The sequence below is a fragment of the Bacteroides sp. MSK.20.12 genome (genome assembly GCF_019052435.1).
In the GTDB taxonomy this organism is placed as follows: Bacteria; Bacteroidota; Bacteroidia; order Bacteroidales; family Bacteroidaceae; genus Bacteroides; species Bacteroides xylanisolvens.
On sequence record NZ_JAHQVH010000044.1, the window covers coordinates 1 to 51,822 of the forward strand.

At 41.2% G+C, this 51,822-nt stretch carries 36 protein-coding genes and 1 tRNA gene; 23 read left to right on the forward strand and 14 right to left on the reverse strand.

From position 1 onward, the window contains the following. Window positions 1-847 precede the first annotated feature (847 nt). Window positions 848-2,305, reverse strand: a complete 1,458-nt coding sequence (locus KTR06_RS19170; RefSeq protein WP_175354016.1) for an aminoacyl-histidine dipeptidase — start codon at window positions 2,303-2,305, stop codon at window positions 848-850. Between the two features lie 121 nt (window positions 2,306-2,426). Further along, window positions 2,427-3,413, reverse strand: coding sequence for a lysylphosphatidylglycerol synthase transmembrane domain-containing protein (locus tag KTR06_RS19175; RefSeq protein WP_004315816.1), 987 nt, complete (start codon window positions 3,411-3,413; stop codon window positions 2,427-2,429). Between the two features lie 116 nt (window positions 3,414-3,529). Between KTR06_RS19175 and rsmA the strand changes: the two genes are divergently transcribed. The 3 genes from rsmA to KTR06_RS19190 all read left to right on the forward strand — a co-directional run bounded on the left by rsmA (window position 3,530) and on the right by KTR06_RS19190 (window position 7,671). Then, window positions 3,530-4,330, forward strand: a complete 801-nt coding sequence (gene rsmA, locus KTR06_RS19180) for a 16S rRNA (adenine(1518)-N(6)/adenine(1519)-N(6))-dimethyltransferase RsmA (protein WP_217290712.1) — start codon at window positions 3,530-3,532, stop codon at window positions 4,328-4,330. 61 nt (window positions 4,331-4,391) lie between these two features. Then, window positions 4,392-5,732: a magnesium transporter gene (mgtE, locus tag KTR06_RS19185; RefSeq protein ID WP_004312092.1), complete on the forward strand. Its 1,341-nt coding sequence runs from the start codon at window positions 4,392-4,394 to the stop codon at window positions 5,730-5,732. Between the two features lie 85 nt (window positions 5,733-5,817). Further along, window positions 5,818-7,671, forward strand: coding sequence for a DUF349 domain-containing protein (locus KTR06_RS19190; RefSeq protein WP_217290713.1), 1,854 nt, complete (start codon window positions 5,818-5,820; stop codon window positions 7,669-7,671). Window positions 7,672-8,010: 339 nt separating this feature from the next. On the opposite strand, the gene KTR06_RS19195 is transcribed toward KTR06_RS19190, so the two are convergent. Then, window positions 8,011-8,081 (reverse strand) — tRNA-Gln (locus tag KTR06_RS19195). 264 nt (window positions 8,082-8,345) lie between these two features. Between KTR06_RS19195 and rsfS the strand changes: the two genes are divergently transcribed. The 3 genes from rsfS to KTR06_RS19210 are packed head-to-tail and all read left to right on the forward strand — an operon-like array spanning window position 8,346 to window position 11,733. After that, window positions 8,346-8,705 (forward strand): ribosome silencing factor, encoded by a 360-nt coding sequence (rsfS, locus tag KTR06_RS19200; RefSeq protein WP_004310984.1) that lies wholly within the window; start codon window positions 8,346-8,348, stop codon window positions 8,703-8,705. A gap of 9 nt (window positions 8,706-8,714) precedes the next feature. Continuing rightward, window positions 8,715-10,868, forward strand: a complete 2,154-nt coding sequence (ftsH, locus tag KTR06_RS19205; RefSeq protein WP_008642079.1) for an ATP-dependent zinc metalloprotease FtsH — start codon at window positions 8,715-8,717, stop codon at window positions 10,866-10,868. 16 nt (window positions 10,869-10,884) lie between these two features. Next, on the forward strand, window positions 10,885-11,733 hold the full coding sequence (locus KTR06_RS19210) for a phosphatidate cytidylyltransferase (protein ID WP_009039035.1): 849 nt from the start codon (window positions 10,885-10,887) through the stop codon (window positions 11,731-11,733). Between the two features lie 105 nt (window positions 11,734-11,838). On the opposite strand, the gene KTR06_RS19215 is transcribed toward KTR06_RS19210, so the two are convergent. The 3 genes from KTR06_RS19215 to surE all read right to left on the reverse strand — a co-directional run bounded on the left by KTR06_RS19215 (window position 11,839) and on the right by surE (window position 14,721). Further along, window positions 11,839-12,630 (reverse strand): NigD-like protein, encoded by a 792-nt coding sequence (locus KTR06_RS19215; RefSeq protein WP_217290714.1) that lies wholly within the window; start codon window positions 12,628-12,630, stop codon window positions 11,839-11,841. A gap of 94 nt (window positions 12,631-12,724) precedes the next feature. After that, complete coding sequence (lpxB, locus tag KTR06_RS19220; protein WP_004315144.1) at window positions 12,725-13,861, reverse strand: lipid-A-disaccharide synthase; 1,137 nt, start codon at window positions 13,859-13,861, stop codon at window positions 12,725-12,727. A gap of 92 nt (window positions 13,862-13,953) precedes the next feature. Beyond that, complete coding sequence (surE, locus tag KTR06_RS19225; RefSeq protein ID WP_008776782.1) at window positions 13,954-14,721, reverse strand: 5'/3'-nucleotidase SurE; 768 nt, start codon at window positions 14,719-14,721, stop codon at window positions 13,954-13,956. 356 nt (window positions 14,722-15,077) lie between these two features. Here surE and KTR06_RS19230 point away from each other — a divergent pair, with 356 nt between their 5' ends. The 5 genes from KTR06_RS19230 (at window position 15,078) to KTR06_RS19250 (ending at window position 21,278) form a co-directional block, all read left to right on the forward strand. Further along, window positions 15,078-15,842, forward strand: coding sequence for a ParA family protein (locus KTR06_RS19230; RefSeq protein ID WP_004301394.1), 765 nt, complete (start codon window positions 15,078-15,080; stop codon window positions 15,840-15,842). Window positions 15,843-15,857: 15 nt separating this feature from the next. Next, a complete protein-coding gene (locus KTR06_RS19235; RefSeq protein WP_117810483.1) occupies window positions 15,858-16,748 on the forward strand; it encodes a ParB/RepB/Spo0J family partition protein in 891 nt (296 codons plus the stop codon). Next, window positions 16,749-17,636 (forward strand): DUF5683 domain-containing protein, encoded by an 888-nt coding sequence (locus tag KTR06_RS19240; RefSeq protein ID WP_015532347.1) that lies wholly within the window; start codon window positions 16,749-16,751, stop codon window positions 17,634-17,636. It begins immediately after the preceding gene. Between the two features lie 33 nt (window positions 17,637-17,669). Beyond that, on the forward strand, window positions 17,670-18,965 hold the full coding sequence (locus KTR06_RS19245; RefSeq protein ID WP_008020625.1) for a lytic transglycosylase domain-containing protein: 1,296 nt from the start codon (window positions 17,670-17,672) through the stop codon (window positions 18,963-18,965). Window positions 18,966-19,037: 72 nt separating this feature from the next. Next, window positions 19,038-21,278: a bifunctional (p)ppGpp synthetase/guanosine-3',5'-bis(diphosphate) 3'-pyrophosphohydrolase gene (locus KTR06_RS19250; RefSeq protein ID WP_118407795.1), complete on the forward strand. Its 2,241-nt coding sequence runs from the start codon at window positions 19,038-19,040 to the stop codon at window positions 21,276-21,278. Window positions 21,279-21,314: 36 nt separating this feature from the next. Here KTR06_RS19250 and KTR06_RS19255 read toward each other — a convergent pair whose 3' ends face one another. Both KTR06_RS19255 and KTR06_RS19260 read right to left on the reverse strand, forming a co-directional pair. After that, the gene (locus KTR06_RS19255) at window positions 21,315-21,659 is read right to left on the reverse strand and encodes a MerR family transcriptional regulator (protein WP_004301384.1); all 345 of its coding nucleotides are present in this window, start codon (window positions 21,657-21,659) and stop codon (window positions 21,315-21,317) included. Between the two features lie 20 nt (window positions 21,660-21,679). Beyond that, window positions 21,680-22,648 (reverse strand): M23 family metallopeptidase, encoded by a 969-nt coding sequence (locus KTR06_RS19260; RefSeq protein ID WP_004315137.1) that lies wholly within the window; start codon window positions 22,646-22,648, stop codon window positions 21,680-21,682. 171 nt (window positions 22,649-22,819) lie between these two features. Here KTR06_RS19260 and alaS point away from each other — a divergent pair, with 171 nt between their 5' ends. From alaS to KTR06_RS19290, 6 genes are all read left to right on the forward strand, one after another. Next, a complete protein-coding gene (gene alaS, locus KTR06_RS19265; RefSeq protein ID WP_151940044.1) occupies window positions 22,820-25,438 on the forward strand; it encodes an alanine--tRNA ligase in 2,619 nt (872 codons plus the stop codon). Between the two features lie 524 nt (window positions 25,439-25,962). Then, on the forward strand, window positions 25,963-28,200 hold the full coding sequence (locus KTR06_RS19270; RefSeq protein WP_217290717.1) for a GH92 family glycosyl hydrolase: 2,238 nt from the start codon (window positions 25,963-25,965) through the stop codon (window positions 28,198-28,200). Between the two features lie 27 nt (window positions 28,201-28,227). After that, window positions 28,228-28,785 carry an RNA polymerase sigma-70 factor gene (locus KTR06_RS19275; RefSeq protein WP_004310994.1) on the forward strand — a complete coding sequence of 186 codons (558 nt, stop codon included), beginning with the start codon at window positions 28,228-28,230 and terminating at the stop codon, window positions 28,783-28,785. Window positions 28,786-28,819: 34 nt separating this feature from the next. Further along, the gene (locus tag KTR06_RS19280; RefSeq protein WP_004301377.1) at window positions 28,820-29,827 is read left to right on the forward strand and encodes a FecR family protein; all 1,008 of its coding nucleotides are present in this window, start codon (window positions 28,820-28,822) and stop codon (window positions 29,825-29,827) included. Window positions 29,828-29,871: 44 nt separating this feature from the next. Further along, the gene (locus tag KTR06_RS19285; RefSeq protein ID WP_217290715.1) at window positions 29,872-32,178 is read left to right on the forward strand and encodes a GH92 family glycosyl hydrolase; all 2,307 of its coding nucleotides are present in this window, start codon (window positions 29,872-29,874) and stop codon (window positions 32,176-32,178) included. A 104-nt stretch (window positions 32,179-32,282) separates the two neighbouring features. Further along, the gene (locus KTR06_RS19290) at window positions 32,283-34,553 is read left to right on the forward strand and encodes a GH92 family glycosyl hydrolase (protein WP_215710245.1); all 2,271 of its coding nucleotides are present in this window, start codon (window positions 32,283-32,285) and stop codon (window positions 34,551-34,553) included. Here KTR06_RS19290 and KTR06_RS19295 read toward each other — a convergent pair. From KTR06_RS19295 to KTR06_RS19315, 5 genes are all read right to left on the reverse strand, one after another. Further along, window positions 34,540-34,821 carry a hypothetical protein gene (locus KTR06_RS19295; RefSeq protein WP_120067207.1) on the reverse strand — a complete coding sequence of 94 codons (282 nt, stop codon included), beginning with the start codon at window positions 34,819-34,821 and terminating at the stop codon, window positions 34,540-34,542. The genes KTR06_RS19290 and KTR06_RS19295 overlap by 14 nt on opposite strands. 655 nt (window positions 34,822-35,476) lie before the next feature. Then, the gene (locus KTR06_RS19300; RefSeq protein WP_120067208.1) at window positions 35,477-36,784 is read right to left on the reverse strand and encodes a DUF4989 domain-containing protein; all 1,308 of its coding nucleotides are present in this window, start codon (window positions 36,782-36,784) and stop codon (window positions 35,477-35,479) included. A 20-nt stretch (window positions 36,785-36,804) separates the two neighbouring features. Beyond that, the gene (locus KTR06_RS19305; protein ID WP_120067209.1) at window positions 36,805-38,232 is read right to left on the reverse strand and encodes a BT_3987 domain-containing protein; all 1,428 of its coding nucleotides are present in this window, start codon (window positions 38,230-38,232) and stop codon (window positions 36,805-36,807) included. Window positions 38,233-38,258: 26 nt separating this feature from the next. Then, window positions 38,259-39,419 carry a DUF1735 and LamG domain-containing protein gene (locus tag KTR06_RS19310; protein ID WP_120067210.1) on the reverse strand — a complete coding sequence of 387 codons (1,161 nt, stop codon included), beginning with the start codon at window positions 39,417-39,419 and terminating at the stop codon, window positions 38,259-38,261. Between the two features lie 9 nt (window positions 39,420-39,428). Further along, window positions 39,429-40,499, reverse strand: a complete 1,071-nt coding sequence (locus tag KTR06_RS19315; protein WP_120067211.1) for a glycoside hydrolase family 18 — start codon at window positions 40,497-40,499, stop codon at window positions 39,429-39,431. A 237-nt stretch (window positions 40,500-40,736) separates the two neighbouring features. On the opposite strand from KTR06_RS19315, the gene KTR06_RS19320 reads away from it, so the two are divergent. The 6 genes from KTR06_RS19320 (at window position 40,737) to KTR06_RS19345 (ending at window position 51,036) form a co-directional block, all read left to right on the forward strand. Beyond that, window positions 40,737-44,063, forward strand: a complete 3,327-nt coding sequence (locus KTR06_RS19320) for a TonB-dependent receptor (protein ID WP_117685350.1) — start codon at window positions 40,737-40,739, stop codon at window positions 44,061-44,063. An 11-nt stretch (window positions 44,064-44,074) separates the two neighbouring features. After that, complete coding sequence (locus KTR06_RS19325) at window positions 44,075-45,697, forward strand: SusD/RagB family nutrient-binding outer membrane lipoprotein (protein ID WP_004323634.1); 1,623 nt, start codon at window positions 44,075-44,077, stop codon at window positions 45,695-45,697. Window positions 45,698-45,787: 90 nt separating this feature from the next. Further along, entirely contained in the window at window positions 45,788-46,873 is a 1,086-nt protein-coding gene (locus KTR06_RS19330; RefSeq protein WP_004323633.1) for a glycoside hydrolase family 18, read from the forward strand. 11 nt (window positions 46,874-46,884) lie between these two features. Further along, window positions 46,885-48,051, forward strand: a complete 1,167-nt coding sequence (locus tag KTR06_RS19335; RefSeq protein ID WP_004301367.1) for a DUF1735 and LamG domain-containing protein — start codon at window positions 46,885-46,887, stop codon at window positions 48,049-48,051. Window positions 48,052-48,076: 25 nt separating this feature from the next. After that, a complete protein-coding gene (locus KTR06_RS19340; RefSeq protein ID WP_120067212.1) occupies window positions 48,077-49,501 on the forward strand; it encodes a BT_3987 domain-containing protein in 1,425 nt (474 codons plus the stop codon). A 32-nt stretch (window positions 49,502-49,533) separates the two neighbouring features. Beyond that, window positions 49,534-51,036, forward strand: a complete 1,503-nt coding sequence (locus tag KTR06_RS19345) for a BACON domain-containing protein (protein WP_120067213.1) — start codon at window positions 49,534-49,536, stop codon at window positions 51,034-51,036. Between the two features lie 267 nt (window positions 51,037-51,303). On the opposite strand, the gene KTR06_RS19350 is transcribed toward KTR06_RS19345, so the two are convergent. After that, on the reverse strand, window positions 51,304-51,822 hold a 519-nt coding region (locus KTR06_RS19350), incomplete at its 5' end, for an ATP-binding domain-containing protein (RefSeq protein ID WP_217290716.1).

A 51,822-nucleotide genomic window follows, 5' to 3' on the forward strand; every position in this document is an offset into this window, starting at 1 on the left:
CTTAATGATGTGGTGTCTTTAAAGTTACTAAAAAGCAAACATATCTACAACTTTTTATAGGATTAAGAAAGAAGAAGAGGAAAACCATCGAAATAAAAAAGAGATTACCACCAAATTTGACGAAGAACCTTTTTTCAACTTTATAGTATAAGGATTACACGTCAAAATTATGCCCACAACCGTAAGTCATAAACCAAATTCACCTCTGTGTCCTCCGTGTCCTCTGTGGTGAAAACATGAGTTAAATGCTCCTTCATTTTATTCCCCGCCTCACCCTATATCTCTTTTATATAGAAAAAGTGGGGATATCGTCTTTAATAACGTATCCCCACTCTAAACCTAGTTAATGTACTCTTTCTCATTTCTCAATTCTGTACCCCCATGAAAGCATTTCATTACGACCTACTTCACTAAGGATTTTTCTAACTAAAGAACTCATTTTCTTTGCCATAATCTTTAAAACTTTAAATTACTAATTCCTGAAAACTAAAAAATAAAACTTACTTGTTTGGTTTAGCATTAATTGTTGAATATCCCCAAACATGTACATCGGCTTCGCCGATCTTTCTAAACAATCTTTTTAAACTTTTCATTTTGTTATCCTCTTAATTACATGTTTTATAATACAAAAATACGGTCTTTGTTTATACATCGACCTAAAAAAGAGAGAAATTTATGTTTTATAGCATATTTCTTGATTTGCATCAATTAATTTATTTGTTATGAAATAAAATTGTAATATAGCCTGCAATTAATATGACAAAAAGGCACGGATGAAATCTCATCCGTGCCTTCGCATAAATACCTATTATATAATAGGAGAATATTTACATTATAAAGAATACGCTTATTTCAGTGGAGTTTGTTCTAAAGTAGCCACCAGGAAGTCGTAGAACTTCCGTACAGTAGGAATCAATGCTCTTTCGTCCGGTGAGTGCGGTGAACGCAAAGTCGGGCCAAAAGAAATCATATCCAATCCCGGAATAATAGCACCGATAATACCACATTCCAAGCCTGCGTGGATTACTTTCACTGCAGGCTCTACACCGAACTGCTGCTTATAAGAGGCTTTCATCGCATGCAAAATCGGAGAATTAACATCAGGCTGCCAACCGGAATATCCACCAGTCATTTCCACCTTCATACCTGCCATAGAGAAACAAGACTCCAAGCTGGTAGTCAGATATTCCTTCATGCTATCACTCGAGCTGCGAGCCAGAATCTTAATGGCTGCTTTTCCTTCACCAATCGTAATAATAGCAAGATTGGAAGAAGTCTCTACCGTATCCGGAACAGTAGGAATCATACGGGTCACACCGTTCTGACAAGCAAAGATTGCATCAATCAGATTGTCCTGAATCTCTTCAGGCACTTGACCCGCAGGAAGTTCCACACGTTCAGCCGTAAAGCTGATCGGTGTTTCAATTGCCGAATATTCTTCATTAAACAGGTCTTCGCAGTATTTCACCAAGCCCAATAGTTCTTCTTCATTTTCAGCCGGAATGGTAATAACCGCATGTGCTTCACGTGGGATAGCATTACGCATATTACCACCTTCCCAGCTAGCCAAACGGGCTTCATAGCTGGCAACCGCTTCACGAACGAAACGAACCAGCAACTTATTGGCATTGGCACGTCCTTCATTGATTTCCAATCCCGAATGTCCGCCGCGTAATCCTTTCAATGTAACTTTCACTGCCACATCTCCTTCTTCGGGAGCTACTTCTTTATATTCTAAAGTTGCAGTTACATCCATACCTCCGGCACAACCAATATACAACTCGCCTTCATCTTCCGAATCCAGATTCAAAAGAATCTCTCCGTTCAATGTACCCGGTTTCAAGCCGAATGCACCATACATACCGGTTTCTTCGTCTTTCGTGATAAGAGCTTCCAAAGGACCGTGTTTCAGGTCTTTTGCTTCCAACACGGCCATAATAGCAGCTACACCCAGTCCGTTGTCTGCACCCAGAGTAGTGCCTTTTGCTTTTACCCAGTCACCGTCTATATAAGTTTCAATCGGATCTTTTTCAAAATCGTGTACAGTATCGTTGTTCTTCTGCGGAACCATATCCATGTGCGCCTGAAGAATCACACCTTTCCGGTTTTCCATACCCGGAGTGGCAGGTTTACGGATAATCACATTACCTGCTTCGTCTACAAAAGACTCCAGCCCCAGCTCTTTTCCGAAACCTAAAAGAAATGCTGTAATCTTTTCCATGTGTCCTGACGGACGGGGAATCTGTGTCAACGAATAAAAATGCTTCCACACGTTCTGTGGAGCTAAAGAAAGAATGGTACTCATAATAAATATTTTAAAACTATTTTAAATCTGATAATTAAACAGTGCCAAGTTATGGAAAAGTTTTCAGATGACAAAGGAGGTTGGCAAAAACATGTAAGAATATACACTTTTAGCTAAAAATTTACGCCCGATGTCTATTGGTGAACGGCAGAGCAGCCAAGCCGTACACCCCCAATAAAACAACCAAAAAGGTTTGAATACCGTGTACAATCAGGGCAAATATTCCGGCATCCGTCACGTTTACTCCATAAAGCATCATCATAGAAATGATGGCAAAATGCCAGGGTCCCGCTCCATTAGGGGTAGGCACAATCACGGCAAACGTGCCGCCGACAAACATGACCAATGCCGCAAGGATACCCAAATGTGCCGTAAAGGCAAAGCAATAGAATGTAAAATAGAAATGGAGAAAGTAACAAGCCCAAATAGCCAGTGTATAAAAAATAAAGAGGGGAATGTTGCGCACGCCTTTTAAAGACATAATTCCTTCCCATATATTCAATACAAATCCCTTCACCCGTTCATAGAAGAACAACGTTTTTCTTAAATAATAAAGAAGTATCACCACACCAATAAAACAAAACAGAATGATATAAAACCACACTGAAGTCAACAGGTGGACTAATGAAGGGATTTTCGTTCCGGTCTGCTGAAGGAAAGTGACGAATATCGGTAATTGGAGCAATACAGTGATGCCTGTGATGAGGAGAATAGTCAACGTATCGACCAACCGCTCCGTAACGACTGTTCCCAACGACTTGGCAAACGAGACATTATCATATTTCGCCAACACTCCGCAACGGCTCACCTCCCCGATCCGGGGAACCACCAGACTGGCAGCGTATGAAATGAAGATAGCATTCACGCAATCGCTCTTTTTCGGGAAAGCGTCCAACGGTTCCAATGTCTGTCTCCACCGCCAACCACGAAAGACTTGTGCAAACACTCCGAACAATAACGAGAAGAGCATCCACCACCAATTTGTACCGTGTAACAACACATCGCCCGCTTTTGTAAAATCAAAGTCGCGATATACCCAGAATAAGATAAAGCCGCCTAAAACAACCGGTAATATCAGTTTCAGCGTCTTTTTTAATAGTTTCTTCATCCTTAATTCTTCATTAGCTTCGCTGACACATCATTTATTTTTTAATAAATAGTGGTACGTTCTTCATTTAAAAGAATTACCTTTGTCAGCTGCAAAAGTAATTATTTAGTTGGTAAATGAAATTAGTAAAGCCTAAAAAGTTTCTCGGACAACACTTTCTGAAAGATCTGAAAGTTGCGCAAGATATTGCCGATACAGTCGACACCTTCCCCGAACTGCCTATTTTAGAGGTGGGGCCGGGTATGGGAGTATTGACCCAGTTTCTAGTAAAGAAAGACCGATTGGTAAAGGTCGTAGAAGTTGACTATGAGTCGGTTGCTTATCTTCGCGAAGCCTATCCGTCACTGGAAGACCACATCATCGAGGATGACTTCTTGAAAATGAATCTTCACCGGTTGTTCGACGGGAAGCCTTTCGTACTGACTGGTAATTACCCGTATAATATTTCCAGCCAAATCTTTTTCAAGATGCTGGACAACAAAGATATCGTCCCCTGTTGCACGGGAATGATTCAAAAAGAGGTAGCCGAACGTATTGCAGCCGGACCGGGCAGCAAGACATACGGTATCCTTAGCGTATTGATACAGGCATGGTATAAAGTGGAATATTTGTTCACTGTCAGCGAACACGTGTTCAATCCGCCTCCCAAAGTGAAAAGTGCCGTTATCCGTATGACACGCAACGAGACTAAAGAGTTGGGATGCGACGAAAAACTGTTCAAGCAAGTAGTAAAAACGACCTTCAACCAGCGACGGAAAACATTGCGCAACTCCATCAAACCTATTTTAGGCAAAGATTGTCCGCTCACGGAGGACATCTTATTTAATAAACGCCCGGAACAACTATCGGTAGCCGAATTTATCGATCTGACCAATAAAGTGGAAGAAGCACTAAAGACAGCCAGCAACGCCCAATAATTGGCGGGCAACAGTGAGCAGAGAACTGGATTTTGTAATTCGTAATTTGTAATTGACAACGATGAACGAGGAATACATTGACAACGTTAAACACCTTATTGAGCAAAAAGACGCCGACAAGGTAAAAGGTCTTCTCATCGACCTCCACCCGGCCGACATCGCCGAATTGTGCAATGACCTGAATGCGGAAGAGGCTAAGTTCGTCTATCGCCTGCTCGATAACGAAATTGCCGCCGACGTGCTTGTCGAAATGGACGAAGATGCTCGTAAAGAGCTGCTCGAAATGCTTCCTTCGGAGACAATCGCCAAACGCTTCGTTGACTACATGGACACGGATGATGCCGTAGACCTGATGCGTGAACTCGATGAAGACAAGCAGGAAGAGGTTCTTTCGCACATCGAGGACATCGAACAGGCAGGAGACATCGTCGACTTGTTGAAATACGACGAAAATACCGCCGGTGGTTTGATGGGTACGGAAATGGTACTTGTCAACGAAAACTGGAGTATGCCCGAATGTCTGAAAGAGATGCGGCAACAGGCGGAAGAGCTGGACGAAATCTATTACGTATATGTCATTGACGATGACGAACGTCTGCGAGGTATCTTCCCGCTCAAAAAGATGATTACTTCCCCTTCTGTATCCAAAGTGAAACACGTGATGCAGAAAGATCCGATTTCGGTACACGTAGATACTCCCATTGACGAGGTAGTACAGGCGATTGAGAAGTATGACTTGGTGGCTATCCCCGTTGTCGACAGTATCGGTCGGCTTGTGGGACAAATCACCGTCGACGACGTCATGGATGAAGTCCGTGAGCAGTCGGAACGTGACTATCAGTTGGCATCCGGTCTTTCGCAGGACGTAGAAACGGACGATAATGTATTGAGACAGACCACTGCCCGCCTCCCCTGGTTATTAATCGGTATGATCGGCGGAATCGGCAACTCTATGATATTGGGTAATTTCGACTCCACCTTTGCTGCCCATCCCGAAATGGCACTGTATATACCGCTGATCGGTGGTACAGGAGGAAATGTCGGAACACAATCTTCGGCAATCATCGTACAAGGTTTGGCAAACAGCTCGCTGGACGCTAAAAATACCTTCAAGCAGATAACCAAGGAATCGGTAGTAGCTTTAATTAATGCCACTATTATCTCCTTATTAGTATACACCTACAACTTTATCAGGTTCGGCGCAACGGCTACGGTCACCTATTCCGTATCCATCAGCCTGTTTGCCGTGGTAATGTTCGCTTCTATTTTCGGGACACTGGTACCGATGACGCTGGAGAAGTTCAAAATCGATCCAGCCATTGCAACAGGTCCGTTTATAGCCATTACAAATGACATCATCGGAATGATGTTGTACATGGGAATAACCGTTTTATTGTCATAAAAACACGATAAACAAAAAAAAATAAGCAAAATAGTATGAAGTAATCGTTTTATTTCATTAATTTGTGACCCAAAACTAATATACAATGATGGACGCTCATGACACTAATCAACCCTTGAACCAAGGGGAATTAGAAGAAGAAAAGAAAACAGTCGAGGTTTCTGAAGCTATTACAGAGACTCCGGCTGAAGATGTTACTGCCGAAGTTCAACCTGAAGCAACTCCTAAACCTGCCACTAAGGAAGATGTACTAAACCAGCTAAAAGAGCTTGCGCAAGATGCTGAAAATGCGAACAAGCAGGAAATTGACAATCTGAAACAATCATTCTACAAGTTACATAATGCCGAGTTGGAAGCTGCTAAGGTACAGTTTACAGACAACGGTGGAAACATTGAAGATTTTGTTGCCGAAGAGGACCCGACGGAAGAAGAATTCAAACGCCTGATGGGGGTTATCAAGGAAAAACGCAGTAAACAGGTTGCCGAACTGGAACGCCAAAAGGAAGAAAACCTGCAAGTGAAACTTTCCATTATTGAAGAACTGAAAGAATTGGTGGAATCCGGAGATGACGCCAACAAATCTTATACGGAGTTCAAGAAGCTGCAACAGCAATGGAATGATACGAAACTGGTGCCGCAAGGTAAAGTGAATGAACTTTGGAAAAACTATCAATTATATGTAGAGAAGTTCTACGATTTATTGAAACTGAACAATGAGTTCCGCGAATATGACTTCAAAAAGAATCTGGAAATCAAAACGCATCTCTGCGAAGCTGCCGAAAAGTTGGCTGACGAGGAAGATGTTGTTTCCGCTTTCCACCAACTTCAGAAGTTGCATCAGGAGTTCCGCGATACAGGTCCGGTAGCCAAAGAACTGCGTGATGAAATCTGGAATCGGTTTAAAGCAGCTTCTACCGCTGTCAACCGCCGCCATCAGCAGCACTTCGAATCGTTGAAAGAAGCCGAACAGCATAATTTGGATCAAAAGACCGTCATCTGCGAAATCGTTGAAGCGATTGAGTATGATGAACTGAAAACATTCTCTGCCTGGGAAAACAAGACCCAGGAAGTGATTGCCCTGCAAAACAAATGGAAAACTATCGGTTTTGCGCCGCAAAAGATGAATGTGAAGATCTTCGAGCGTTTCCGCCATGCCTGCGATGATTTCTTCAAGAAGAAAGGAGAATTCTTCAAGAGCCTGAAAGAAGGAATGAACGAGAATCTGGAAAAGAAAAAAGCGCTCTGCGAAAAAGCGGAAGCCTTGAAAGACAGTACAGACTGGAAAGTAACTGCCGATGCACTGACCAAACTTCAAAAAGAATGGAAGACCATCGGACCGGTTGCCAAAAAACACTCGGATGCAATCTGGAAACGGTTTATCACAGCTTGCGACTACTTCTTCGAACAAAAGAACAAAGCTACTTCTTCACAACGTTCTGTAGAAACAGAGAATATGGAAAAGAAGAAAGCGTTGATCGAGAAGTTATCCGCTATTGATGAAAGCATGGATACCGAAGAAGCAAGTACCTTGGTTCGGGATTTAATGAAAGAGTGGAACTCTATCGGTCATGTGCCGTTCAAAGAAAAAGATAAGTTATACAAGCAGTATCACGGAATCATCGATCAGCTATTCGACCGCTTTAACATCAATGCTTCCAACAAGAAGTTAAGTAACTTCCGTTCGAATATCAGCAATATCCAGGGAAGCGGTACTCAATCTCTGTACAGAGAACGTGAAAAGCTGGTACGCACTTATGAGAATATGAAGAATGAGCTTCAGACTTATGAGAACAATCTAGGCTTCCTGACTTCTACTTCTAAGAAAGGCAGCAGCCTGTTGACTGAATTGAACCGCAAGGTAGATAAGTTGAAAGCAGACTTGGAACTGGTATTACAAAAGATCAAAGTAATCGATGAATCAATAAAAGCAGAAGAATAAGAGTTCTGCCCGATTTAGAAAAATTAGAAACAGGTTTTATACTCACTTGAGCTATAAAACCTGTTTTTCTTTTCTACTAAACAAGACGACAGCCAGTTTAAGGATTTATTCTTTATCAATCAACTTCACGGCTTTTCATAAGATTAGCGTTTTTCGGACTATCAACATGCATTCGTATCACCGAATTTGCCACCGAGGAACTGTTTTTTTAAAACTTCCAGTGACCTATAATGTGACCTCTTGATGGTGAGAAGTTTAGAGACACATACTGTTAAACATGCAAAAAAGCCGTTATTACCTAGTAATAACGGCTTTTAGCTTATTTTGTCTTATAAATTGTTGGGCTACCTGGATTCGAACCAGGAATGACAGGACCAGAATCTGTAGTGTTACCATTACACCATAGCCCAATGATTTTCGTTTGCGGGTGCAAAGATACAAATATTTTGGGAATTCAAAACAAATCCGATATTTTTTTTGCAAAAATGTCCAAATAAGCTTTCCAAACAAAAGTATCTCCACTAAAAAACACAAAAATTGAGGGATAACTTTCTTGTATCCAATAAATCAGCGTATATTTGTCAAAAATATCACGTTTATTATCAGAAACAAAGGGTCACCTTTTTTTGTTATAAACAAATAGAGAACATGAATTATTAATCCCAATTACAGGAATGAACGATACTAAAGTATTAATTGAAAAAATAAAAGAAGGAATTCAAGAGAAAAAAGGTAAAAAGATAGTCGTTGCCGATTTAACCAGCATAGAAGATACCATCTGTAAATATTTCGTTATCTGTCAGGGAAATTCTCCCAGTCAAGTGAGTGCAATAGTAGATTCAATCAAGGAATTTACACGCAAAGGTGCGGACAGCAAGCCTTATGCAATCGACGGACTCCGAAATGCAGAATGGGTAGCTATGGACTATGCCGATGTATTGGTACACGTTTTTTTGCCGGAGACAAGAGCTTTTTATAATCTTGAGCACCTCTGGGCAGATGCCAAACTTACTCAAATCCCCGATCTAGACTAATTAATGATTATGGACAATAATAATAGCAATAATAACAATAGCAATAAACCTAACAATAAGGTTAATATGCCCAAGTTCAACCTGAACTGGATGTATATGATTATTGCCCTTATGCTTCTCGGCCTCTGGTGGGGCAGTGATTCAAAAGGAGCAGGAAGCAAAGCTGTAACTTACAGCGAGTTTCAGGACTATGTAAAAAAGGGTTATGTCAGCAAAGTATTGGGTTATGAAGACAAATCAATCGAAGCTTTCCTCAAACCGACTGCCGTAGGGGCTGTTTTTGGAGCTGACTCTACCAAGGTGGGACGCAACCCTGTCATTACAAGTAGAACCCCGTCTACCGATAAACTGGAAGAGTTTTTGCAGGCAGAAAAGGAAGCCGGTCATTTTGACGGTTCATCCGACTATCCGCCCAAATCGGATATTTTCCCCGCAATTCTGATTCAGGTACTCCCGCTTGTCTTGCTGGTTGCGTTATGGATATTCTTCATGCGCCGTATGAGCGGAGGCGGTAGTGGTGGCCCCGGCGGCGTATTTAATGTAGGAAAATCCAAAGCCCAGCTTTTTGAAAAAGGCGGAGCCATCAAGATTACATTTAAAGATGTAGCGGGACTGGCCGAAGCGAAACAAGAAGTGGAGGAAATCGTAGAGTTCTTAAAGGAACCGCAGAAATATACGGATTTGGGAGGTAAGATACCCAAGGGAGCATTGCTGGTAGGCCCTCCGGGAACCGGTAAAACATTGCTTGCCAAAGCTGTGGCCGGCGAAGCGAATGTGCCTTTCTTCTCATTGGCAGGTTCCGACTTCGTGGAAATGTTTGTGGGTGTAGGTGCATCCCGTGTTCGCGACTTATTTAAACAGGCTAAAGAAAAAGCTCCCTGTATCGTCTTTATTGATGAGATTGATGCCGTAGGACGTGCCCGTGGCAAGAACCCTGCAATGGGAGGAAATGACGAACGCGAAAACACATTGAACCAGTTGCTGACAGAAATGGACGGTTTCGGTTCCAATAGCGGTGTGATTATCCTTGCTGCTACCAACCGTGTAGACGTACTCGACAAGGCACTGCTCCGTGCAGGACGTTTTGACCGTCAGATACACGTGGATCTGCCCGACTTGAACGAACGTAAAGAAGTATTTGGCGTGCATTTGCGCCCGATTAAAATAGACGATAGTGTAGATGTGGACTTGCTGGCACGTCAGACACCGGGATTCTCGGGTGCGGATATTGCCAATGTCTGCAATGAGGCTGCACTGATCGCTGCCCGCCACGGAAAGAAATTCGTAAGCAAACAGGACTTCCTGGATGCGGTAGACCGCATCATCGGTGGTCTGGAAAAGAAAACCAAGATTACAACGGAAGCAGAAAGACGTTCCATCGCTTTGCATGAAGCAGGACACGCCTCTATCTCCTGGTTGTTGGAATATGCCAACCCATTGATTAAAGTTACAATCGTTCCTCGCGGACGTGCATTAGGAGCTGCCTGGTATCTGCCGGAAGAACGTCAGATCACTACCAAGGAGCAGATGCTGGACGAAATGTGTGCTACTTTGGGAGGACGCGCCGCTGAAGATTTATTCCTCGGCCGCATCTCAACTGGTGCCATGAACGACCTGGAAAGGGTGACTAAGCAGGCATACGGCATGATTGCCTATTTAGGTATGAGCGACAAGCTGCCGAACTTATGTTATTACAACAACGATGAATATTCTTTCAACCGTCCATACAGCGAAAAGACAGCCGAATTGATTGACGAAGAAGTCAAGAGAATGGTGAACGAGCAGTATGACCGTGCCAAGAGAATTCTGTCAGAGAATAAAGAAGGACACAACGAACTGACGCAATTACTGATTGACAAAGAAGTAATCTTCGCGGAAGACGTTGAACGCATCTTTGGTAAACGCCCCTGGGCTTCCCGATCAGAAGAAATCATGGCTGCTAAAGAAAGCCAGGATGCCGCAAGAGCTGAAAGAGAACTTGCCCAAAAGCTGAAAGAAGAAGAAAAGGAAATCAAAGAAGAGGAAGCTGAAAATACCGCAAAGGAAGAACAAGCACCCATAGACACCAAAGTTGCCGCAGAAGGTAAAAAGGTTACTGTGGAGGGCAAAGTTACCGTAGAGGGTAAATCCAATGGGGAAGAACAAGCTAACGGGTCCAACTAATTAAAACGAATAGATTTTGATTAATAATTTCATAAAACGAGCTATTACGGGTGTACTCTTCGTTGCCATCTTGGTGGGGTGCATCCTTTATGACGCATTCAGCTTTGGTATTCTGTTCACCGCTATCAGCGCACTGACTATTTATGAGTTCGGACAGCTGGTAAATATGCGCGCAGAAGGAGTGAAGATAAACAAGACTATTAATATGCTCGGCGGGGCTTACCTATTCCTTGCAATCATGGGATTCTGCATTGATGCAGCCGATTCGAAGATATTCATCCCGTATGTGCTTTTATTGCTTTACATGATGATTAGCGAGTTGTATCTGAAAAAGGAAAACCCGGTACTTAACTGGGCTTATTCTATGCTTAGCCAACTTTATATCGGACTGCCTTTTGCTTTGCTGAATGTATTGGCATTCCATAACGATCCGGGATCAGAATACAGTAGCGTAAGTTACAATCCTATTCTACCGCTATCCATCTTTATTTTCCTCTGGCTGAATGACACGGGAGCCTATTGCATCGGTTCATTGATCGGCAAACACCGGTTGTTTGAACGTATCTCTCCCAAGAAATCATGGGAAGGTTCTATCGGCGGCGGAGTGGTAGCAATCGGAGTATCTTTTATACTCGCTCACTACTTCCCATTTATGTCAATGATTGAATGGGCAGGACTGGCACTGGCGGTTGTTATATTCGGCACATGGGGCGACCTGACGGAGTCGTTATTGAAACGCCAGTTGCACGTTAAGGATTCGGGAACCATTCTTCCGGGACACGGTGGGATGCTCGACCGCTTTGACAGTTCTCTGATGGCTATACCGGCAGCAGTCGTTTATCTATATGCATTAACATGGTTCTAACGGGGATTCTTTCTCAATCGATTAGAACTGAAACAAAATACAAAAGGTCGGGAACTTCTACGGAAGTATCCCGACCTTTTTCACACACAGTAAATCATAGTTAGGTTATCGGATCGAAGAAGTGGAATGAACATCCTTTGCTGCTTCCGGTACACCGACCGGATGATCCAGATCAAGAACAATCACTCTTCCTTCTCCATGTTCTCTTGAGTTTATTGTCACCTTAAACCCTTTGGGTGCTACCCAGGAATCTTTCGGCGTAGGGAAGAACTTTTCCAGATTATAAGAAACTCGTCCCCATCCCCAATAGTCAGTCACATCCTCATACGTATTATAACGCAGTTCCAAATGTATGTAACCACCTTCATCCACATTCAATGTTCCCGGTTCTGACGGTTCGCCCGGCTCTCCCGGTTCCATCTTATTTTGCACAAGACTGATACGATGTTTCTCCGAACGAGGCAACTCCTGGCGGAAAATTACGTTCAGGAACTTTCCTCCCAACCACATATCACCCTGATAAATCAGAATAGGATCATTTCCGAATTCTTCCGCTTCTTCCTCTGTCGACATATCTTCCACTTCTTTTGTCAACAGTTCCTGTATGCCTTCCATCTTCACCTGAACTCCTTTTCCTCCTTCCATGTCATACAAAGGATTGAAAAAAGCCACGACACGTTCACCGTCCACCGGTTTAAACCAAGGAATAGAAGTAGCAACCGGATCAATCACCCCCCAATTATCACCTTCCAAATAATAACCTCCTCCACCGGTTGCACGAACAGTCGCCCAGTCCCAGCTGAAATCTCCAATAGAATAACCATCATCATCACATGATTGCAACATTGGCACTAATGCCAATAATAAGATTCCTAAAAGCCACTTAATTTTTTTCATATCTTTTTCCTTTCTTTATTTTAGTCTTCTGCTTTATAAATAAAAAAGCCGTGCATTTACTGCATCGGCTTTACGTTTATTCAGAAAAAGAAAGTTATTTTTTCAACAAACGCAGCATTTCACGAGCTGCATGACGAGGAGCACCGGCAGGCCCTAACCGTTCGGCTACATATTCATACCCCGAAAGCATCTCATTTCTATACGCTTCATTTTCAATGATATTTCTCAATTCGTTCTGCATATTCTTCACGGTCATCGTATCCGCCACCAGTTCCTTTACCACTTCACGGTCAGCAATCAAATTAACCAACGAAATAAATCTCACAGTTAAGATATGACGCCGCAAAAAAGAAACCACTTTCCCGATCGGAGTGTAATAACAAACCACTTGAGGAACACGAAACAATGCCGTCTCAAGCGTAGCTGTACCCGAAGTAACTAAAGCTACATCTGCATGCTGCAACAGGCTATAAGTCTGATCGAAAATGATTTTCACTTTCGCCTCTCCTACATATTGTTTATAATACTCGGGAGCAATGGCAGGTGCACCGGCCAAGACAAGCTGATAATCAGGAAAAGCGGAAGCAGCCTTCAACATATCCGGCAGATTATCTTTGATTTCCTGTTTCCGGCTACCGGCAAGAAGAGCGATAATCGGCTTATCCTCCAATTGGTTCTCTGCAATAAAGTGCTCCTTATTTTTCGGATGAGCTGCCTGATAGGCTGCCACCTCATCCACCGTAGGGTTTCCTACATAGTGAATGGGGTATTGATGCTTTCCTTCGAAGAATTCCACTTCAAAAGGAAGAATGGAGAAAAGCTCATCTACATCTCGTTTTATATTCTTGATACGGTATTCTTTCCACGCCCATATCTTCGGAGAAATATAATAGTAAACCGGTATCTGTGTCTTTGCATGGACAAACTTGGCAATATCAAGATTGAATCCCGGATAATCTACCAGAATAACAACGTCCGGTTCCCAGGAAACAATGTCTTCTTTGCAACGCTTCATATTTGCAAAGATAGTGCGCAGATGGAGTAATACAGGAATAAATCCCATGTATGCCAACTCCTTATAGTGCTTTACCATTGTTCCTCCGACAGCCGCCATCAAGTCACCTCCGAAAAAACGGAAATCAGCCTGCGGGTCTTCTGCCTTTAAGGCAGCCATCAGATGAGAGGCGTGCAAGTCGCCGGAAGCTTCACCGACAATCAGATAATACTTCATTGAGTTGAGAGTTGAGAGTTGAGAGTTGAGAGTTGGTAGGGATAGATGACTAACAGGGCGTCATGCTTTCTTTTTCAACTTTCAAATTTCAACTAATTAAACCATTTATTAAGTTCGTCCATAAAGTGATAAGCCGTCACATCAACCGTAGTCGGGGTGATAGCAACATAACCATTTGCCAAAGCCCAATGATCGTTCTTCTCGTTTTCAGGTTCATGATCGGTAAATTCACCGGTCAGCCAAAAATAGTTAGAATCATTCAGACGAGGGCAGGCAGCCCATTCATTCGTCCAACGTCCTTTCGCCTGTTCACAGATTTTCACTCCTTTTATATCGGCTGTATCGGGGAAGTTTACATTCAGACAAGTTAAAGGAGGAAGTCCTTTTTCCAAGATCATGGCAGCGATATTGCGGATATAAGGTCCGGCAGCTTCAAAATCAGCATCGGGTGCATGATTGCACAAGGAGAAGCCAATAGAAGGAATTCCATTCAAACAGCCCTCAAAAACCACTCCCATCGTACCGGAATAATGCACGTTAGTGGCAGAGTTATCTCCATGATTGATACCGCCGACTATCAGATCCGGAGTCCGGTCGAGCACTGTGTTTCTTGCCAATTTGATGCAATCGGTCGGTGTTCCCGAACATTTATAAACAGTCAAGCCCACTTCCTTCTTTACTAACTGGTAATGAACCGGCTGCGTCACCGTCAGCGCACACCCACTACCGGAACGCGGAGCATCAGGTGCCATCACTATAATCTCACCCAAAGGGCGAAGAAACTTCACCAGTTCATTAATACCTTTAGCCATCACGCCATCGTCATTCGAAACAAGTATCAACGGCTTCTCTTTTTCCATATATTCAATCCTTTCCTTTTTTTATATTCGCACAAAAGTAACAAAAAGAAGCCGTACCACCAAACACCTCCCCGCATCAGATCGAAAACTCTCTTTCACCCCCACTCCTACCCGTTTACAAATCTTAATCTTCTGCAAGCGAGCAAAAAAAGAAATAAATATCCAATATAAATATGTATATTTGCAAGCTCATAAAGAGAAAGGTAGATGATGAACCTGTCGAAGTTTGGTAACCGTTTCGTCCGACAGTTATTAACAAAACAGGCGACTTATCAACAGAAATTGCAAAGTTTCTCTTTTTTCGTAGGCGCTCTAAGGATTTATCACTTATTTCGCTGCCAATAAATTTAGAGAATATGGGAAAAATTATTGCTTTGGCCAATCAAAAAGGCGGTGTAGGAAAGACAACGACTACGATTAATCTCGCAGCTTCACTTGCTACACTGGAAAAAAAGGTACTCGTAGTAGATGCCGACCCGCAAGCTAATGCCTCTTCCGGTCTGGGAGTAGACATCAAGCAGTCGGAATGCACTATCTATGAATGTATTATTGACAGAGCCAACGTACAGGACGCTATCCTTGATACGGAGATTGATTCTTTGAAAGTAATCTCTTCGCACATCAATCTCGTAGGAGCAGAGATTGAAATGCTGAACCTCCCAAACCGAGAAAAGATACTAAAAGAAGTACTCACACCTTTGAAGAAAGAATATGACTATATCCTGATAGACTGTTCGCCTTCATTAGGACTGATCACGATCAATGCCCTGACGGCAGCCGACTCCGTGATTATCCCCGTTCAAGCTGAATATTTTGCTCTTGAAGGTATCAGCAAATTGTTGAATACCATCAAAATCATCAAGTCGAAACTGAATCCGGCTTTAGAAATCGAAGGTTTCTTACTGACAATGTATGACTCTCGTCTGCGTCAGGCTAATCAGATTTACGACGAAGTGAAACGTCATTTCCAGGAACTGGTGTTCAACACCGTTATTCAACGAAATGTGAAATTGAGCGAGGCTCCCAGCTACGGTGTCCCGACCATCCTTTACGATGCGGAATCTACCGGCGCAAAAAACCACCTGGCTCTTGCTAAAGAGATTATCAACCGAAATAAATAAAAGAAAGAAGAAGATATGGCAACACAAAAAAGAAATACATTAGGACGTGGTCTCGACGCCTTGCTCTCAATGGATGATGTGAAAACCGAAGGGTCTTCTTCCATTAATGAAATAGAGCTGGCAAAGATTACTGTCAATCCCAACCAGCCCCGCCGTGAGTTTGACGAAACAGCATTGCAGGAACTGGCTGATTCCATTGCGGAAATCGGTATCATCCAACCTATCACTTTACGCAAACTCTCGGACGATGAGTATCAGATCATCGCGGGAGAACGTCGTTATCGTGCGTCACAAAGAGCAGGACTAAAAACAATCCCTGCCTATATACGCACTGCCGACGACGAAAACATGATGGAAATGGCGCTGATTGAAAATATCCAGCGTGAAGACCTGAATGCCGTAGAAATCGCACTTGCCTACCAGCATCTGCTCGATCAGTACGAACTGACACAGGAACGTCTTAGCGAACGTATCGGAAAGAAACGAACGACGATCGCCAACTACCTGCGCTTGCTGAAATTGCCGGCTCCTATACAGATGGCCCTGCAAAACAAGCAGTTGGACATGGGACATGCCCGTGCACTGATTTCATTAGGCGACCCTAAACTACAAGTTAAAATATTCGAAGAAATACAAGAACACGGATATTCAGTCCGCAAAGTAGAAGAAATTGTTAAATCATTAAGCGAAGGAGAAGCTGTGAAAAGCGGCACACGGAAAATAACACCCAAACGTGGCAAACTTCCTGAAGAATTCAACTTATTGAAGCAACAACTCTCCGGCTTTTTCAACACCAAGGTACAACTCACCTGCTCTGAAAAGGGAAAAGGCAAGATCAGTATTCCTTTCGGTAACGAGGAGGAACTGGAACGTATCATGGAAATCTTCGATACGCTAAAGAAGTAAATGACAAGAAAAAGTAAGAAATATCAGTTACTAGTCAGCGCCCTGCTTCTCTGTTTTTTACAGGTGGCAGGGATTGATGTGTATGCACAATCCACTATTACTCCGGCACGGAAAGATACAACAATCATACAGCGCGAAGCGCCGAAAGCCCGTGCACGAAGGCATCGTGATCCGATTATACAGGACTCGGTGAAGAAGGATTCTATCCAAATCATACCATCCAAAGAACTTCCGGCCATCGACAGTTTGTCAGCTGCTAAAATACAGATAGCGGACAGCTTGGATGCAGCCAACAAGAAAGAGCTGAAAAAGATAGAGCAACCTGCCTCCATTGTTGTAAAGACCGACACTGTGCCGCCACCTGCTCAAGATATTAACAAGAAAATATTTATCCCGAATCCGACCAAAGCAACGTGGTTGGCAGTCGTATTCCCCGGTGGAGGACAGATTTACAACCGTAAATACTGGAAATTACCTATTATATATGGAGGATTTGCTGGTTGTGCTTACGCCTTAAGTTGGAACGGTAAGATGTACAAAGACTATTCGCAAGCCTATCTGGACATTATGGACAGCAATCCGAATACGAAAAGTTACGAAGATTTGTTGCCCCCGAACTCCACTTATAATGAGGAGCAGCTAAAAAACACACTAAAACGAAGAAAAGATATGTTCCGTCGTTATCGGGACCTTAGTATATTTGCTTTTATCGGAGTTTACCTGATCTCTATCATCGACGCTTATGTAGATGCAGAGTTGTCCAACTTCGATATAACCCCCGACTTGAGTATGAAAGTAGAACCGGCTGTAATCGACAATAACAATCAGTTCCGCTCCAGCAGTTTAAAAAGCAAGTCGGTTGGTCTGCAATGCGTATTACGATTTTAAAAACACAATTTAGATTGATCTTATTATTGAAGCATGAAGAAATTAGTTAACTATTGTTCGATTATTTTTCTTTTACTGGTGGCAACGTCGCAGGTAAAAGCGCAAAGTGTAGATGTAGTGATTCGTGAAAATGGAACTGAACGCAAAGAAAGCATCGACCTGCCTAAAAGTATGACATATCCACTTGACAGTCTGTTGAACGACTGGAAAGCCAAAAATTATATTGACTTAGGCAAAGATTGCAGTACAGCTGAAATCAACCCTTTATTCAGCGACTCTGTCTATATCGACCGCTTGTCACGCATTCCGGCTATCATGGAAATGCCTTATAATGATATTATCCGCAAATTCATCGATATGTATGCAGGACGCTTGCGTAATCAGGTTTCTTTCATGTTGAGTGCCTGCAACTTCTATATGCCGATTTTTGAAGAAGCATTGGATGCATACGGACTTCCACTGGAACTTAGATATCTCCCGATTATCGAATCTGCACTGAACCCCTCTGCCGTGTCGCGCGCAGGCGCTTCCGGTCTGTGGCAATTTATGATCGGTACAGGTAAGATCTATGGCTTGGAATCAAACAGCCTGGTAGATGAACGACGCGACCCGATTAAAGCAACTTGGGCTGCCGCACGTTATCTCAAAGAAATGTACGATATCTATGGAGACTGGAATCTTGTGATTGCTGCTTATAACTGTGGGCCCGGTACTATCAACAAGGCAATCCGCCGTGCCAATGGCGAAACGGATTACTGGAAAATTTATAATTACCTGCCTAAAGAGACACGTGGTTACGTACCTGCCTTTATCGCCGCTAATTATGTGATGACTTACTATTGTGACCATAATATTTGTCCGATGGAAACAAATATCCCGGCAAGTACCGACACAGTACAAGTGAACAAAAATCTGCACTTCGAACAGATTGCTGATCTTTGCAACGTACCTTTGGATCAAATCAAGAGCTTGAATCCGCAATATAAGAAGCACATGATTCCGGGTGACAGCAAGCCTTATACTTTAAGACTTCCTATCGATGCTATCAGTACCTTTATAGATAAGCAAGACACAATTTACGCACATCGTGCCGACGAATTGTTCCGCAACCGAAAAACCGTTGCAGTAAAGGAAATTACCCCCTCAACCCGCAAAACGACAGCAGCTGTTGCCGGTAAAGGCAAACTGACCTACTACACAATAAAAAGTGGAGACACTTTGTCAACTATCGCCGGAAAGTATGGCGTCACAATTAAGGATATACAAAGGTGGAATGGAATGTCCAACACCAAAATTGCTGCAGGAAAACGATTGAAAATATACAAATAAACAGCTTCCTGCTTGCATCGTTCGGAAATTTGCTTATTTTTGCAGAACTAAGCAAGTGAAAGGATAACAATTATGGATAATCTGCCCCCTAAAGAAATAAGTGATGAAGAGATGATCAATCAGGCGTTCCACGAACTACTGAATGATTATCTCAACACTAAACATCGCAAAAAGGTTGAAATCATTACGAAGGCTTTCAACTTCGCCAATCAGGCGCATAAAGGTATCAAACGTCGTTCGGGCGAACCTTATATTATGCACCCGATTGCCGTTGCAAGTATTGTATGTAATGAGATCGGCCTGGGTTCAACTTCTATATGTGCGGCCTTGTTGCATGATGTAGTAGAAGACACTGATTACACAGTAGAAGACATTGAAAATATCTTTGGCCCGAAGATTGCCCAAATTGTGGACGGACTGACCAAGATATCCGGCGGAATTTTCGGTGACCGTGCTTCAGCACAAGCAGAGAACTTCAAGAAGTTACTGCTCACTATGTCGAACGATATCCGGGTAATTCTTATCAAGATAGCCGACCGTTTGCACAACATGCGTACCCTCGGTTCCATGTTGCCCAACAAGCAATATAAGATTGCAGGCGAAACGCTTTACATCTATGCGCCACTCGCCAACCGCCTGGGTCTCTATAAAATAAAAACAGAGCTTGAGAATCTAAGCTTCAAATATGAACATCCCGAAGAATATGCGGAAATAGAAGAGAAGTTGAATGCCACAGCTGCCGAACGCGACAAAGTTTTCAACGACTTCACTGCTCCTATCCGTACACAGTTGGATAAGATGGGATTAAAATACCGGATACTTGCCCGCGTAAAATCAATCTATTCTATCTGGAACAAAATGCAGACCAAGCATGTTCCTTTTGAAGAAATATTTGATCTACTAGCTGTCCGTATCATCTTCGAGCCACGTAACATAGAAGAAGAACTCAACGACTGTTTCGACATTTACGTTTCCATCTCCAAGATATACAAGCCTCATCCGGACCGTCTGCGCGACTGGGTGAGCCATCCTAAAGCAAATGGTTATCAGGCATTGCATGTCACCCTGATGGGTAATAACGGACAATGGATTGAAGTCCAGATTCGTAGTGAACGAATGAATGACGTTGCCGAACAAGGTTTCGCCGCTCACTGGAAATACAAAGAAGGAGGAGGCAGCGAAGATGAAGGAGAGTTGGAAAAATGGTTGAAAACCATTAAGGAGATATTGGATGATCCGCAACCGGATGCCATTGATTTTCTGGATACCATCAAACTTAATTTATTTGCTTCTGAAATATTTGTGTTCACTCCCAAAGGTGAACTGAAGACTATGCCGCAGAATTCTACGGCTCTCGACTTCGCGTTTTCCCTGCATACGGATATTGGCAGCCATTGTATTGGTGCCAAAGTCAACCACAAATTAGTTCCGTTAAGCCATAAATTGCAAAGTGGTGACCAGGTTGAGATCCTGACTTCAAAATCGCAACGTGTGCAACCGCAATGGGAAGTTTTTGCAACCACTGCCCGTGCCCGTGCCAAGATAGCAGCCATCCTCCGCAAAGAGCGTAAAGCAAACCAGAAGATAGGTGAAGAAATCCTTAACGAGTTTTTGAAAAAAGAGGAAATCCGCCCTGAAGAAGCCGTTATCGAGAAACTGCGTAGACTGCATAATGCAAAAAATGAAGAAGAATTGTTGGCTGCCATTGGCAGTAAAGCAATCATTCTGGGAGAAGCGGACAAGAATGAACTGAAAGAAAAGCAAACCAGTAACTGGAAGAAATATCTGACTTTCTCTTTCGGCAACAATAAAGAGAAGCAAGAAGAAAAAGAGCCGCAAGAAAAAGAAAAAATCAATCCGAAGCAAGTGCTCAAACTGACGGAAGAAAGTTTGCAGAAGAAATACATCATGGCCGAATGTTGCCATCCTATTCCCGGTGATGACGTATTGGGATATGTGGATGAAAACGACCGGATCATTATCCACAAACGCCAATGTCCTGTTGCCGCCAAACTGAAGAGCAGTTATGGCAACCGTATATTAGCAACAGAATGGGATACACACAAAGAACTATCTTTCCTGGTATATATATATATAAAAGGTATAGACAGCATGGGACTTTTGAATGAAGTCACCCAGGTTATCTCCAGACAACTCAATGTAAATATCCGTAAGCTAACCATCGAAACCGAAGATGGTATCTTTGAAGGAAAAATTCAGTTATGGGTACATGACGTGGATGATGTGAAAACCATCTGTAACAATCTGAAGAAAATACAGAATATCAAACAGGTGAGCCGCGTAGAAGAATAACATTGATCGACACATTCGTTATCGATCAACGTTATTCTACTCCCGTCCATCCAATTCGCGTTTAATAGCCAAAAGCTCTTCTTTTATCGCTTTCAGCTTATTTACAATCTCATAATTACGAACCGTAGCTTCTTTATTATCCTTCAAACGTTGCCGGGCACCGGGAAGTGTCATGCCTTTTTCTTTTACCAAATGATAGATAAGACCGATCGTTTCTACGTCTTCTTTGCGGTACTGACGTATTCCTCTTCCTGCTGTCTTAGGAGAGATTTGCGGAAATTCCTTTTCCCAAAAACGGAGCAATGACGGATTGACTCCGAACATATCGGCAACCTCTCCTATTGAATAATATAGCTTCAATTCTTTATCTGTATTAAGCATAACACTCCTGTTTTAAGATTTTAATCGAATACTTTACCATGATTGGCTGCCAACTGAATCATCTTTTCATAATCTTCGGCACTCAAATCCATGAAATAATAATTGACCGGATTTACTACCTGCCCTTTCACGTACACTTCATAATGCAAATGCGGGCCGGTACTTTTTCCTGTACTACCCACTTTTCCGATAATCTCACCACGTACCACTTTCTTTCCGACTTTCGTATTAAATCCCTGCAAGTGAGCATACCGAGTGAGATACCCGAAACCATGATCTATCTCAATGGTATTACCGTATCCGGTTTCCCATCCCACTTTCACCACTGTTCCGTTTCCGGTAGCATAAACATCCGTTCCCGGATGAGCAGAGAAGTCCATGCCTGCATGGAACTTTGTCGTACCATAAATAGGGTCAATACGTGTACCATAACCGGATGCTGTCTGACGAAGATCTTTATTCGAAATAGGCTGTATGGCCGGAATACATTTCAGCATCTCATCATGGTTCTTACACATATCAATCACATCATCGAAAGATTTCGACTGGATATAAAGCCTTTTGGAAAGCACATCCAACTTTTGAGTCGTGTTCACCACCAGCTTGGCATTCGCCAAATCCATCAGTTCTTCGTAACGGTTCGTCCCGCCATAACCAGCCTGACGAATAGCCGGAGAAACAGGATCTGCCTGTAAAATCACCCGATACAGATTATCGTCACGTTGCTGAATATCCTGAAGCACCCCCATAGCGTCATCCAAACGCCGGGAAAGCACATTGTACTGCGCCAAAAGACGGCTGTTTTCAATTCTTAATTCCTTCTCCGACGGAGAACCAAAAATCAAAAGCAATACAATAAAGCAACCTGCTCCCAACCCCATTCCATAGAAAAGCCGACGCAGGATACTAAGCGCACGCTGCCGTACGGTAGGGTAAATTCGATCATAAGTCTGGGTCTGTGGATTATAGATGTAGTATACTTTGCGCATCTTTTTGGAAATATTTCGCTTGTTAATACGGCAAAAGTAATAAAAACAAGCTATCTTTGCACAGTTTTTACGAATTTATGAGTTGTGATTTATGATTTATTGGGGATTCCTCCCCTCTCTCATATCCCACAGCCCATAATTCATAATTCATAAATCATAATTCTTCATTATATGTTGACTGCAAAAGAGATCAGAGATTCATTCAAGAATTTCTTTGAGTCGAAAGGACACCACATCGTTCCCTCGGCTCCGATGGTGATTAAAGATGACCCTACCCTGATGTTTACGAACGCGGGTATGAACCAGTTTAAAGATATTATTTTGGGTAACCATCCGGCGAAATACCAAAGAGTCGCGGACTCGCAAAAATGTTTGCGTGTAAGCGGAAAGCATAATGACCTGGAAGAAGTAGGACACGATACGTACCACCACACCATGTTTGAAATGCTTGGTAACTGGTCGTTCGGCGATTACTTCAAGAAAGAAGCGATCAGCTGGGCATGGGAATATCTGGTAGAAGTCTTGAAACTGAATCCGGAACATCTCTATGCAACCGTATTTGAAGGAAGTCCTGAAGAAGGATTGAGCCGTGACGACGAAGCTGCTTCCTATTGGGAACAGTTCTTGCCGAAAGATCACATCATCAACGGTAACAAACACGACAACTTCTGGGAAATGGGTGATACAGGACCTTGCGGACCTTGTTCCGAAATCCATATCGACCTCCGTCCTGCTGAAGAACGTGCCAAGATCTCCGGTCGCGATCTCGTAAACCACGATCACCCGCAGGTAATTGAAATCTGGAACCTCGTGTTCATGCAATACAACCGCAAAACAGACGGCAGTCTTGAGCCGCTTCCTGCCAAGGTTATTGATACCGGTATGGGATTCGAACGTCTTTGTATGGCTCTGCAAGGCAAAACATCCAACTACGACACAGACGTATTCCAGCCAATGTTGAAAGCTATTGCAGCAATGTCGGGTACAGAATATGGAAAAGACAAGCAGCAAGATATTGCAATGCGTGTAATTGCCGACCATATCCGTACCATTGCATTCTCAATCACAGATGGTCAGTTGCCGTCTAATGCAAAGGCAGGTTATGTGATCCGCCGTATCCTTCGCCGTGCTGTTCGTTACGGATATACTTTCCTCGGACAGAAACAGGCATTTATGTATAAGTTGCTTCCTGTATTGATTGATAACATGGGAGAGGCTTATCCTGAACTAGTTGCACAAAAGACACTGATTGAAAAAGTAATCAAGGAAGAAGAAGAATCATTCCTCCGCACTTTAGAAACTGGTATCCGTTTATTGGATAAGACAATGGAAGATACCAAAGCCAATGGAAAAACTGAAATCAGCGGTAAAGATGCCTTTACTTTGTATGATACATTCGGTTTCCCGCTCGACTTGACAGAGCTGATTCTCCGTGAAAACGGAATGACTGTCAACATTGAAGAGTTCAATGAAGAAATGCAGCAACAGAAACAGCGTGCACGTAATGCTGCCGCCATCGAAACTGGTGACTGGATTGTACTGAAAGAAGGAACTACTGAATTCGTTGGTTACGATTACACTGAATACGAGGCTTCTATCCTTCGTTACCGTCAGATCAAACAAAAGAACCAGACATTGTATCAGATTGTACTCGACTATACTCCGTTCTATGCAGAAAGTGGTGGTCAGGTAGGTGATACAGGTGTATTGGTGAGCGAGTTCGAGACGATTGAAGTGGTCGACACAAAGAAAGAGAATAATCTTCCGATACATATTACCAAAAAGCTACCCGAACATCCGGAAGCTCCGATGATGGCTTGTGTAGATACCGACAAACGTGCTGCCTGTGCAGCCAATCACTCGGCGACCCACTTGCTGGATGCTGCTTTACGTGAAGTATTGGGTGAACACATCGAACAGAAAGGTTCATTGGTTACACCGGATTCATTGCGTTTCGACTTCTCTCACTTCCAGAAAGTGACCGATGAAGAAATCCGTAAAGTTGAACATATCGTCAATGCAAGAATCCGCGCTAATATCCCATTGAAAGAATATCGCAATATTCCTATCGAGGAAGCTAAGGAGTTGGGAGCTATCGCTCTCTTTGGTGAAAAGTATGGCGACAGAGTTCGTGTGATCCAGTTCGGCACTTCTATCGAGTTCTGTGGTGGTACACATGTAGCTGCAACCGGAAATATCGGTATGGTAAAAATCATCTCCGAAAGTTCTGTTGCTGCCGGCGTTCGCCGTATTGAAGCTTATACCGGAGCACGCGTGGAAGAAATGCTGGATACGATACAAGATACACTTAGCGACTTGAAGGCTCTCTTTAACAATGCTCCTGACTTGAGAATTGCAATCCGTAAATATCTGGATGAAAATGCAGGATTGAAAAAGCAGGTAGAAGACTTCATGAAAGAGAAAGAAGCAGCTTTGAAGGAAAGACTACTGAAAAATGTACAAGAGATCCACGGTATCAAAGTAATCAAGTTCTGTGCCCCACTACCGGCAGAAGTAGTGAAGAATATCGCTTTCCAACTTCGGGGTGAAATCACAGAAAACTTGTTCTTCGTAGCCGGAAGTACAGACAATGGCAAACCGATGCTGACAGTAATGCTTAGCGATAATTTGGTTGCTGGTGGTTTGAAAGCTGGTAATCTGGTAAAAGAAGCTGCCAAACTGATTCAAGGTGGCGGCGGTGGCCAACCTCACTTCGCTACTGCAGGAGGTAAAAATGCTGATGGACTACCGGCAGCAGTTGAAAAAGTACTGGAGCTGGCAGGAATCTAAGAATAAATAAAAGAGGCTGTCTAACAAGCCCCGAAAAAAAAGAAATCACCCCTGTCAGAGTTTGTTCTGATAGGGGTGAAATCGTTAAAAAGAGACTTATAGACAACCTCTTTTACGTAAAGATTTAAATTAGACGCGTCTGAATAAATACATAAGAAACTCCCTATTAATGTAGAAAAAAAATAGTGACGGTATATGCACAGGATAGTGACGGTATCGCTGGCATATAGCGTCACTATTTGCATCGGATAGCGTCACTATTTTACAGAAGGGAATTCACCAACAACAATTTCGGCTTGAATCCCCTTTTGAATCCCCTATAAAAGCATCGGGGAAGGATATTTCCTACCCTCCCCCCAAAACCAACAAACCCGGTAAAAAATAGAAGTCTATTTGTCTCTTTCTAAAAATATTAGCTTATAATTTAGGCTTGTCACAGTTTTTTTCTACCTTTGTGACCAGATTAATTATTTTTCTTATCCTTCAAATAAATAAAATAAGTAATCACTAATACCTAAAGAATGATGAGAACACCTGCTTATCTATGCCTGCTGTTAACCTGCATGCTCATTTCTTGTACCCCTACGCAAGAGAAACACGAAATAGATTACACATCTTATGTAAATCCATTTATCGGAACAGACTTCACTGGAAACACTTATCCTGGTGCCCAAGCTCCTTTCGGCATGGTGCAACTTAGCCCGGACAACGGACTCCCCGGATGGGACCGTATCTCTGGTTATTTCTATCCGGATAGTACGATTGCCGGTTTCAGCCACACGCATCTCTCCGGCACTGGAGCGGGAGATTTGTATGACATCTCTTTCATGCCTGTCACTCTTCCCTACAAAGAAGCGGAAGCACCACTTGGCATCCATTCTAAATTCTCCCACAAGGATGAAAGTGCTCATGCCGGTTATTATCAAGTACGCCTGACTGATTATAACATCAACGTCGAACTGACTGCCACCGAGCGTTGTGGTATCCAACGTTATACGTTTCCGGAAGCCCAATCTGCTATCTTCTTAAATCTGAAGAAAGCCATGAACTGGGATTTTACCAACGATTCTCATATCGAAGTCGTAGACTCCGTCACCATTCAAGGTTACCGTTTCTCCGACGGCTGGGCACGCGATCAACACATCTATTTCCGCACCCGATTCTCCAAGCCTTTTGAGAAAATGGAACTGGACACAGCTGCCATCATCAAAGATAACAAACGTATCGGCACCGCTGTTATCGCCCGCTTCGATTTCAATACCCAAAAGGATGAACAGATATTAGTAAACACTGCCATTTCCGGTGTCAGCATGGAAGGAGCAGCCAAAAACCTGCAAGCTGAAGTCCCCGAAAATGACTTCGACAAATACTTGGCGGAAACAAAAGCAAACTGGAACCGCCAGCTCGGAAAGATTGAAATAAAAAGCGATAATGAGAACGATAAAGTAAACTTCTACACCGCTCTCTATCACTCAATGATTGCTCCAACTATTTACAGTGATGTAGACGGAGCTTACTACGGTCCCGATAAGAAAGTGCACCAAGCCGACGGCTGGGTTAATTATAGCACTTTCTCTCTATGGGATACATACCGTGCCGCCCACCCGCTCTTTACTTATACCGAACCCGAGCGTGTCAACGACATGGTGAAATCCTTCATCGCCTTCTACGAACAGAATGGCCGTCTGCCAGTGTGGAACTTCTACGGAAGTGAAACAGACATGATGATCGGTTATCATGCTGTTCCTGTTATTGTAGACGCCTATCTGAAAGGAATCGGCGACTTCGACGCAAAGAAAGCCTTGGATGCTTGCATAGCAACGGCTAATCTGGATAATTACCGCGGCATCGGACTCTACAAAGAATTAGGATACATACCTTACAACGTAACAGACCACTACAACGCAGAAAACTGGTCGTTATCCAAAACACTGGAATACGCTTTCGATGACTATTGCATTGCCGAAATGGCGAAGAAGATGGGCAAACAAGACATTGCGGACGAATTTTATAAACGTTCTCAAAATTACAAGAATGTTTATAACCCCGCCACTTCTTTCATGCAGCCACGTGACGACAAAGGCACCTTTATCAAGGACTTCAAAGCCGATGACTATACGCCACACATTTGCGAAAGCAACGGATGGCAATACTTTTGGTCTGTACAGCATGACATTAACGGACTGATCGACCTTGTAGGAGGTAAAAACCGATTTGCCGAAAAACTGGACAGTATGTTCACCTATCATCCGGCAGCAGATGACGAACTACCTATCTTCAGCACGGGCATGATAGGACAATATGCGCATGGCAATGAACCGAGCCATCATGTTATTTATCTGTTCAATGCTATAGGACACGAAAATCGTACACAAGAATATGTAGCCAAAGTGATGAACGAGCTCTACAAGAACGAACCTGCCGGTCTTTGTGGCAACGAAGATTGCGGACAGATGTCAGCATGGTATGTATTCAGTGCGATGGGATTCTACCCCGTCAATCCCGTCAGTGGAAAATACGAGATAGGTACTCCCCTATTCCGGGAAATGCAATTACATCTGGCGAATGGAAAGACTTTCACCGTACTGGCCCCCAAAGTGAACAAAGAAAATATCTATATCCAATCCATCAAAATAGATGGAAAACCGTATGACAAAACATATCTTACTCACGAGCAAATCATGAGTGGAGCAACTGTCGAATTCGAAATGAGTAACACCCCTAAAGCAATTGGAGTCATATTCGAAGAAAATAACCCATAAGCCAAACCAGAACAACCAATTGAGAGAATGAACGAAAACTTCGATATAACCTATAAAGCACTATTTCGCCGGTACTATCCCAGCCTGATTTTCTATGCTACCCGTCTGGTGGGAGAAGAAGAAGCAGAGGATGTAGTGCAGGACGTATTTGTAGAATTATGGAAGCGGAAAGACCACATAGAGATAGGCGACCAAATCCAGGCCTTTCTCTATCGTGCCGTTTACACCCGTGCCCTTAACGTCTTGAAACACCGCAGTGTGGAAGAAGGTTATTGTGTTGCCATGGAAGAAATCAACCAAAGACGCGCAGAATTCTATCAACCGGATAACAACGAAGTGATTCGGAGGATCGAAGACAAGGAACTCCGCAAGGAAATTCATGATGCAATTAACGAGCTCCCTGATAAATGCAAAGAGGTTTTCAAGCTTAGCTATCTGCATGATATGAAAAACAAGGAAATAGCCGATATTCTCGGAGTTTCACTCCGCACGGTGGAAGCCCATATGTATAAGGCTTTAAAATACTTGCGTGGCCGACTTGATCCTCTTTGGACGATTCTTTTCTTATTTTTATGGCGATTATAATAAGTGTTTTTGCGTTTTGAATTGTATTACTAATATGAAGGAAAAGAAAATGAGTAATCTGAGTGAAGAAATAATAAACAGATATCTGACAGGACAGTGTTCTGAAGAAGAGCTTATCGAGGTCAATGCCTGGATGAAGGAATCGGAAGAAAATGCCCGCCAGCTCTTTCGTATGGAAGAAATTTATCATTTGGGTAAATTCGACCAGTACACTGATGAACAACGGATACTTCGTGCGGAAAAACAACTCTATAAAAAGCTGGACGAAGAGAAAGGTAAACAGAGCAAAATACTAAGCATGCATCGCTGGATGAAATATGCCGCAGTGATTGCTGTGATGTTGGTCATGGGTGGTGGAGTCGGATATTGGTTCTATCAAAACGGAAACAATCAACAAATGATGGTTGCAGTAGCCAGCGAAGGCATTGTTAAGGAGGTAGTCTTACCGGATGGCAGCAAGGTTTGGCTGAACAATGCAGCAACCTTGAAATATCCACGTGAGTTCTCCGAAAAGGAACGCAATGTCTACCTGGAAGGAGAAGCTTATTTTGAGGTCACCAAAAACCGCCATAAGCCATTCACCGTTCAAAGTGATGCAATACGCGTACGCGTATTGGGAACTACGTTCAATTTAAAATCCGATAAACGTTGCCGAATAGCAGAGGCGACACTTATTGAAGGTGAGATTGAAGTAAAAGGCAATAAGGAAGAGGGGCAGATTATCCTCACTCCGGGACAACGTGCGGAACTGAACAAAAATAATGGACGATTGACCGTGAAACAAGTGGATGCCAAGTTGGATGCTGTTTGGCACGATAATCTGATTCCATTCCAAAAAGCAGATATCTTCACCATCACCAAAGCGCTGGAGCGTTTCTATGATGTGAAAATCATTCTGTCTCCTGACATTCAGACGGGTAAAACTTACTCCGGTGTACTGAAAAGGAAATCGAATATCGAGTCAGTGTTAAAATCATTGCAAAACTCTATACCTATTGATTATAAAATTGTCGGAAACAATATCTTCATTTCTCCCAAATAAGAAGTAAAAGATGAACCGGCTAAAACTTAAAAGCTATTAATACCATGAAATTAAAAACATTCCTAATAGTAGGATGTTTAGGAGGTTTATTCACACTTAGCTCCTGCACAGCCCCCACTAATGTAAAAGACTATAGTGCTTACGTCAACCCTTTCATCGGTACCGGTGGACATGGTCATACCTTCCCTGGAGCGGTAGTTCCCCACGGGATGATTCAGCCCAGTCCGGACACCCGGATCGATGGTTGGGATGCTTGTTCCGGTTATTATTATGCCGACTCTACCATCAATGGCTTCTCACACACCCACGTCAGCGGTACAGGTTGTTGCGACTATGGAGATGTCTTGCTCATGCCAACTGTGGGTAAACAACAATATCGTACAACCGATCCCCAAAGCCAACGCCTAGCATACGCTTCCTCTTTCTCACATAAAAATGAAATCGCAGAACCAGGATATTATTCTGTCTTTCTTGATACTTACCAGGTGAAAGCTGAAATTTCATCCACCAAACGAGGAGCAATCCATCGCTATACTTTTCCCGAAAACACCGAATCCGGATTTATCATCGACCTGGATTACAGCCTGCAACGACAGACTAACTCCGAGATGGAAATAGAAGTAATAAGCGATACGGAAATCTGTGGACACAAGAAAACAACTTATTGGGCTTTCGACCAATATATCAACTTCTACGCTAAATTTTCCAAACCATTCTCTTATACGCTCGTTACGGATTCTATCACCATGGACAATGGCAAACGGCTTCCTGTCTGCAAAGCATTATTGCATTTCAACACCAGTAAAGACGAGCAGGTTCTTGTTAAAGTAGGTGTGTCCGCTGTCGATATTGCCGGTGCACGGAAGAACGTTGAATCAGAAATTCCCGGATGGGATTTCGAGAAAGTACGTAAAGACGCACGTACGGCATGGAATGAATATCTTTCCAAAATTGATATTACAACTTCCGATAAAGAAGATAAAGCCATCTTCTACACGGCCCTCTATCATACGGGAATCAGTCCAAATCTGTTCACTGATGCAGACGGGCGTTATTTAGGAATGGATCTTGAAGTGCATCAAGGAGACACCCTTAATCCGATATACACTGTCTTTTCTTTATGGGATACTTTCCGTGCGCTACATCCGCTAATGACTATCATTGATCCCGATTTGAATAATCACTTTATCAATTCGTTAATTAAGAAACATCAGGAAGGTGGGATATACCCCATGTGGGACTTGGCTTCCAATTACACCGGCACTATGATTGGTTATCATGCTGTTCCGGTCATCGTGGATGCCTACATGAAAGGGTATCGCAATTTTGATGCCAAAGAGGCTTATAAAGCCTGCCTGCGTGCTGCCGAATATGACACTACCGGCATCAAATGTCCGGATTTGGTATTGCCTCATCTCATGCCTAAAGCAAAATATTATAAGAATGCCATCGGATATATCCCTTGTGACCGCGAAAACGAATCAGTGGCCAAAGCTCTGGAATATGCGTATGATGACTGGTGTATCTCTATCTTTGCAGAAGCAATGAGTGATTTTGAATCCAAAGCAAAGTATGAACGCTTTGCCAAGGCGTACGAATTTTATTTCGACAAATCAATCCGCTTCATGCGTGGACTGGACTCAAAAGGTGAATGGCGTACTCCATTCAATCCGCGTGCATCTACTCACCGCAGCGATGATTATTGTGAAGGAACAGCTTGGCAATGGACTTGGTTTGTGCCGCATGATGTAGAAGGATTAGTCAATCTGATGGGTGGAGAAGATGCTTTTGTCCAGAAACTCGATTCCTTATTCTCGGCCGATTCATCACTTGAAGGTGAGACAACCTCATCAGATATCAGCGGACTTATCGGGCAATATGCACATGGAAACGAACCAAGTCATCATGTGATCCATCTATATAACTACGTTAACCATCCTTGGAGAACTCAAGAGTTGGTGGATAGCGTTTACCGAAGTCAGTATACCAACAGTATAGACGGTCTTTCGGGTAATGAGGACTGCGGTCAGATGTCTGCCTGGTATATACTCAACTCTATGGGATTCTATCAGGTATGTCCCGGCAAGCCGGTATATTCCATCGGACGTCCTGCCTTCGACAAAGCAGTTATCAATCTGCCTGAAGGAAAGACTTTCAGTATTGTAGTAAAGAATAATGGGAAAAAGAATAAATACATTGAAAGTGTATCGCTGAACGGTAAGGCTCTAAACATTCCATTCTTTAACCATCAGGATATTGCGAATGGAGGAATGATGGAAATCAAGATGACCGATCATCCTACGAAATGGGGAGTCCTCTCTCCGGCTCTCTCCTCCAAAGAAGAGGAATGAGTTGGTACAGGCTGTTCAAATTGAATAAAAAAAACAAAACCTTGAAAAATAAATTGGCTCAATCGATTTCTGATTCGATTGAGCCATAAATAATAAATAAGACCATGAAAAAGTATCTCCTATTAGTATGTGCATTAAGTTGTATCGTCTTTGCAAAAGCCAAAGACTGGACGCAGTATATCAATCCGCTTATGGGTTCTCAATCTAGTTTCGAGTTATCAACTGGTAATACTTATCCGGCCATTGCCCGTCCGTGGGGGATGAATTTCTGGACTCCACAGACAGGAAAGATGGGAGACGGATGGCAATACACTTATACGGCTAATAAGATTCGTGGATTTAAACAAACACATCAACCCAGTCCGTGGATTAATGATTACGGACAATTCTCTATTATGCCTGTAGTAGGCAAACCGGAATTCAATGAAGAGAAGCGTGCCAGTTGGTTTGCCCACAAAGGAGAAACTGCCACTCCTTATTATTATAAAGTATATCTTGCAGAGCATGATGTAGTGACAGAAATGGCTCCAACCGAGCGTGCCGTTCTTTTCCGTTTCACTTTTCCGGAAAACGATCATTCGTATGTTGTAGTGGATGCCTTTGATAAGGGATCGTATATTAAGGTTATTCCGGAAGAAAACAAGATTATCGGTTACACGACCCGCAACAGCGGTGGAGTTCCCGAAAACTTAAAAAATTACTTTATTATTGAATTCGACAAGCCTTTCACTTATAAAGCTACGGTAGCCAATGGCAATCTGCAGGAAAATGTTACCGAACAGACAACAGATCATGCCGGAGCCATTATTGGTTTCCAAACACATAAGGGCGAACAAGTACATGCAAGAATTGCTTCTTCTTTCATCAGTTTTGAACAGGCAGCTTTGAATATGAAAGAGTTGGGCAAAGATAATATCGAACAGCTAGCCAAAAAAGGAAAAGAAGCGTGGAACCAAGTGTTAGGCAAGATAGAAGTAGAAGGAGGCAATCTCGACCAATATCGCACATTCTATTCTTGTTTATATCGTTCATTGCTCTTCCCACGCAAATTCTACGAACTGGATGCTACCGGACAACCTGTTCATTACAGTCCTTATAATGGGCAAGTATTACCGGGATATATGTATACCGACACAGGCTTTTGGGATACTTTCCGTTGCCTATTCCCGTTATTGAACCTAATGTACCCGTCAGTCAACAAGGAAATGCAGGAAGGTCTGATCAATACATATAAAGAGAGCGGTTTCTTCCCGGAATGGGCAAGTCCGGGGCACAGAGGCTGTATGGTTGGTAACAATTCTGCTTCTGTCTTAGTGGATGCTTACATGAAAGGAGTGAAAGTGGACGATATAAAAACATTGTATGAAGGGCTGATTCACGGAACGGAGAATGTACATCCACAAGTATCATCAACAGGACGTCTGGGATATGAATATTACAATAAACTGGGCTACGTGCCATACGATGTAAAAATCAATGAGAACGCCGCACGCACGTTGGAATATGCATACAATGACTGGTGTATCTACCAACTGGCAAAGGAACTTAAACGTCCGAAAAAAGAGATTAATCTTTTCGCAAAACGTGCCATGAACTACAAGAATCTTTTCGATAAGGAATCTAAGTTAATGCGTGGACGCAACGAAGATGGTACATTCCAATCTCCTTTCTCTCCGCTGAAATGGGGAGATGCTTTTACGGAAGGAAATAGCTGGCACTATACTTGGTCTGTATTCCACGATCCTCAAGGATTGATTGACTTGATGGGTGGAAAAGAGATGTTTATCACCATGATGGATTCTGTTTTTGCCGTACCTCCTATTTTTGATGATAGCTACTACGGCCAAGTGATTCATGAAATCCGTGAAATGACTGTGATGAATATGGGTAACTATGCACATGGCAATCAACCGATTCAGCACATGATTTATTTATATGACTATGCAGGACAACCTTGGAAAGCCCAATACTGGTTGCGTCAAGTAATGGATCGTATGTACTCTCCTACTCCGGACGGCTATTGTGGCGACGAGGACAACGGACAAACTTCTGCCTGGTATGTATTCTCGGCATTAGGTTTCTATCCTGTTTGTCCGGGAACGGATGAATATATTATAGGTGCTCCGTTATTCAAGAAAGCTACACTCCATTTTGAAAATGGCAATAGTTTGGTTATTGATGCTCCGAATAACAGTAAGAAGAATTTTTATGTCAATTCGATGAATGTCAATGGTGCTGATTACACTAAAAATTATCTCCGCCACGAAAATTTGCTCAAGGGAGGTACAATCAGTGTTGAAATGAGCAATCAACCTAATCAGAATAGAGGAACTAAAGAAGAAGATATGCCCTATTCTTTCTCTAAGCAACAATAATCCTTGCGAGATAATTTAGCCCTAATCTTGGTTTGAGTCTTTCTGTATTTTTCAGAAAGTAACTATTCATCAATATTCCGGCTGAAAGTAATAGCCTGAAAGCAAAGAAGTCTGCTTTCAGGCTATTGCTTTTATTATCTTTCGCTGCTTTTATTCGACCAAACAAGGCAAGCATATCAAAAGTTAGTTTCAACACCGTACGGAAATGAGTAAAATGATACAGGTTTGAATACATAGCGTAAAAAACATCTATCATAGTATCATTCATTTTAATAATCTTCTAATTACCAAATAAATAAGTATGACAGATAGCTTTTTGAAAATGCATCTATCATATTTTTATTGCAAAAAATGGGTATCTATCACACCCATACTATATCTATTTAGTGTAGCATTAGGTGAGAGTATCCATTTAAAGGCATAAGAATGCACACTTTATAGGATGATAACCTGTATTGACTACTTAATAATCTATTGGAAGCGGCTGTCTTTCTATAGTTCACATGTGCAGGCTGTACAGCCCACGTATGTAAACCGTGCAGCCCACACATGCGGACTGTACAGCACACATACGTGGGCTATAAACTTATCGCCATTACAGTTACATTATTAAGCCACGATAATCAGATTTATATGGCTTCATTGTAACAAAAACAAGCTATCTTACACCTATTATGACCCTTATACGGCTATTTTGCACAATGATAGATAACCCGTTTTTACTGGTAAAAGTATGATAGATATTTTGTTTCACTATGTAGCATTTAATTCAAATATTTAGGAACATGAGCAAACGTTAGACTTAAAGAAGTTAGCGCCTGCCCATTCTTTGAAAAAGCAATTAAAAAGAGGCTGACTCAAAAACAATCTTGAGACAGCCTCTCAAATACAAACTTTAACCTACATTCTTTTTAGACTCAACACTACTTAAAGACGTATATTTCATAAAGCTCACATCCCCAAGAAGACAAAAGGTCAAATTTCACATACCGTGCAGTTATAGGTTCAATGAATTGATAGTAATCGGCATTCTCATCAACAGTAGCTACTTTTCCCAGATAATTCCATGTGTTTCCATCAGAAGAAACTGATAATTGTACATTTTGAGGAGCATAATAATATATATAATCAAGACCTACTCCAGTAATTGTTTTCTCCTCTCCCATATCGAGTGTAAATGAAATATCTCCATCAGAACATATACCTTCATAGTTACCTTGGGTTTCACCATCAATAAGCGAACCGCCACCATCGTTTTGATAAAAATCACTACTATCTTCCACATCTACAGACCAACCCTGTTTGGACCATTCTATCCAACCGGAAGGCCGTTTGTAAGATATGTGTTCAAATCCCCTTATATATTTATTTATATTCAAAGTGAAAGAACTTCTCTTCTCGTCCTGCACAAAGACCGGGTCTTCACATTCAAAAACAGCTGTGATATTTAATGTGTTTGACGAGTCGTCCGATGTACGCAACAAAAAGTCATTAGTAATCTCCCAAGTAATATCTCCTGATGTCTTTTCACCAGCAGGAATTATAATTTCTGCAGGAGTAATACTAATGTCTTTCAGGTATTCGTCATCCAGTCCTTCCGTTGTAAGTTTCACCTTTACATCTTTCCGAGCAGGACGATCCAACTGTACACTGAATGTATATAGATTCCGCTCCGTGTCCTTAAATTCTCCGTTGAAATAAGTATGTTCGAATGTAGTTTTATTACCGGCTTTTCCTTCCAAGAAACCTGTAGCTACATACGCCTCTTTCTTTATCAAAGCTTTTGCCTCCAAGGAAATAGATGGCATTTTATATCCTTGCACAGTAGCTCTCACTCCTAAATCACAGGTAGCTTCATCGTAATTAGATTGAAAAACATCCATATTTTTTACACCCAAAGTAACACTGGCATCCGTATAGCCTGCCGGAATTATCAATTTGGTATCACTTAACTCAACATCTTCTCCGATTGGCTCAAAAGTAACTATTGCGTCCTCGGGTGAAGCGTTAAAACGAAAGGTGAATATTGCGGGTTTATCGAATTCTAATATACCCTCATTATTATAGGTGGCATTCACTATTATTTCCGAACCTTCTCCGTCTTCCGCCACAAGAGAAAAATTGTTATCCGGATAGGTAGCCAGACTTGGAGTTTCATCTTCGCCGCATCCAGAAAGGGCTGTCAGCGAACCGACTGCCAACAATAAGAAAAATCTATAAAGTGTTCTCATTTCTACAATTGTTTTTTAAATTATTGCAAATCATCGGGATATTGGTAAGGTGTGGCATCATTGTCCTTGTAGAACACGGTAGGTGCTTGTAACGGAGAACCATACAGAGTTTTCACATCAGACAGACGCCGGAATACATTACCATAATTTTCCGGCTTCGGTGAAAAGCCCATAAACCATCCAGAACCTTGGTTTATCAGTCTTTGTCCCTGTAAATCGCCACCTGTACCTCTAACAAACTCCATGGATTGACCGGAACATTCTTTGGATGTCAGGTCCCCATACGGAACTTGAGAAGGATCTCTACCATAATCACCAACTACAATATCTATCCAGTTTTTAATAGTTACTCCATCAACAACGGTTGCCTTCGAACTATACATTCTTTTTAATGCATATACCGCTACGATTTTATCAGGCATTGCTTGTTTTGTTTCGTAGCATAGACGTGCCGCAGCCTCCTCACTAGGCTTTGTTAATGCTGGATTATTCGGATCATAAGCGCCTTCATATTCGTCATCAAAACATACCCCGTCCAGATTATATGCTTTGCAATACTGAGCTAGTTCTCGTGCAAAGTCTTTGGCACCTTGTTTAGAAAGTTGCGCCACTCCTGTTATATCCCCGTTACTAAGTATCCCTAATACTATTTTAGTTCCACGTTTACGAAGTGGTTGCAAAAATTTCTCATTATTGTCTAGCAAATATTGTATGTAAGCATTACATTTTAAATAAGGGCGTTGGGCTTGTGCATCCCAGTTGATATTGGCAGCAAATGGGGAAACTACATCCCACAGCAATTTTCCGTTTTCCAGTTGAAAAGAAAGAGCATTCAGTGGATTTGTACCATCAAAGAAGACAAATGACTTTACTACATCTTCTCCTTTGTAAGTGTTTCCCAGCTTTCTCATATCTTTTATCAAATAAATACAATGACCAGCTTTCTCATCTTTTATGGTAATGTCGCTACTTACGTGGGTAAGAGCTATAGGTAAAGCATAGGTTTTATCTTCTTTCAAAGTGCCGTCTGCCTGAATGGTGATGTCAGTCTGAACAGATTTTGTTTGTGCATCTACAATAAGCTTCCCGTCATTCTTAAAAGAAACCAGGTGCGCAGGATACAATTCAAAATCGGTTTCATGCTCTTTGTTATAAGTATCCAAATAGTCTGCATCAATAATTACTTGAGCAGAAGTACTGGTACTCGCCATTTTACTAAGACTCATTTTTACAGAAGTAGTATAAGTATCTTTGTATAGCTCCACTACGTTAGAGGACAAATTGGACTTTCCGTCACGCAAGTATCCATTGTTTTCATAAATGCCAGTATATGCTGACTCATCTATTGCTTTATTTATGACAAGATCATCATCACAAGAGGTAAGGCAAGTTATGCCGCCTGCAAATATGGCAACCATCAACCCTGTTATCAGATATTTTTGTTTCATAATAATATTCTTTTTAATTAAAAGGATTAATATATTTGAGGAAGTTCTACAGGAACCCATATCGGATCTTTACTCGCTGTGATATCATTTCCATTGCCAGTACGATCTATAACAACCTTTCCAGACCCCTCATTAAATTTCCAGTAGGCTACAAGTCCTTCACTGGCAGGATTTACTTTATAAGGATTATCTGCAATTTGCTCTGCAGTTCTTTCTACGCTCCAAATACGAACCTCTGAAATTTCTCCCGGAAGCCAGCGGGTACCATCAAAAGAACGACCTATATAGCAATTCTTAGTTAAATTAACCGTACTATTTGCTGACTGGTCTTTATACACCGCCACACCATTCTTGTAATAGATTCGGTTTTTATTGACAGTGTTATACACAACAGCTATGTGTACCCATTCGTCTACCGGAAGTCCAATACCTGGTGCGTGATTTGCTGGAGGAAAACTTCCACCTGGCACAAATGCCTGAAGTTGATCACGTGGACGGTCACCATCACCGATACGTATAAGGAAATTACCTTCTATTCCAAAAACAGAACTTAGTGCATTATCACGTTTGGCCACCCAGTCATCACTTCGTACCAATGCTTCTACTGTAATAGTAGTCATCTTACTTACATTACTATTCCAGTTGATCGGGAAATAATTTTCCTTAATATTAGCTACAACATTAATAAGAGCAGCGCCTTTAATAATAAAATAAGTGGTACGGGCACTCTCTAGAAGTCCAATTCCAGTTACATTTGTGATTGTAACAGGCAACACATAACGTCTTGAGTCGTCCAATTGATTCAAATTAACGAAATTCACGATGATATCATCTCCAGAAATTCCTCCGGGTTGAATCGTAACATTTTTCACAGGAATATCATAAAACGCTTCGGGAAGTGCTGTAGCATTATCCCCATAACTTAGATTGTAGGTAGCTGCTAAAGATGGTTTGGCATCAAAGCTGACTTGGATTTCGTTGTCGACAGGAGCAGCAAGCCGATAAGTAATTTTACGACTGTCAAACAATACATCTTCTTTAATCAGTAAATCTTCAGTTACGGGTACCGAGCTTATATAAAGCTTATTGTCATAATGATGTTCATCATTAATATCCGTATTCTTGCAGCTGCTTACCGTAAATGCAGTAAGTGCTATAAATGCTAATTGATAAATATGCAATTTCATATTGTATTTCTATTTGTTAGGATTCATTATATGAATAGTTTCACGTACTGTTCCGTAAGTATTATTGTAATAATCCTTTTGGATATTGATGATAAAAATACCAGTGCGGGTATAATCTGGTGATGCCTGTACAATCCATTGAGCTGTACCTTGTGCAGCCAATACTTTATTTCCATTTGCATCCCGTGTATCCCAATAACCAATTATCATATCCTTATCTTCCTGTTGAGGAAACTGTGTACAGGCAATAAAACGATCTTTTGGAACAAGATCCACATTCGTTCCTGCTACGTCTATGCCTGCTTGAATAGCCATAAAAACATTTAATGTCAGATCCTCCATGTTTTTGGAAGAAGCGGTTTTCAGTATCAGATGATTGTATTTATCCAGCATATCCATGTTTTCGGGAGCTAAATACTGCACATAACCGTAAAAAACCAATGTTTTGTCGGTATGCTTAATCCGCCAATCCAACACTCTGCTGAAGAAGTTTTGCTGACGTGCCTTGTATTGTTGTAACACATCTTCTTGCATACCCACCATTGAAAGTCCTGTATAGTCAATTAGGATACCATCATATCCATAATTGTCACATAGAACCAGCATAGCATCCGTACGTTCATTCAGATACCTTTGTGCATCTTCTTCCGTCAATTCGGAATTATCTTTTGCCTTATTGTTCCATTCTTGTTCTAAACTCTCATAATTAATGCAGGAAAGCGTGCGGATATTCTTCTCGCGTATTTTTACCATTTCGGCTTGTGTTTCAGACGAGAGCTTTTCTGGATTATTCAAACAGATAAAATCCACACTGTCCAGTATAGCGGTGAGACGTTCGGTTTGATTGATTGGATTAGTTTCCGGATTGTCAAAAGAGACAAAGACTAACTTATGTTCTCCATCCTTGTAGCGTTTCAGATCTCTGATATAGTCAGCATACAGTTGCGGGTTTTGCTCTTCAAATGTAGGGTAATGGATGTTAATGCTTTCTGGGTCTGTCCAGCCTTCGCATGAGGAATACATCATCCCCCACACCATCAATATTGTTGTAAACAAACTGTTTTTTACTATTCTTTTCATATATATTATCACTTAAAGATTTTAATCACATTATTTTCATCCAAGTTCTCTAAGTACTTGGTAAATTCTAAATATAGGTTATTCAAGGAGATATCAGATATTTCTTACTTTTTTCAAAAAAAAAGAGAAAATGGACTAAGTGTTTATTATATTAGCATTGTTTTATTAACAAAGGGAGGGAAAGTCGACACTCTTCTTTTTGAGTTTAATAAAATGTATAACCATTAAATTAAATGTATGGAAAGCAAACATTCGCTTCGAAAGTCGAAGTTATTTCGAGCTTTATTGATTCTTTTGTTGATAGCAGTTCCTGTACAATGGGCTGCGGCACAGTTGACCTTATCAACTCCCCGTACAACTTTAGGAACTGTAATTAAACAAATTCAATCACAATCAAAGTACCAATTTTTCTACAATGACAAGCTATCAACTGTCACAGTTGAACCTTTAAAAGTAAAAGATGCTTCTTTAGAGCAAGTTTTAAACACACTTTTGAAAAATAAAGATATCTCTTATAAAATAGAAGAGAATATAATTTATTTATCGGAAAAAGAAAACTCTAATTCGCTACAACAACAAAGCGGGAAAGAACGTACTATAACCGGACAAGTTGTAGATGCTAAAGGAGAACCATTGATTGGTGTTAGCATTTTAGTGAAAGGAACAACAGACGGAGCTATTACCGATTTGGATGGTAACTACAAAATTATGACAAAAAGCAATAACCCAGTTATTGTTTATTCTTATATCGGATATAAGACACAAGAAATTCCTTTGAAAGGACAGACAGCCATTAATATTACGATGATGGATGACACCCAAGTGATTGACGAGGTGGTTGTTACAGCTTTGGGCATTAAGCGTTCGGAGAAAGCTTTGAGTTATAATGTCACACAGGTCGATGCAGAATCAGCTTTAGCTGTAAAAGATGCGAACTTTATTAATTCACTGAACGGAAAGGTTGCGGGTTTAAATATCAACTCTTCTTCTTCTGGTATTGGTGGTGCAAGTAAAGTTGTTATGCGTGGTTCCAGGGGGATCGAACAATCGTCTAATGCTCTTTATGTTATCGACGGTATTCCAATGTATAACCTGAGCGCTTCTGGTGGTTCTGAAGAGATGCAATCGCAAGGCTCTACAGAAGCTATAGCTGATATAAACCCAGATGACATTGAATCAATGTCAGTTTTGTCTGGTGCCGCTGCTGCCGCATTGTATGGTAGCAATGCATCTAATGGTGCTATTGTGATTACAACCAAAAAAGGGAAAGTGGGTCGTGTAGCCTTGACCGTATCTAGTAATACAGAAATGTTATCTCCATTCGTCATGCCACAGTTTCAGAATCGCTATGGAACTTCTGGAACAGATGCTAGTTGGGGTAAAAGATTGAACGAAGCTAATTACCGCGGATACGATCCTGCAAGTGATTATTTTCAGACTGGGCTTATTGGAACAGAATCTGTAACACTTTCTACTGGTACAGAACACAATCAGACATATCTTTCTGCCGCAGCCGTTAATTCGCGTGGCATTATTCCAAATAACAAATACGACCGCTATAACTTTACATTCCGTAACACTACTCTTTTCCTAGAAGATAAGATGAAACTGGATGTTGGCGCTCAATATATTATGCAGAAAGACCGTAATATGGTGAATCAAGGTATTTATGCAAACCCACTGTCTTCCGCTTACCTGTTTCCGCGTGGAAATGACTGGGAAGATTACAAAATGTACGAACGTTATGATTTAGAGCGTAATATGTATACGCAATATTGGCCTCAAGGAGGAGGATCGTTCCGTTTGCAAAATCCTTACTGGATTAATTATCGTAACTTGCGTGAAAATGACAAAGATCGTTATATGTTGAGTGCAGCTTTAAGTTACGATATTCTAAGTTGGTTGAACGTAGCTGGACGTGTACGTCTAGATAATTCATACAACACATATACACAAAAATACTATGCCTCTACCATCGCAACTATTGCTGAAGGTGAAAATGGTTTTTATGGTGTAACAAACACTCGTGACAAGCAAACATATGCAGACTTATTGTTGAATATAAATAAAACATTTGGCGAGGATTGGAGTTTAACAGCTAATATCGGAGCATCTTATTCAGACAATCGTTCTGAAGCTCTTGCCGTTAGTGGACCAATTGCAGCGAATGGACTTCCTAACTTTTTCACAGTTGCTCAATTGGATAAAGAAACTGGGAAACGTGAAGAAACTGGTTATCGTGAACAAACACAATCTATATTTGCATCTGCAGAAGTTGGTTATAGAAGTACTTACTACTTGACTCTTACCGGACGTAATGATTGGCCAAGTCAATTAGCGGGACCGAACTCAAAACAGTCTTCTTTTTTCTACCCGTCAGTAGGAGGCTCTGTTGTTTTGTCTGAACTTTTCAAATTACCTGAAAGTATTTCATACTTAAAACTACGTGCTTCTTGGGCATCCGTAGGTCTACCATTTGGACGCTTCCTTGCTTATCCAACTTTTTCATGGAATACTTCAACAGGAGCATACTCTTCTCAGTCTGCATATCCATTGTATGATTTAAAACCGGAACGTACAGATTCTTGGGAAGTAGGTCTTACTGCACGTTTCCTTAAACATTTCAATTTTGATGTTTCATTCTATAATACCAAGACTTACAATCAAACCATGGATGCAAAGCTTTCTCCAACAGGAGGCTATAGTACATTCTATGCGCAGACTGGTAACGTACGTAACCGTGGTGTAGAACTTTCACTTGGTTACAAGAATACATGGAACAAGTTTTCATGGAGTTCTAACTACACATTCAGTGCCAATAAAAACAAGATTTTAAGCCTGATTGATGGTTACATAAACCCTGTAACCGGTGAAGAAATAACAAAAGACCGTATGGATGTAGGTGGTTTATCAAAGGCACGGTTCATTCTAAAAGTAGGTGGATCTTTAGGTGATCTCTACTCACAGTCTGACTTGCTTCGAGATTCAAATAATAAGATTTATGTAAATGCCGATGGAAATGTAGCAGTGAATGACAAAGCTGATGATATTTATTTAGGATCTGTTTTTCCAAAAGCTAATATGGCATGGCGCAATGACTTTCAATATGGTAACTGGGGACTTGGCTTCCTTCTTACTGCCCGTTTGGGAGGAGTCGTTTACTCTGCGACTCAAGCCGTTCTTGACTCCTATGGTGTATCCGAAGCTACAGCAGCAGCTCGTGATAATGGTGGAGTCGTGATAAACGGCAACGATATGATTGACGCGCAAAAGTGGTATACAGTGGTTGGTGCCGACAGCGGTATTCCTCAATATTACACTTATAGTGCTACCAATTTACGTCTGCAAGAAGCTTCTGTCAGCTACACTATCCCAAGAAAGAAATTGAAAAATATTATGGATATCACTCTTTCGCTGGTAGGTCGTAACTTGTGGATGATTTATTGCAAGGCTCCTTTCGATCCTGAATCTGTAGCCACTACAGGTAACTATTACCAGGGAATTGATTACTTTATGATGCCTAGCCTTCGTAGCGTAGGATTCAATTTGAAACTTAAATTCTAAAAACGGAAAAGATGAAGAAAAATACAATAATACAGTTTATAGTCACTGGTATGTTTCTTTTCGGTGCAACTGCATGTACAGGAAACTTTGAAGATTACAATAAAAATCCTCATGAACCAGACCAAAATGACATGGGAGTAGATTGGTATTTGGTAAGATCATTAGCTCTTAATTTACAAGATTTGATGATGCCAGAACAAGAGAACTTTTCTCAATATGTAGACTGTTTGATGGCAGGAGCATTTTCGGGATATGTAGCAGACTCCAATTTGGGTACAGGTTGGTCTGGTCGTTACGCAACTTATAATCCTTCAGACGATTGGAAAAAAATTCCATTCAATGATTTTTATTCAAAGTTTTATCCTGATTACTTCAATTTGAAAAATCAAAGCGATGATGAACTTTTCTTATCGTTGGCCGAGTTATATCGTATCGTCGTAATGTTACGTGTAACAGATACATATGGTCCCATCCCTTATTCAAAAGTAGGTGCAGCTAATGCGATCAAATCCCCTTATGATTCTCAGCAAGCTGTCTATGCCAAAATGCTAGAAGATTTGGATAATATTATTACAGTATTAGGAAAGTTTGGCAACCAAAGCTTCAGCTCAAGTGCTGATAGAATTTATAATGGCAATACATCAGCATGGTATAAGTTTGCCAACTCTTTGAAGCTAAGAATGGCGATGCGTACTTGCTATGTAGCAGGATTTAACGTGAATGGAAAAACATCACAGCAATTGGCTGAAGAAGCTGTAGCAGCAGGTGTTATGACTGCTGCAACTGATGGCGCTTATCGTAAAGTTGCCGATCATAATCCATGGCAACGTTTTATGGTACTATGGTCAGATGCACGAATTTCAGCGGATTTAACCTGCTACATGAATGCATACAACGATCCTCGTCGCGAAGCATATTATGATAAAAGTACTTTTGGCACCGTGTCGGGAAATGCATATACTGGAGAAGAAAGTTATGTAGGTTTACGTCGGGGTATTCTGCAAGGACAATATAACTCCTGGTCACAAGGCTCTTCTTGTATGAAAGTCACTACGAGTGATAATATAGTTGTGTTCCGTGCATCAGAAGTCGCTTTCTTGCGTGCTGAAGGAGCTCTTCGTAACTGGAACATGGGAGGAACAGCTAAAGACTTCTATGAGGAAGGAATCCGTTTGTCGTTTGAAGAAAACGGAATTACCAGTGGAGTCGAAAATTATCTTGCAAGTACGGGAAAAGTAGAAGCATATAAAGATCCACTGAAAGGACAAAGTGCCCAAACTTATGATTACTCTGGAGCTATTAATACAAATGTAACTGTGGCATGGTCTGGAGGTGATTTTGAAAAAAGCTTAGAACAGATTATTACTCAAAAATGGATTGCAAACTTTCCAAATGGTATGGAATCATGGACTGAGTACCGTCGTACAGGCTATCCTAAATTAATGCCAATGGCAGCAAATGCAAGTGGAGGAATTGTTAATGATGCGGAAGGTGCACGACGCATGCCATATCCAACTGATGAATATCGTGAAAATAGAGAAAGCGTAGAAGCAGCAGTTGCGACATTGACACAAGAGTCCAAGACTAAAAGAGGAGATACGATGGCAACTCACGTATGGTGGGACTGTAAATAAATCAACCAATGAGTAACAAAAAATAAAAATATATACCAAGTACTTAGTATATTAAATTATACAAATAAAATTACCTTAATTATAGCATATATGAGAAGAAAAATAAAATATCTCATGCCTGTAATGCTGGCATGTTCTATGATGCAGTTCTCGTGTTCTGACTGGACAGATCCAGAAAGCATCAATATACATACTCCTTCTATGGAGGAACAAAATCCGGAACTTTATGCTCAATACCTGGAATCTCTCAACAACTTTAAAGCAACAGACCATCAGGTAGTAATTGTTTCAGTTAATAATGTAAGTACTGTAACAACCTCACGCAGTCAACATCTTACTGATATGCCTGACAGTCTCGACTATATTTGTCTAAACAATACAATGGAAGTAAATCAGGCAAATATATCTGAGATGAAGGAAGTACGTCGATTGGGTACAAAAGTATTGGGATTAGTTGATTTCGATGCTATAGAAAGTGCATGGAAAAAGATTCTTGAAGAAGAAGCAGCCAACGCTGTACCTAATCCCGAATCTGATGAAACAGAAAATGGAGAAGAAGGAGAAGAGACTGTCGACGATGCAACACGTTTTATTGAATACTGCAAAAGTGAGGTCACTAAACAAATCGCCGCAAGTAACGCTTTAGATGTAGATGGAATTGTAGTGAATTATACAGGCTTCGACCTCAATTCGCTTGTTGAAGAGAATGAAATTGCCGCTGAAACAGCACGTCAAGGAGCATTCTTTGACGCGGTAGCTAACTGGAAAGTTGCGAATACTAATAAGGACTTGCTTTTCAAAGGTTACCCGCAGAACGTTATTGGTAAAAGTCTGCTTTCTGATTGTAAATACATCATTGTCAATGCGCATGGAGCAAAAAACCAATACGAGATGTCTTATCTCATACTCATGGCATCAGCAAAAAACGTACCAACCGACCGCTTCATCATGGGAGTAACAACGCCTTATCTTACCAATTCGGGGAGTTACAATGGTGAACTCGGAGATGGCTCATCTGCCATCATTGGAGCTGCTCAATGGGCAGTGGCAAAGACGCCTGACTACACCAAAGCTGGAATTTCAATTGATGCAGCGGAAAAAGACTATTTTAATGCCAGCAATGTATACCCAACCTTAAAAGAAGCTATAAGTATATTGAGTCCAACCGTTAAATAAAAAACTGCCTTATGAAATTAAACAATTTAATATTTACAGCTCTTGCCGGTTTCTCAATAATTCTTGCCGGTTGCCAGAACAACGATGAAAATGAACAGCATTATGACAATAAACTCTTCATTTCGGCATCGAACTTTACTAAGGAAATACTGTTCAAAGCTGGTGATACAAATGTAGAAACTGGTCTTTCAGTAGCCATAGCAAAGCCTGAAGAACATGATATCAAAGTGACTATGTCACCTGCTCCCGAACTTTTATCAACTTATAAACTGGCATATTACGATGAAACTGCAGTACTTCTTTCTGAAGAACATTATTCAATGCCAGAAACTTCGACTACCATCAAATCAGGTAGTATAGTTAGTCCAGAATTGCCTATTGAATTCATTAATACAGGAGAACTTGATATCAAAACCACTTATGTGCTTCCAGTCACTATTAAATCAGTGGAAGGAATCGGCGTTTTGCAAAGTGCTAAGACATATTATTATGTATTCCGCGGAGCATCACTTATTAATGTGGTATGTAATATCAGTCGTAATCGTGCTTATCCGGACTTCAAGAATGACTCCAAATTCAATAATCTAACGGAGAATACGATGGAGATACTGTTCAAGGCCAATTCATTCCCTAATACTCTGAACACGTTGATGGGTATCGAAAGCAATTATTTGCTCCGTATCGGTGACGCAACCATTCCGAATAACCAACTTCAAGTAGCTACTTCTGTTAACAATTGTACAAGCGCAGACCTTCAACTTGAAAGTGGCAAGTGGTATCATGTAGCTGTCGCATTCAATAAAGGTAATGTCAAAGTATATATCAATGGCGTAGAAAAGCTTTCCGGTTCAACGGGAAAGAGTTCTGTTAGTCTTGGTGCTAAACATACCAATGAGGAAGACGGCTCACGTTGTTTCTGGGTAGGTTATTCCTATAAAGATGACCGCTATTTTGATGGCGTCGTTTCCGAAGTACGAATCTGGAATCGTGCATTAACAGCAGAAGAAATTCAGGCAACAAATCACTTCTACACAATAGAACCTGAATCGGAAGGGCTCATTGCATATTGGAAATTCGACGAAGGTTCGGGTACAGTAGCTAAAGATTACAGCGTGAGTGGCTATGATTTGACAATCGAAAAAGAACCTAAATGGGAATCTGTTTCATTGCCTCAATAATAAATCATTTAACTAAGAATTGAATATGAATATGATAAACAATATCAAATATGCTTTCCTGCCAGTGGTAATGTTCACTATGGCAACCTTCACATCTTGTGAGGAAGACATTGAAATAGGAAACAAGATAGATGAATCTTCTTATTTGGCATCGACTCAACTGAGCGGATTATTATTGGACGAAAATACGAATAAAAACAGTTCGGTAATCGAGCTCCGAAATAATGAATATAGCACTAATGTGGTATTCCGTCTTTCTAAACTACCTCAAAAAGGAGTAGATGTTCAAATAGCTGTCGAGGAATCATATGCAGCTATATACAACACTATCCATGAAACGGATTTCGAAGTGTTTCCTGCCGCTAATGTGAAAATCGCAAATAATGGTACTTTTGTACTTGCCCCAGATGATAAAGTTACCCCAAGCGTGAAAGTTACACTGACTACGTTTGATGGAATGGAAGAGGATAAAACCTACATAGTACCTTTGACAGTAACATCTTCTACTGAAGGAGTAACATTTACTGAAACGTCCAAGCATATGGTGCTTCTCGTTCAAGATTATCGCAACAAACCTAATACTAACAAAGGAGAAGATGCGGTACAAACAGTTCTTTATTTCGAAGTTAATGATACTAACCCGCTCAATGCCCTTGAGTTTCTGACTGAAAGTGGTAAATATTTTTTCGACCATATCGTACTTTTTGCTGCTAATATCAATTGGGATCCAGAGAAACAACGAGTATATTTAGCGAACAATGAAAATGTTCAATTCTTGCTCGACAATAATGATAAGTATCTACAACCATTGCGTAAAGCTGGTATGAAAATTATTATCAGCATCCTTGGTAATCATGACGAAGCTGGTGTCGCTCAACTTTCGGATATGGGAGCTAGGGAATTCGCCCGGGAACTGGCAGCTTATTGCCGTGCTTATAATCTGGACGGCGTCGCTTTCGATGACGAATATTCGAACTCACCAGACCTTTCAAACCCCTGGCTTGCAAGCCCATCAGCTTATGCAGGTTCACGATTAATGTATGAATGTAAAGCTGTCATGCCGGAAAAAATTGTCTCGCTCTATAACCTTGGCAACATGTATTCAAGTAGTCTCCAAGTTATCGATGGTATCGAACCTGGTCAGTATTGCGATTATGCTGTAGCTGACTATGGTGGTGCTGCTGGGCCAGGTACCGGTATGACATTGAAACAGTGTGCTGGTATGTCAATAGAACTAAGACGAGGCAGTGGCAACTCAAGTGAATCTACAGCGCGTTCTAGAAAAGAAGCTGGTTATGGATACTACATGTTCTTCGCACTTGACCCATCATTATATGGTTCACAAGTATATAGATGCCAATCCGTTTGTAAAGGTTTGTACGATGAAACATTAGTTTATCCAAGTTACTATTATAAAAAGAATAGTACAGAACGTGAAGCTATTAACTGATTAATGTATATTTTACCTTAAAAAGAATAGATATGAAATTATTTAAGAATTTAATGATAGTGTTATCGGTATCCCTCCTACTATGGGGTTGTTCTGATGATGATGAATCAATCAATAATGGTAATTCAACAATCTCACTATCGACCAATATACTCCAAGTGGATAAAAATGGAGGGGATGCTACAGTTACTGTAACAAGCTCCGATAACTGGCGGTTGTCAGGAATATGTGATTGGGCACATCCGTCAATAACTTCAGGTAAAGATGGTGATGTAGTTACTTTTACCATCGATCCTAACAAATTAGATGAAAAGCGTACTGCAACCTTCAAGTTTTTCACAGGTTCTTCAGTTGTGCCACTACAAGTAGAGTCTCAACCTGCATATATAATGGATTTACTTTCTGACGAAGCTCTTTCTATTACTAAAGAAAAAAGTACTGTGAGAATTCAACTTAATACCAATGTGGCCGACCCAACGATAACATATAGTGACGGTGGTGAAGAATGGCTGACATTTGATAGACGTAATGAATTCGGCGGTAAAGTAACTTTATCATTCACTGCTGCCGAGAACAAGACATATAAAGATCGTAGTACAAAAATTACAATCTCAAGCCCACTCGTTACTGAGAGTGTCAATGTAGATATTAATCAAAAACAAACAGATGCAATTATCACCGAAAGTAACACTTTAACATATGATCTAACAGCACGCACTATCTCTTTAAAAGTGAAATACAACGTCAATTACGCTATTTCCATAACAAAAGGGAAGGATTGGATCACTGATCAATCAATTTCCGAACCACAAAAAGGTGATGATGGTTTGACTACGGTTACTGTTACTTATAAACTATCCGCATCACCAGCTTCGCGTGGAGGTACAATTCATATTGCCCAAACCAGTGGTACATTAGCAAAAGATATTGCTATTGTTCAAAAAGATCCGGACGCCAGCCCTGTGGAAATTCCAGATGCCGTTCTTCGAGCACTTTGTATATCTAACGGTTGGGCTCTCCCTATTGATGATACCAAATGTATTATTCTTGAAGAAGGATTAAACGCAACTTCATTCTCTAACACCTCATACTCTAACCAGATTAAAGATCTAACCGGAATAGAGTATTTCCCTAACCTGACTTCATTACGTTTAGGTTATTGTTCAAACATGAAAAAGCTTGATATTTCAGGTTTACATAAGGTATCATCACTCACATTTAATAGCCCTACTATTTGTGAAGAGTATAATTTGGGAGATAATCCAATTACTAGTTTCAATGCAGGAGGTAGCTATGTTTATTCGGAGGCAGAAAGTCTTAAAGTCATCAGTAGTAAACTTGAGTCTTTGGATTTAAGTCTTGTTTCCTGGTATGCAAGTTATGATAATGTTACATCAATTGATGCTTCGGAATGTCCAGCATTAACAAACTTAAACGCCAATCGTAGCAGCAAAATTAAGACTCTTTATTTAAAGACTGGTCAAGTGATACCAAAGTTAACTAAGAATGATGCAACTACTATTGTTTACAAATAATTAATATATAGAGAAATAATTTATAGAGAATCCCTTTATTTACTCTTTCCAAATCTGTGAATAGAGTCAAATAAAGGGATTATTGCTATCTATTTTTATCTAATGCTAGCTCTTATCTTAAAATACTCTTTTCATCTATAAACAAACCACAACCAGTACTCAAAGACCTTTTTGAATCCAACAATATTGAAATCAACTGATTATATAATCAATGTAACCTTAAAACTCTAAATCATATAAAGATTAAGAGTCATTCAAAAAACAAAACTATTCCACCTGCTCTTTCGGGTAATTCACCAAATACAGTGTCTTTGTCGCCCGAGTAAAAGCTGTATACAACCACCGGAAATAATCCGGAGTCAAATACTCATCTGTCATATACCCCTGATCTAAAAACACATTCTGCCACTGTCCGCCTTGCGCTTTATGACAGGTTATTGCGTATGCATATTTCACCTGCAAAGCATTGTAATGCGGATCGGCTTTCATCTTTTTCATCCGGTCTCTTTTGTTTGGAATATCTATATAATCCTCAAGTACCGTATAGAACAATCGGTCATTGTCTTCTTTCGGCAATGCAGGTGAGTCCGAATGTAAAGTGTCTAATAATAGATTCGCATCCAATTCAAAATCATTCTGATCAGGAAAGCGGAGAGTAACTTCGGCAAAACGAAAACCATATATTTCACGAGTTCGACGAACACGCCGGACAACTGCAATTTCTCCATTAGCTATAAAATCCATCTCCTTATATTTCTCCGTCCAATAGTAATTATTTTTGGCTAT

What these genes read in the sequence shown, in the direction of transcription:
- rsmA (WP_217290712.1), top strand. Translation starts at nt 3,530, where the DNA reads ATGAAATTAGTAAAGCCTAAAAAGTTTCTCGGACAACACTTTCTGAAA.
- KTR06_RS19275 (WP_004310994.1), top strand. Translation starts at nt 28,228, where the DNA reads ATGAACGAAAACTTCGATATAACCTATAAAGCACTATTTCGCCGGTAC.
- KTR06_RS19320 (WP_117685350.1), top strand. Translation starts at nt 40,737, where the DNA reads ATGGAAAGCAAACATTCGCTTCGAAAGTCGAAGTTATTTCGAGCTTTA.
- mgtE (WP_004312092.1), top strand. Translation starts at nt 4,392, where the DNA reads ATGAACGAGGAATACATTGACAACGTTAAACACCTTATTGAGCAAAAA.
- KTR06_RS19215 (WP_217290714.1), bottom strand. Translation starts at nt 12,630, where the DNA reads ATGAAAAAAATTAAGTGGCTTTTAGGAATCTTATTATTGGCATTAGTG.
- KTR06_RS19245 (WP_008020625.1), top strand. Translation starts at nt 17,670, where the DNA reads ATGAAGAAATTAGTTAACTATTGTTCGATTATTTTTCTTTTACTGGTG.
- KTR06_RS19235 (WP_117810483.1), top strand. Translation starts at nt 15,858, where the DNA reads ATGGCAACACAAAAAAGAAATACATTAGGACGTGGTCTCGACGCCTTG.
- KTR06_RS19305 (WP_120067209.1), bottom strand. Translation starts at nt 38,232, where the DNA reads ATGAAACAAAAATATCTGATAACAGGGTTGATGGTTGCCATATTTGCA.
- KTR06_RS19335 (WP_004301367.1), top strand. Translation starts at nt 46,885, where the DNA reads ATGAAATTAAACAATTTAATATTTACAGCTCTTGCCGGTTTCTCAATA.
- KTR06_RS19190 (WP_217290713.1), top strand. Translation starts at nt 5,818, where the DNA reads ATGATGGACGCTCATGACACTAATCAACCCTTGAACCAAGGGGAATTA.
- KTR06_RS19290 (WP_215710245.1), top strand. Translation starts at nt 32,283, where the DNA reads ATGAAAAAGTATCTCCTATTAGTATGTGCATTAAGTTGTATCGTCTTT.
- KTR06_RS19255 (WP_004301384.1), bottom strand. Translation starts at nt 21,659, where the DNA reads ATGCTTAATACAGATAAAGAATTGAAGCTATATTATTCAATAGGAGAG.
- rsfS (WP_004310984.1), top strand. Translation starts at nt 8,346, where the DNA reads ATGAACGATACTAAAGTATTAATTGAAAAAATAAAAGAAGGAATTCAA.
- lpxB (WP_004315144.1), bottom strand. Translation starts at nt 13,861, where the DNA reads ATGAAGTATTATCTGATTGTCGGTGAAGCTTCCGGCGACTTGCACGCC.
- KTR06_RS19280 (WP_004301377.1), top strand. Translation starts at nt 28,820, where the DNA reads ATGAAGGAAAAGAAAATGAGTAATCTGAGTGAAGAAATAATAAACAGA.
- KTR06_RS19340 (WP_120067212.1), top strand. Translation starts at nt 48,077, where the DNA reads ATGAATATGATAAACAATATCAAATATGCTTTCCTGCCAGTGGTAATG.
- KTR06_RS19270 (WP_217290717.1), top strand. Translation starts at nt 25,963, where the DNA reads ATGAGAACACCTGCTTATCTATGCCTGCTGTTAACCTGCATGCTCATT.
- KTR06_RS19330 (WP_004323633.1), top strand. Translation starts at nt 45,788, where the DNA reads ATGAGAAGAAAAATAAAATATCTCATGCCTGTAATGCTGGCATGTTCT.
- KTR06_RS19285 (WP_217290715.1), top strand. Translation starts at nt 29,872, where the DNA reads ATGAAATTAAAAACATTCCTAATAGTAGGATGTTTAGGAGGTTTATTC.
- KTR06_RS19175 (WP_004315816.1), bottom strand. Translation starts at nt 3,413, where the DNA reads ATGAAGAAACTATTAAAAAAGACGCTGAAACTGATATTACCGGTTGTT.
- KTR06_RS19240 (WP_015532347.1), top strand. Translation starts at nt 16,749, where the DNA reads ATGACAAGAAAAAGTAAGAAATATCAGTTACTAGTCAGCGCCCTGCTT.
- surE (WP_008776782.1), bottom strand. Translation starts at nt 14,721, where the DNA reads ATGGAAAAAGAGAAGCCGTTGATACTTGTTTCGAATGACGATGGCGTG.
- KTR06_RS19325 (WP_004323634.1), top strand. Translation starts at nt 44,075, where the DNA reads ATGAAGAAAAATACAATAATACAGTTTATAGTCACTGGTATGTTTCTT.
- KTR06_RS19230 (WP_004301394.1), top strand. Translation starts at nt 15,078, where the DNA reads ATGGGAAAAATTATTGCTTTGGCCAATCAAAAAGGCGGTGTAGGAAAG.
- KTR06_RS19260 (WP_004315137.1), bottom strand. Translation starts at nt 22,648, where the DNA reads ATGCGCAAAGTATACTACATCTATAATCCACAGACCCAGACTTATGAT.
- KTR06_RS19310 (WP_120067210.1), bottom strand. Translation starts at nt 39,419, where the DNA reads ATGAAATTGCATATTTATCAATTAGCATTTATAGCACTTACTGCATTT.
- KTR06_RS19345 (WP_120067213.1), top strand. Translation starts at nt 49,534, where the DNA reads ATGAAATTATTTAAGAATTTAATGATAGTGTTATCGGTATCCCTCCTA.
- KTR06_RS19250 (WP_118407795.1), top strand. Translation starts at nt 19,038, where the DNA reads ATGGATAATCTGCCCCCTAAAGAAATAAGTGATGAAGAGATGATCAAT.
- KTR06_RS19295 (WP_120067207.1), bottom strand. Translation starts at nt 34,821, where the DNA reads ATGAATGATACTATGATAGATGTTTTTTACGCTATGTATTCAAACCTG.
- KTR06_RS19315 (WP_120067211.1), bottom strand. Translation starts at nt 40,499, where the DNA reads ATGAAAAGAATAGTAAAAAACAGTTTGTTTACAACAATATTGATGGTG.
- alaS (WP_151940044.1), top strand. Translation starts at nt 22,820, where the DNA reads ATGTTGACTGCAAAAGAGATCAGAGATTCATTCAAGAATTTCTTTGAG.
- KTR06_RS19170 (WP_175354016.1), bottom strand. Translation starts at nt 2,305, where the DNA reads ATGAGTACCATTCTTTCTTTAGCTCCACAGAACGTGTGGAAGCATTTT.
- ftsH (WP_008642079.1), top strand. Translation starts at nt 8,715, where the DNA reads ATGGACAATAATAATAGCAATAATAACAATAGCAATAAACCTAACAAT.
- KTR06_RS19300 (WP_120067208.1), bottom strand. Translation starts at nt 36,784, where the DNA reads ATGAGAACACTTTATAGATTTTTCTTATTGTTGGCAGTCGGTTCGCTG.